Genomic DNA, 57,213 nt, shown 5'->3' with positions numbered 1-57,213 from the left:
GTGCCACCACAAACATGAATTCCTGTATACCCTCTATGCAGCGGGGGCCGTTTACGAAGGTGTGCTCCGTATCGACGGTGTGGGGTCTGGGAAGCAGGAAGAACAGGGCCCGGTTGTGACCCAGGTGATAGCTGTCCAGCTGATGATATAGTTGCGAGATCTGGGAACTGAAGGAGAAAGTTTCCCGTTTTTCCTGCCCCACATCCTCCGAGCGTGCAACCATGCTTTCGTCCGCATTCATGCGCTTGGTTCCCCACTGTCCATTAGGTGCCGAGTAGTTGAAACCACCACCTGTTCCTGCAAAGGATCCCTGTGAGCCAAATCCGCCGCCGCCCATATCAATATCAAACACTTCCACTGACTGGGTAGTCCCGGCTGATTTGGTTAAATTTAGCGCCTCGATAGATCTTGACATACTTTCTTTGGTATCTGTAGCTGTCTCATACAGTTCCCGCTTTTTGGGCTCAAAATCCATGAAGTATGGAAAGTCCGCCAGCCGGGTGTCACTGTTTTCCGGGCCAACCGTTACCTCCAAAACAGCCCCATGGCAGGCATAATATTTTTGCAGCACCTCCAGGTAGTCCTCAATACCCGGCTGGTCTCGCCAGTAGCTTCTGAGCCCCTTGTAACTCAGCCCGATTTCATTCGGGTCTTCCTGGTAGCCGGCAACGGTGCAGGTTACTTTCAGGTAGCTGACCGTCAGTCCCTCGTAGTTTTGGTACTCTTCCTCGGGCTTATACTCAAATACTGCAATGGATGAACGCCACCTCAACGGCGATTTCTTGTCGCACAACTTGTCGTCCAGCATGTCTTGGCTCACGCATTTCCGTACCCAGGGAATATCTGTTGGGAGATTTAGTTTAAAGTTTGACATATAATTGTAAATAAATGATGAGATGTATGAACACAGAATACCGGGTAGGGCAGAGACAAAAGCAAGTTGGCTTTGCTCAGGCTTGCATTAGAGTGAAGGGCGGCAGTGATTTGTTAGCTTTATACTTTAGTTGCGCTGCAAAATTCCAAATTGTCTCTAGTAGCAATAAAAATAACCTGTAATCCATGCCGGGAATAGTAAAAACACGACAACTACTGCTATACCTCTATTCTGTTGGTGTAGATTTCTTTTGTTAAAGGCGTATGTTCCAGAAAAACAGAGGGACTATTTCCCGCAAACTTCCTGAAGTCCTTGATCAGGTGCATCTGGTCAAAATAACCGCAGTCGTATGCGATAGATGTCCAGCTCTTTTCCGGGCGCTTCAGTTTAAGCGCAAACGCACGATTAAAGCGGGCAATGCAGCTAAACAGTTTCGGAGAAATACCTACCTGTTCTATAAAATGTCGTTCAAAGCTTCGTATGCTCATGTTGGCATAACAGGCAAGCTGCTCCACAGGCAGTAAGCCGGTATTTTTGAGAATCAAATCTGCGCTCGTAGAAATGGCATCTTTCTGCATAGCCGGTTTTTGCTTTCTTAAAAAAACTAAAAGGTAGGAATCTGCTAAAGAAGCCATTTCAGCTAAGTTCTTAGCGGCGCAAAGTTGTTCGAAGAAGATTTTTACAGATGAGCCGAAAATGTCCTCCGCATCTATGATCTGATTCGTGATTTTACTGGATGGTAGCCTGAACATTTTAGTAAAGCCATCGGGACGAAAGCAAACTTCGAAGAAGGAGTAAGAACCATTGAAGGTCATTTCACCATTGTATTGTGTGCCTGATCCTGTAAGTCCACCATAACTGCCTCTTTTTATAACTTTCCCCGTCTGAGGATGTGTTAGTTGAACAGGTTTGGCTTTAAAGAAAAATGGCATCGTTATTTCATGCGAAGCATGCCATGGTTTGATGAGATCCAATCCCTTTGTATCAAATTCCCGAAGAGCGTAACAACGTACAAAAGGAGCTAAAGCAGGTGAAGGAGCAATTTCGGAAGTGGTAATCATACTCCAGATTTATAATGTAGTAAATCTGACCCGCTTCAAGGAGTAAGCCCACGTATAGGATAAACCTATACGTGGCACTAGAGGAATATCAGGGGTGGATACGTAAGGCAGGGTGCGTTCACTTCCGCATCTATCTACTTATACTACGTAATCCAGTTGGAAAATATGGCGCTTTTGAAGCGGGATTTCCTGAAAGGCTGCGTTAAAATAGAAGAATTCAAATTGCTGACTTTTTCTTCGTAGGCTTCCATGTGAATCTGCCGCAGGAAACAGGGGAGGAGAAGCAATTTTCGCTTTTTGTGTATTTAAATAAGTGCACCTAATCAAAGTATAAAGCTGAAGTTTATACTTTGATTAGGTGCTGAATGAAATCGGTGTTGTGCTAGAATTTTTGATAGGAGGGTAGAAGTTACGCTGGAATACGTATAACCAGCCTTGCTCTGAGGGGAGCCATACAAGTGCTTTACTCTTACTGATTCATATCAACTATAAAAAGTTACTCTACAAAGAGTACAAGTCCTTTCAGGTATTCGCCTTCAGGATGAAAAATGGAAACGGGATGATCTGCTGGTTGCGAAAGGTGGTGCATGATCTTGATAGTACGACCAGCCTCAATGGCTGCAGCCATGATCGTGTTACTAAATAGGTATTTATCTACTACCTGCGAGCAGGAGAAGGTAAACAGAATGCCGCCCGGTTTAATCTTTTTTATAGCTTCGGCGTTCAGGCGTTTATAGCCCATGAGCGCATTGTGGCGAACCTTTTGGCTTTTGGCAAAGGCGGGTGGGTCCAGTACAATCACATCATATAGGTTTTCTTTGCCTTTCAGAAACTCAAACGTATCAACGGCAAAAGCTTCGTGCTTCTCTGGTGCCTGGCTCATGGCTGCATTTCGCTCTGTCAGTTCAATGGCTTTCTTTGAAACATCCACAGAATGAACTTCTTTGGCTCCAGCATTTAAAGCGTATACAGAGAATCCTCCGGTGTAGCAAAAGGTGTTCAGTACTGTTTTGTCTTTCACATAGCGTGACAATAGATCGCGGTTTTCGCGCTGGTCTATAAAGAAGCCTGTTTTCTGACCACTTTCCCAATCTACAAAAAACTGCTGCTCATTTTCTGTTACGACTACGCCGCCTGTAGAGGAGCCATACAGGTAGCCGTTTGTTGCCTCTACCGGCGCTTTAGGCGGCAGCGATTCGGCACTTTTATCGTAAACAGCACGCAAGCGTTCGCCATAGATCTCCCGAAGAGCCTGAGCTATAAAGCCACGCACCTGGTACATGCCCACCGTATGCGTTTGCACGACAGCTGTATCTTTATACACATCCACGATCAGCCCTGATACGCCATCTCCTTCAGCATAGATAAGGCGGTATACATCAGTATGCGGGTTATCTGTAAGGCCCAGCCGCTGGCGGTAATCATAAGCCTTTTGTACTACCTGTTTCCAAAAGGCATAATCGGGTTCTACCTGCTCAAAAGAAAAGATGCGCACTGCAATGGAGCCGGGAGCATAGTGACCAATGCCCAGGAACTCGCGCTGGCTGGAGTATACTTCCACAATGTCGCCTTCTTGCGGCTCACCATCTGCTTTGCGTATCGCTCCGGAAAAAACCCAGGGATGCCGGCGCTTCAACGAATGCTCTTTGCCCGGGGCTAAGTATAATTTTATAAAATCCATGTGAATAATGTACTACTCCGTAATTGTGTAAGTGCCAATATACAGGGGCTTCCTGCTGCGCTTCTAAACCGCAAAGGTACATAATCCAATTTACAAGTATGCGCTCCTGTACCTGTCTGGATAAAATGGAGCCTTATACTTCAGCTTCTTTTCTAAAATATTAATTGGCAGTGCAATCCGTCAGAATGCTGTGTTTATTCTTTTAGCAACTGGAGTTCTACAAGCTTCTGATAGAGTTTTTGTACCGGCAGTCCCATCACGTTGAAGTAGGAACCTTCCAGGCGGGTGATGCCGATCATGCCGATCCACTCCTGAACGCCATAGGCTCCGGCTTTGTCGAAGGGCTTGTAATTGGTGATGTAATAGTTGATCTCTGCCTCTGATAATTCCTTAAAGTATACCGTCGTGCTGTCGTGGAAAACGACCTGCTGCTCTTTTGTGAGCATGCTTACTCCAGTTATAACCTCATGCGATGTGTCCGAGAGCGCCCGCAGCATGGCCGCCGCTTCGGCCGCATCCTGTGGTTTGTTCAGAATACGATCTCCCAGGCAAACGATTGTATCGGCGGTGATCAGGACTTCTGTCTCGATGTCGGCTGCATACGCGGCGGCTTTATGCGCAGCCAGGTACTCGGCTACTTCGGCCCGCTGCAGGTGCTCCGGAAAATCTTCCGGCACCTCTTTTACACGCACTTCAAACGAAAGCCCCATACTTGCCAGCAGTTCTTTGCGGCGTGGTGAGTTAGAGGCAAGCAGCAGCGGCTGTTGTAAATTCATCTTCTTTAATTGAGCTAAATAAAAATCCGCAGATTACTTTGGGGTAAAAGAAGGTCGATTTCTGAGGCATAATGGCGCCACTATGGCATACCCGCTTCACCTGCTCCATCGACACCTCATTCGTAATCAGCGCTAGCCGTGCCTCGCCAGTATCTACTTTGCGGATGCAGGCCGTAAAATTTCGTTCATAGCTGAGGCCCGGATGCGTGCGTTGCGCCTGCCGGTAAATGCCCAACACTTTTTCAAATACAAAATAATGCATCACCGTCAGGTCAAGCTCTTTCACTTCGGCCGGAAAGTTCCAGTCAATGAGTGGATGTACCTCCGGTTTTAGGCGCAGCTTGTAGGCGTTGCCACTCAGGTATAAGCCAAAGGCCCAGGGCTTGCCCACAATTACCTCGTTCAGTTCATAGGCATCTTCTTTGGGCGTAATAGTGAAGTAGGGGCTCAGCTTTTCTAGAAACGCTTCATCCGTCATATCCAGGTGTTGCAACAGCCGGTGCGTAGGCAGAATACGCAGGTCGTCATGTTCCGAATTGGTCAGGTACATGAGATGGTAGTTGTAGGGCTCAAAACCAGTATGGTCCGGGTTTAGCTTCCGCATTTTTTTACGGTACTCCAGCGAGCCTTCGTAGCGATGGTGCCCGTCTGCGAGCAACACCTGCTTGTCGCGGAGGGTATCCAGGAACAGCTTGATCACAGCATGATCGTGTATCACTGCCAGCACATCGCGCACGCCCTGGTAATCTTCCGTTTCATATAGCGGCGATTTTATACTTTCGTCCATGAACGCTTCCAGCGTAAAAGCCGGATCGGTATAAAGCCCATGGGTCGGACTGGTGTTCAGTTCAGTGGCATTCAGCAGGTCAATGCGGTCGTTTACGGCACTAGGGATAGTGTTCTCGTGGCGCAGCAGTACGTTTTCCTTCCAGTCATACGCTTTGATGTGGCAGATGAAACCTTTACGGCAGTAGGTTTTATCGCTGCCCGGTAACTGAAAATACTGGTAGTATACATAGATACCCGGTAGCGGGTCCTGCTTAAGTATATCTTCTTCCTTCCACCTGGCTAACAGCTGTGCAGCCGCTTCGGCAGGTTGTGGGCCGCGGGGCACGGACAGGTGGATGCTGTTTAACGGATTTTGGTATAAAGTTTCCCGTTGCTTTTGAGATACCACGTCAAAAAGCGGACAGGTAAGTTCTGAAATATTCAGGCCAAGTGAATCGTTATAACGCCAGGGGCGCAAGGGGAGTATTTCTGCCATTCAGTAGTCAGTTGCAAGTATAAAATAAAGGGAGCGGAAGCGTTCCGGAGCCGGTATGATCAGGGGGCCAGGCGGCCCGTTTTCCAGCTGCCTTCCGTTTGTTCATACACGATGCGATCGTGCAGGCGGTTGGGGCGGCCCTGCCAGAACTCCAGTCGCTCGGGCTGCAGCTGGTAGCCACCCCAGTGCTCCGGCCGGGGAATTTCAGGCGCATCAGCATACTTTTCGGTATAAGTTTTATCAGCCTGTTCCAGCACCTCGCGGCTTTCAATAGCTTGGCTCTGGGGCGATGCCCAGGCGCCGATCTGGCTACCTTTTGGGCGGCTGTGGAAGTAGGTGTCCGATACCTGCGCAGCAACCTTCACCACCTTGCCTTCTACACGCACCTGGCGCTCCAGGGCTGGCCAGAAAAAGGTAAGCGCGGCATAGGGGCTTTCAGCAAGGTCATGCCCTTTGCGGCTGTTGTAATTGGTAAAGAACGTGAATCCGTCAGGAGAAACGTCTTTGAGCAGCACCACACGTGCCGAGGGTTTGCCGGCTCCGTTTACGGTGGACAGCACCATGGCCGTTGGCTCATCGGCAGCCGACTGTATCGCTTCTTCAAGCCAGGTGCCGAACTGTTCCATCGGGTGCTCCGACACCGATGCTTCGGTTAGCTCCTGCATAGAATAGTTTTTTCGTATATCCGCAATGTTATGTGTCAGGGACATGATCAGGTTGATTTTATCAAAAGTATGAAATTCTCGGCTTTAGATAAACAAAAGCACGTTATCCTCTATTGCATAACCCCGAGAAGAGCAGGAAGGTTATTTACAGAATACGCCGAAAGGCAGAAACGATGTGACAATATCGTTTGCTTTGCGTAAGAAGAATAAGACCCCAAAATAAGATGTTGGCAGCGATTGCGGCCGAATTATGCTGGACTTAACACACTGAAAATAAATGGCAGAAACAAGTTTAACTAAACCACAGAGCGGAAGTTTGCTCATTTCGGAGCCTTTTCTGGGTGATCCTAATTTTGAGAGAAGCGTGATACTGCTATGCAATCATAATGAGGACGAAGGAACTTTTGGATTAGTGCTGAACCGTTCTTCAAACCTGAAGTTATCGGATGTCATTGATCTATATAGTGATACCTTTGATGCTGAACTGGGCATTGGAGGGCCTGTGCAGTACAACACTTTGCATTACATTCATAACCTGCCTGATCTGCCGCAGGCTGTAAAGCTGGGAGAAGAATTATACTGGGGAGGCGACTTTGAATTGCTGCGCGCCAGGATCAGCACCGGGCTGGTGAAAGCTACAGATATCCGGTTCTTTTTAGGCTACTCCGGCTGGACACCAGGACAGTTGCAGGAGGAAATCAATAAAAATGTTTGGATCGTAAATAACAATGCTGCGAATAAATTGTTTAATTTGGATGCAGAATCGCTTTGGCGCAATGTTTTGCGTGATATGGGCGGTAAATATAAGGTTCTGTCGAATTACCCCCTCGACCCGCGCCTGAACTAGAGATGGAGTTAAAGAACGCCATTACATGATAACGGATAAAGAAGATATGGACACTACCGGAGCAGAGGCAAACAAACCTGAGAATGAAGCGAAGATGCAGCAGAACCAGCAGGAAGCGCTTTCGCCTAATGATATTGTACAACAGCGCCTGGCTGAAATAGAGGCGCGACAGCAAGCTTCGCAAGAGAACGATGCGGACGTTCCGAAAGAGGAACAACCGGAAATTGCGCCCGAGCTGATGACGACGCAAGAATCAAAGATAACAGAAGAGAAGGAGCAAGCTATTGCCGAGGCTACTACGCACGTTACGGATGTAGCTCCTGCCGCTACTGACGAAGCAACCCCTGCCGTACCTATGGCCGGCGCTGATGCGGAAGACACTAGTACACCGGCACCTGCCGCCAGTGAAGAAGCAGCTTCGGCTGCCATACCCGCAGATAACCATGAGGAGGAAGAGGAGGAGGAAGACCACACCGACTATAGCACACTGCCGATAGATGAGCTGCGCCGTACTTTGCAAGGCATCCTGAAGAGCGGAGACATAAACCGCAAGCACAGGCTGGTGAATGAACTGCAGCGGCATTATGAGCAAAAGTTTCAGCTGGAACGGAACGATGCTTTGGAGCGCTTTAAGCAGGAGGGAGGCATGGAGGAAGACTTTGCCTACCATACGTCCGGGGAGCACCAGGACCTTGAAAAACTGCTGACAAGCTACCGCGATGCGCGCCACCAGGAACGGCAGACAGCAGAGGAGCAGCGTCAGCGTAACATCGACCGCAAACAGGCAATTCTAACCCAGCTGCGGCAGTTGGTAGAATCTGCGGAGACAAAAAGTAGCAACGAAGAGCTAAAGCGATTGCAATCTGAATGGAAAGCTATTGGCCCGGTGCCTGCCGGTGAAGCACAGGCACTCTGGGACTCTTACCACGCCCTGCTTGACATTTTTTATAATAACAGAAGCATTTTCTTTGAGCTGAAGGAGCTTGACCGTAAACGTAACCTGGATGCTAAGTTGGCGCTTGTGGAGCGTGCGGAAGCGCTGCAACAGGAGCCTTCTATCAACAAGGCTTTACAGGAGTTGCGCCACCTGCACGAAGAGTGGAAAAATATTGGTCCGGTGCCAAACGACCAGCGCGATCCTATTTGGGAGCGCTTTATCCAGGCCTCGGAAAGAGTACATGAGCAGCGCCGCGCTTACCAGGAAAGCCGACATACCGTGGAGATGGAAAACATGGCTAAAAAGCGCGCCTTGCTGGAGCGCCTGCAGGGTTTTCAAAACTTCCAGACTGACCGCATCAACGAGTGGCGTGATCAAACTGATGAGATACAAAAGCTGAAAGAAGAGTGGGATGCTGCCGGCTTGGTACCAAAAGAGCATGCCGAGGAAATAAATAAGACGTTCTGGGGAAACTATAAAGCTTTTTTCCAGCATAAAAATCAATTTTTCAAAGGGCTGGATGAGCAGAAGATGCAGAACCTGCGCCTGAAGACGGAGCTGTGTGAACAAGCGGAAAGCCTTAAAGAAAGCACTGAGTGGAATACTACCAAGGAAAAACTCATTCAGCTACAGAAACAGTGGAAGACCATCGGCCGTGTGCCTGATAAATACTCAGACAAGATCTGGCAACGCTTCCGCGCCGCCTGCAACGAGTTCTTTGACCGGAAGCAGGCACAGGAGCAGCAACGCGGAGCTGAGCAGGAGCGCTTATCTGCCGAGAAACTGGAGCTGTGCGACCGCATTGCCGAGAAGCTGGCCACACCGAATGCTGCCGGCTCGTTGGAAGAGTTCGATCAGTTTGTATTGCAGTGGCGTGCCTCGGATAATAACAGCCGCCGCAGTGTTCCGAAAGCAGAAGAAAAATTTCTGGAGCTGATGGAAAGGTACCTGGAGCGGGTGCCGGAGCTTACGTATGAGGAACGCACAGAGATGCTGACACGGCTGCAGGTGGAGCGCATCAAGCACAGCCCCGATGCGGCGCATAAGCTGCAACAGCGCGAGCATGCCATCCGCCGGGAAATTACTCAATTGCAAAACGACATTCAGACCCTGCAAACCAACATTGAGTTTTTTGCGCATTCTAAGAACGCCAACAAGCTGCGCGAGGAGTATGAAGGCCGCATTCAAGAGTCGCAGAAACGCATTGACAAGCTAAATCTTCAGCTAGCGGCATTCAGAGGGTAATTTTTTCTCCTGACTTTCAAAAGCTTATCCTAATTAGCAAAAAAAGTTAGAGGGAGAATTTGCAGATAAAAAACTATACAATACCTTTGCAACGCTTTAGAACAACAAAGCAGCCCACAAGAGTACGCCTCCTTAGCTCAGCTGGTAGAGCAACTGACTTGTAATCAGTAGGTCGCTGGTTCGATCCCGGCAGGGGGCTCTTTTCTCAAAAAGCACATGTTTGTACTGCATGTGCTTTTTATTTCAAACATATAGTACAGGCCTCCTTAGCTCAGCTGGTAGAGCAACTGACTTGTAATCAGTAGGTCGCTGGTTCGATCCCGGCAGGGGGCTCTCTTGCAAACGCCTTCAGGTATCACCTGGAGGCGTTTTGCTTTCTGCCCATAGCAAGTATACTTGTCATGTGCTGCGCTCTGCAGCTACCGGTTATGTTTTTTGCCGGATAATCTTTTAATTTGAAGCATTGAACAGACGCGATATGATGCAATTGATAGAGGTAACGACCCCGGAACTGGTGCAGGAATTTCTGCTGCAACCCGTTAAGCTATACAAAAAAGATCCGAACTACATCCGTCCGCTTGACAAGGATGTGGAGAGCGTATTCGACCGGAAAAAGAATAAATTGCTGCGCGACGGAGAGGCCATACGCTGGGTTCTGCGTGATGAAAAGGGTAAGACTATCGGGCGTATCGCAGCTTTTATTAATAAGAAAACTGCGCATACATTTGAGCAGCCAACCGGGGGCTTGGGATTTTTTGACTGTATCAATGACCAGGAAGCGGCAAACATGCTTTTTGATGCTGCCGTGAATTGGTTAAAAGCACGGGGCATGGAAGCTGTGGATGGCCCCATTAACTTTGGTGACCGTGACCGTTGGTGGGGGCTGCTGGCGGATGGCTTTTACGCACCTACGTACTGCATGAATTACAACGCGCCTTACTACCTGCAGTTGTTTGAGCAGTATGGATTTCAAGTATACTTTAAACAGTATGTATACTGGCGCAAAGTGGATGAGCGTTTAGAGCCCCGTTTCTTTAACAAAGCTGCTGCTATTCTGGATGATCCGGATTATACTTTCCAGCACATGAATAAAACGGACCTGAAGAAGTATGCAGAAGATTTCCGGACTGTTTACAACAAAGCCTGGAACAAGCATGAAGGCGTGAAAGGTATGACCGAAGCGCAAGCCATGAGCATCATGAACCAGCTTAAGCCGATACTGGATGAGCGCATTGTATGGTTCGGCTACTACAAAGGGGAGCCTATCAGCTTCTTCATCAGCTTGCCGGAGCTTAACCAACTTTTTAAATACGTAAACGGTAAGCTGGATACCTGGGGCAAGATCAAGTTTATCTATCACCGCTGGAAAGGCGATTGTAGGGCAATGTTCGGCCTGGTATTTGGCGTAGTGCCAGAGCATCAGCGCAAAGGCGTGGAAGCTGCCATGGTAGTAGAGAGCGGAAAGATTATCCAGGATAATCCTTCGCTGCCTTACGAAGAGATGCAGATGAACTGGATCGGCGATTTTAACCCCAAGATGATGAATACTGCGGTACAGGTAGGTGGCAGCATTTACAAAACCTACCATACATACCGCTACTTATTTGACAGAACCAAAGAGTTCAAGAGAATGCCCCTTATTGGTTAGCATTCAGGCGGTGCAAGTCCATTTTTTCATTAAAGACAGGATTATCTAATTTTTCCCAGTTCCAGCCATCGTTCTTCAGCATAGCCTCCAGTATGTGCCGGCGGAAGTCCAGTTGCCGGATCTTCTCTTCTTCAGGCTCCAGCAGCGGTATGTGTGCTCTTTTTAATTCACTGATATTAAAAGGAGGAATATCGCCTCCGGACGGATTGATAAATGTTGTCGTAAGCGACTCTAGGAAAGTGGTAATGGATTTACGCACTGGCTCCAAGTACTGCTTGTCCGGCTGTTGATCTTCCGGTACGTAAAGCAGCAATATGCTCAAGGCTTCATCTAGAGCAGCCAGGTTGGGAAGTATAGCCGTCGATTTTTGCGAATGATGAAAATAGTGCAGCACCGGGTAGGCCAGGTGCAGTTGCCCCTGGCCGGCAATGCTCAGGGCTAATTCCTGCAACTGATCATTCAGCATGCTGAAGTTTTTGCCATTCCAGTTGTTTAGCAGCATCGCCTGGGGGCTGTGCCCAATGGAAGCAATGCGTATACTGATGGCTCGTCGGGAGGTGATGGCAGATAGCACCGGCACCATGTATGAAATAGCAATGGTAATCATCATCAACCCTGTGAAAGACATGATCGAAGAAATGATCATCCACCAGTCTGTGCCCCCCTCAAAGTTGCCATTGCCCAGCGTAGAAAGCAGGTAACCGGCATAGTATACCCGTTCGAGCGTAGTTGCGGGCAATTTCGAAGTACTATTTACAACAGCCATCGGGGTTGAGGCAAACATCAGCACATTTCCAGTCCATAACAGCAGTGTCCAGACCAGCAAGATCGACATGATGATGCTTATTCCGGCGGCATCCAGAATGCTCTTATAGGGTAAGCGCTTATCTAAAAATTTAAAAAAGTACCATAACCCTGATGTAACCGAGCCGCTGATATAACCAGAGCCCCGCGGCGCAAACGTCGTATAAACCAGATCTACAACAGTCCATAGCATAAGAATTAAGCCAGGAATAAACAGGTACAAGTTCATCTTAGGTTTAATGTAAGTATAAGTAATCATTGATTTTTTCGCCAGCCATACTTGTAACAGCAGCAGGTACCCCGGTTCAGGCAAATAAGTAGGAGTAGTATAGGCACTTACGGTATTGAAAAGTTCAATTGCTGTTATGCTGGAGCCTATAGCGCCGGGTAATTGCTGCGCTAGCGGCATTACTTTGGTACTCCATCCAAACTTATGGGGCTTAACATAAAGGCCTGTAGGTGGTGCGCCGAAGAGAAGAGCAGTGCTAAAGGCAGTTGTGGACAGGTCGCGGGAATGGAACTTGCTAATCTGATCATAGAAAACGTTTTAAGTTTATACTTATTCCAAATACGAAGCTGACAGAGGAATAGGTAACTGTATACGTGCCGCAGTAAATTAAACAGGTTTTTTAATACCTGGAGTAGCTTAGTGCATCCAAAAGCGCTCTAGAAGTTATCCTATTGTTGCTCCTGCAAAAGTGTTCTTATGAGCAAACCGACTAACCCTCCGAAAAGCTTTTAGCAAGTTACACTGTCTTGTATGTACTTTCCGTAGCAGCTTCTGGCTCAGCTTCATCTTACGTGTACGCTGGCAAACAGCAACTCACGTTAGGCGAAAAGGGGAAAGTTTCGTTATTTAGCTCTTCATACTAACAAACGAAATAATGCAAAACAGATGGCTATTGACCGGGAAAACTGCAGTGGTAACTGGTGGTTCTAAGGGGATTGGCGAAGCAGTAGTGGCTGAGTTTCTGCAACTCGGGGCCGAAGTGCTGGCCGTGGCACGCAAACAGGAAGACCTGGATAAATTGCAGGAGAAGTACCCGGAACGACTGCATACGCTGGTAGCAGATGTGAGCCAAGCCAAAGGCAGAGCAAAGCTAGTGACCCATGTGCAGCAACTTTGGGAGCAGCTTGATATTTTGGTGAATAATGCGGGTACCAACATCCGCAAGCCTACCATGGAGTATACAATGGATGAATACGATTTCATCATGCAAACCAACCTGCGCGCAGCATTTGAATTAAACCGGGGCTTATACCCGCTGCTGCAAGCCTCCGGACAAGGAAATGTGGTGCATGTTACATCCGTAGCCGGGCTACTACATGTGCGTACCGGCAGCATATATGGCATGACTAAAGCAGCGCTCACGCAGCTGACGCGGAACCTGGCAGCAGAATGGGCAAGTGCCGGTATTCGGGTCAATGCAGTAGCGCCGTGGTACATCAGTACGCCCCTGGCGCAAACTGTGCTTCAGAAGAAGGATTTCTATGATGCTGTGATCAGTCGCACCCCGCTGCGGCGCGTAGGCGAACCTGCCGACGTAGCTGCAGCGGTGGCCTTTTTGTGTATGCCTGCCGCCGCCTATATCACCGGCCAGACCATGGCGGTAGATGGCGGATTTACGATCAACGGTTTCCATCCTTTATAAGCCTTCATGTGAGGCTTACAGAGGGCTTTTACATGGGGAATATTGGCGAACAAAACGTGCTTTTCTGGTAAAAAATGCTTACTTTTGTATGATATGGATTTTAGAGTACCAGCTACTTTTCGGGGCTCTTCCAAATACTGAACACATGGCTAAAAACCGTCTTTTACTACTGCTGAGTATCCTTCTGATTGCCTTTTCTACTTTCTCCTGCAAACCCCGCTGCCCGATTGCTTCCTGCCAGGTTCGTATGGTGCATCGCCATGGCGGTGAGCAGGAGTACAGAGGCCAGCCATTCTGGAAAAAACAAAACCCGAAAATGGGAGAGAAGCTGCCTAAAGCATCCAAAGAGAATACCAGCAGCCGCAACGACCAAAGCCGAAATAAGCATTAAGCTATATAGCCTTTATAGTTTTTTTATAAATTGCCGGATTAAACACAACAACAACCATTATTTAGACCTTAGACAATGACTGAAGGCGAACGAATAATACCGATCAACATTGAAGACGAGATGCGCGGTGCGTATATCGACTACTCGATGTCTGTTATCATTTCCAGAGCCTTACCTGACGTTCGGGATGGACTGAAGCCGGTACACCGCCGGGTACTTTACGGAATGTCCGAACTGGGGGTATCTTACAACAAAGCCTATAAGAAATCAGCCCGTATCGTAGGGGAGGTATTAGGAAAGTACCACCCGCACGGCGATTCATCAGTATACGACACCATGGTGCGTATGGCCCAGGAATGGTCGCTGCGTTACCCGCTCGTAGACGGACAAGGAAACTATGGCTCTATTGACGGCGACTCGCCGGCTGCTATGCGTTACACGGAGGCCCGCCTCAAACGCATAGCTGACGAGCTTTTGGCAGACCTGGATAAAAATACCGTTGATTTTGTCCCCAACTTCGACGATTCTCTGAAAGAGCCGAGTGTAATGCCGGCCAGATTTCCTAACCTGCTGGTTAATGGCACCTCCGGTATTGCCGTAGGTATGGCTACCAACATGGCGCCGCACAACCTCACTGAGGTGATCAATGGCACAATTGCCTACATTGATAACCATGAAATCACGATTGCGGAGCTGATGCAGTATATCACAGCGCCTGACTTTCCGACTGGAGGCATCATCTATGGGTATGATGGCGTGAAGACTGCCTTCGAAACCGGGCGTGGCCGCGTTTTAATGCGCGGGCGTGCAAATTTTGAGGTGCTCCCTTCAGGTAAAGAGCAGATCATTGTAACAGAGATCCCATACATGGTCAACAAGGCTTCGCTGATTGAGAAAACAGCGGCCCTGGTGAACGAGAAGAAAATAGAAGGCATTGCTGACCTGCGTGATGAGTCAGACCGCGATGGCCTTCGCATCGTGTATGACCTCAAGCGCGATGCTATACCAAATGTAGTACTCAACAACCTGTACAAGTATACGGCCCTGCAATCTTCGTTTGGCGTAAACAACGTGGCGCTGGTAAAAGGCCGCCCGATGACGCTGAACCTGAAGGAGCTGATCCACTACTTTGTAGAACACAGGCATGAGGTGGTAATTCGCCGGACACGTTTTGAGCTGGACGAAGCACAGAAGCGTGCCCACATCCTGCAAGGCCTGCTGATAGCGCTGGATAACCTGGATGAAGTAATCAACCTGATTCGCTCATCGCGCGATCCGGAAATAGCTCGCAATGGCTTAATTGAGCGCTTTAACCTTTCTGAGTTACAGGCGCGCGCCATTCTGGACATGCGCCTGCAGCGCCTTACCGGCCTGGAGCGCGATAAGATACAGCAGGAGTATGACGAGATCATGAAGCTGATCGACTACCTCACAGAAGTACTCAACAATGAAGGCCTGCGCATGCAGATCATCAAGGACGAACTGCTGGACATCAAGAGCCGCTATGGTGATGCGCGCCGTACGAGCATCGAGGCTTCTACAGGTGACATCTCGTACGAGGACATGATTCCGGAGGAGAACATGGTGATCACGATCTCGCATGAAGGCTATATCAAGCGTACTTCGTTGAGTGAGTACCGCAGCCAGAGCCGCGGCGGGGTAGGATCGAGGGGAGTGGCTGCCTCGAAAGAGAGTGACTTTACCGAGCACCTTTTCGTGGCCAACACCCACAACTACATGCTTTTCTTTACCGAGTTCGGCCGCCTTTTCTGGCTGAAGGTATATGAAATACCAGAAGGAGGGAAGACGACCAAAGGGCGCGCCATCCAGAATATTATCCAGATAGAGAAAGACGATAATGTACGGGCGGTTCTGAATGTACATGACTTGAAGAACCAGGACTTTGTGCTGAACCATAACCTGATTTTCTGTACAGAGCATGGTACAATCAAAAAGACGGCGCTGGAAGCATATTCCCGCCCACGTACCAATGGCATTAATGCGATCACCATTAATGACGGTGATCGCCTGCTGGATGTGCAGCTGACCAATGGCAACAGCGAAATTGTGATTGCGCTGGGGTCGGGTAGGGCCATCCGCTTTAACGAAAGCCAGGTGCGCAACATGGGGCGCAATGCAGCCGGCGTACGGGGTGTTACCTTGGCCGGACCAGATGATAAAGTAGTTGGTATGGTTTGTGTACAGAATGAAAATACAGAGCTGCTGGTCGTATCAGAAAACGGCTTTGGCAAACGGTCGCTGCTGGATGAGTACCGCATTACGAACCGCGGCGGTAAAGGTGTTAAAACACTAAACGTAACGGATAAAACGGGTAAACTTGTCGCGATAAAAGGCGTAGTGGATACGGATGATCTGATGATCATCAACCGTTCAGGCATCACGATCCGTTTGAATGTGTCTGATATTCGTGTAATCGGCCGGGCCACGCAAGGCGTACGCCTGATCAAATTGAATGAAGGAGACCAGATATCCTCAGTGGCCAAAGTGGATATGGAGAATGAGGATGAAGTGGAGGAAGAGGTATTTGAACAATCAGAAATCAAGCCCGAAGACTCGCTGCAACCTGATAACCTGATCGATCCGGAAACAACTGACGAAGTAGAAGTGTAATTTAAAGGGAATTTTATTTCACTTATTATACGTTTAGACTAATAAACACAAACCAATTCTTAACTAATATGAGAAAAGTTCTTTTGACAGCCTTAGTAGCATCGAGTATATCGGTTGCGAGCGCTCAGAACTCAGCTGTAAACAGCGCCATCCTGAATCATAAGAATGGCACGCTGGACAAAGCGCAGGCTGACATCGACAAAGCTATTGAGCACCCGAAGACAAAAGATAAAGCAAAAACGTGGTTTTACCGTGGTGTGATTTACCAGGATATGATCGGTAATCCTATCTATGGCAAGCTGACCAATGATAATACCCCGATAATAGTGCTTGATGCTTTTGACAAAACGTTGAGCCTGGATGGCAAAGACGGGGAGTTTGGCAAGCAGGTACCGGCTCGTAAAGAAATGCTGTATGGCCAGGTATTAAACCAGGCAGTTGAATTCCACAACAACCAGCAGTGGAAAGAAGCGATTGATAAGTATAACCTAGCGTCCAAGATTAACCCAACTGATACGACGTCTGTACTTTATGCCGCATACGCTTCTACAGCTAACCAGGATTACCCTGCCGCAATCAAATATTATGATAAGTTGATTGACATGGGCCATAAGACAGAGGACGTGTATAAAGCCAAAATTCAACTGCAGCAGCAAATAGAAGCGCCGGAGCAGGAGATTATGGCTACCTTAGCCAATGCCCTGCAGGAGCACCCAAACAGTGTTTACCTGATGCAGGAAGAATTGAAGTACTACCTGAAGAATGACCGTGGCGATGAGGCCATGGCCAAACTAAAGAAAGCAATTGATGCTGATCCGAATAATGCCAGCCTGTATGCCGTACTTGGTAACCTGCAGGAGCGTAAAGGCACGCTGGACGAGGCAACAGAAAGCTACAAAAAGGCAATTGCGCTTGATCCGAACAATTTCGATGCGTACTACAACCTGGGCGTACTGGAGTATAATAGAGCAAGCGAAATAAACAACAAAGCAGCTAAAATGGATTACGCTACTTACCAAAAGAAAGGCAAAGCATTAGAAGCAGATGCGAAGAAGCATTTTGCTGAAGCGCTGCCATACTTCGAGAAAGCGTTGGAAATTCAGCCAGACGACCAAAGCACGATGCAAAACTTGGTGCGTGTGTATACGCGTGTAGGCCGTAAAGCTGATGCCGACCGTATCAGCAAGAAAATGAGCCAGCAATAAGCAGCTTGTTATTACAAACAAAAAAGGGAAGCCATTCGGTTTCCCTTTTTTGTTTTCTTTAGCGCCATTAAAACAAATAAGGAGAGGTTAAGCAGAAGGAGGATTAAGTATAATGTAGCATGAAATCAGCTATACTTTATTCATTACTTAACATAATATAAATTATAAGACTTATAATGTACGATGAAATTTATCTATTAAAGTGTCACTTATAATGTACTTTATGTTAAGTACAAAATGCGTTAATAGTTTAACACTTGTAAGGCCGATATGCTGTATCGTTATAATCTTTTTCGATTTGCAAGGTCGTGTGCGAAATATCAAAGCGCTTGTGCAGTTCTTCCCGAATATCATACAGCAACTGATCATTGTGGCGCTGCGGCACCACTAAATGCGCTGTCAGTGCCGTTTCAGTTGTACTCATGGCCCATACATGCAGATCGTGTACTTCCTGTACACCATCTGCCGCTAATAAGCAAGATTTCACGTCTTCCAGGTTAATTGCTTCAGGCACAGCATCTAGCGCAAGCTTTACAGAATCAACTAATAAGCCCCACGCACTGTATAGAATTACGGCCACAATAACAAAGCTAAGCACCGGATCTATCCATTGTATACCGGTTAGCCTGATCAGTAAGCCGCCAATCACAACGCCCAGAGACACGCCTGCATCAGCGGCCATGTGCAGGAAAGCGCCTTTGATGTTCAGGTCTCCCTGTTGCCCTTTCATAAAAAGCAGCGCCGTAATGGTATTGATCAAAACCCCGATGCCAGCTACGATCATGATGATGTTGCCTGGCACCGGTTCCGGGCTTTGCAGTTTGCTGATAGCATCCCAGGTGATAATGCCGGCAGCAAATATGATCAGCAATCCGTTTACAAGCGAGGCCATGATGGTGGTTTTCCGCAATCCATAGGTATACTTTCCGGATGGGCGCTTTTTAGCTACCCAGGTAGCGGCCCAGGCAAGCAACAGACTTAACACATCGGTGGTATTATGCCCAGCATCTGCCAACAAGGCCGAGGAATGAACGGACAAGCCATAAAACAGCTCCACCGCTACATACAAGATATTAAGCCCCACTCCTATAGCAAAAGTTTTACCGTAATCTCTGGAAGTATGATCGTGCGCATGTGCCATAGAACTCTCTCTTTTGATGTTCTTACGCCCTCAGTATACAAACTGTTATATATTACGGCTTTTTAGCTTTCTACCTGTTAAGAAGATATAATAAGCTGAAAGGCTTATAAAAAAGTTAAAACAGGTGAAACAAAGCCTAAATACTAAAAGATATTCTTCAACTACCCAAGAAAATGCAGTCACAGCTCCCTTACAAGTATAAAAGCCTGCAGTTATGCAGGCTTTTATACTTGTAATCTTCTCTACTTAGATAATCTTCTCTACTTAGAAATGCTAGGCGATGCTACCTTTATATAGCTCGGTGCGCATTAGAGGTTGCTCCAATTTGGTATAAGAGTTCACATTATCGTCGCGGTGCAACCAGCCAACTGCGGCAAGGGCTAACGACGTAACAATAGCGATAAGCAATGCAGGCCAAAAACCATCTACTTTAAAGTTAGTAACCAGCATATCAACCAGCTTGATCATCAGTGCTGTTACAATCAGGTTAATGATGAAACGCAGCAGGAACAATGTGAAAAGATTGAATACAAAGCCAAGTACCAGGCCAATGGTGGCATTAAAAATACTAATCAGAAAGGCTACCCAAAGTGCCGTCCAAAAGCTTTTAACATGCACACTCGGCATCATGTAAGACAGCAGTACGATGACGCCTGCGCTTACTAATAGTTCAAGAAGGAAGTTCATAGTTTTGTGTTTAGTTAACAGTCATGAACTTCATACTACGTGCCCAGGTATAAAATGATGGAGGATTTCCGCTACTCAGCAGCGTTCTCCTTCAGTTTATCATGAAAAACCTTCTCTATCTTATGAATCTTAGGCTTCGCTACCGACTCTATGTAAGGGTTGTTCGGGTTGCGGCGATAGAAATCCTGGTGATATTCTTCTGCTTTCCAAAAGGTTGTCAGAGGTTCGATGGTGGTGACAATCTTATTCTTATAAGTGCCTTTTAGCTGCAGTTCCGCTATGTAGCGTTCAGCTTCTTGTTTCTCCTCCGGGCTATTGTAAAATACTACTGACCGGTATTGCGTACCCACATCCGGGCCCTGACGGTTAAGCGTGGTCGGATCAATAGAAACGAAAAATGCTTCTAGCAACTCATGGTATGTGGTGACCTTCGGGTCGTAATAGATCTGGACAGCTTCGGCGTAGCCGGTAGTGCCTGAGCTCACTTCTTCATACGTCGGGTGCGGCTTGGTACCGCCCGCATAACCTGATACAACGTCTTTGATTCCTCTCAGCCGCTCGAACACACCTTCCGTACACCAGAAGCAGCCTCCTGCAAAAGTAGCCTTCGCCAAGCCGGCGGTATCTATGGGTGTATCCGCCAGCGGGGTGCTGCCCTCCCCTCCTGTTGCATTCTCAGAGGCTGCCTTCGAACAGGACATGGTCAGCAGTACAAGTAATGGCAGTAGTATAGTTTGCAAGCGTATCATCATAAGTATAAGTTTATAGGATTCAGTTACGAGAACAAGTATCCCGTGGATTGGTTTAAGCAAACAACGTACCTAATCCGCCACCTCTCCCCTTATATAAATGGCACCAGTTGATTTAACTGTTACGTTTAAAGCTGCGTGCCGTTAATCCAGCACTCAGGAGCATTAGAACAGCACCAAGTATAAAGGGAGCTCCCGGGAAATGCACCGGCGCGTTTTTTGTTGTAAAATAGGCAAATAAAGACGTCATCAGAGGTGGCCCTACGATGGAAGTGGCACTAATCAGGCTGGTGAGGCCTCCCTGCAACTCCCCTTGCTGGTTGTCGGGAACCTGGTTAGAGATAATGCCCTGCAACGATGGCCCGGCAATGCCACCCAGCGAATACGGGATCAAGCTCACAAACAGGAGCCAGCTTTGGTTTACAACCGCAAAAAGAAAAAAGCCGGCACCATACAACAGCAGCCCAATAAATACGCCCCGCTCCTGCCCGATGGCTGGTATGATATACCGGATTAGTCCCCCTTGCACAATGGCTGCCATAATGCCCATAGCGCCAAGCGAGTAGCCTACCCACGCCTCATTCCAGCTGAACTTTTCCATAGTATAGTAGGTCCAGGTGCTTTGCACAGCATGGCCACCGATGTAAATCAGAACAAGAGACAAAACCAGTCCGGCAATAGCAGGAAACTTGCGGAGATGCTTGAGTGATCCGAAAGGGCTGGCTCTTTTCCAATCGAATGAACGCCTGTTTTCTGGTGATAGTGATTCTGGTAACACAAAGTAGCCATAAAGGCAGTTAAGCAGACTTAGCCCGGCAGAGGCCAGGAAAGGCAACTGCACTCCATACTGCCCCAGAATACCTCCCAGCACCGGCCCGATAATAAAGCCCACGCCAAAGGCAGCCCCAATAATGCCGAAGTTCTGCGCCCGCTTTTCCGGTGTACTGATATCGGCTATATAAGCAGAAGCAGCCGTAAAGCTAGCCCCTGTGATCCCGGATAAAATACGGCCTACAAAAAGCCAGCCAACTGTAGGCGCAAAAGCCATAAAGATATAGTTGACACCGAAGCCCAGCAGCGCGAGCAGGATAACAGGACGGCGACCAAAGCGATCACTGAGGTTACCGAGCACAGGAGCGAAAATGAACTGCATCAGCGCATAGGCAAAAGTCAGCCATCCGCCATACTCCGACGCCTGGCTCAGGTTGCCATGAATCAACTGGCTGATGAGTTTGGGCATAATGGGCACAATCAGGCCCAGACCCGTAATATCAATGAGTAGCGTGATGAATATAAAGCTCAGGGCTGCAGGACGTGCGTTTTTCATGCGGGTAGCTGGCGGTGTAGCAGACTTAAAATGATGCGGTTTTCTGGAAGTTTTTATCCGCTAAAGCTACAAAAGAATTGATACCGATACCTGAATATTAATACAGACTGTGTTTACGGTCGGCAATAACTTTCTCCAGATCCCACGCAACCCGCTCCTGAAAAGGGTGCTGCCGTACGTCGCAATCGGTTTTAAGGCAGATGGAACAGGAGGGTTCGATGCATGGATCGGTGTGGATGAACAGTTCTATACTTGGGTCGATCCTTTCGCGAATCAGTTGGCCCACTGCATCTACCTCGTCGTGGGCCTGTAGCACCGTCAGGTACCAGGGCACCGTCAGGTGACAATCGATGTGGAGCGTGGAGCCATACTTGATTACCCGCAGGTTATGAATATCGATCCAGTTCTCGCGTCGGTTGTCGTTCAGCACCTGTACAATGCGCTTCAGCAGGTCATAGTCTGCCTCATCCATAATACCGGCTACTGAACTGCGCAGAATACGGTAACCTGTAAAGCCTATTATAGCGCCAAATAGAATCGCTACGACACTGTCCAGCCAGATGAGGCCGGTGAGATAGATCAGCAGCAGGCCCACCAGAATACCGGCCGTGGAGTACGCATCAGATTTCAGGTGCCTCCCGCCAGCTATCAGCACCAGGGAGTTATGCTGCTTGCCCCGCCGTTCCGTGATCATTCCCACCCCATAATTTATAAGGCCCGAAACAGCGATCAGGATAATACCTAGGTCCAGCTCCTGCAGCGGAACCGGATGGAACAGGTTGAGGGTAGATTTTATGATGATGATCCCCCCAGCCACAAGGATCATAGAGCCCTCCAGGGTTGAGGCAATAAATTCTATTTTGCCATGCCCGTATGGGTGGTTTTCGTCCCGTGGACGGGCCGAGAGAATCAGGCTGTACAGGGAAAAAGCGCCTGCCACCACGTTGATGATCGACTCCAGGGCATCTGTGAGGATTGCATTGGAATTGGTCAGAAAAAAAGCGACGAACTTACCAACCAGCAGCAGCACGCCTACGGCTACAACCAGCATCTGCAGCCGTACACTATCACTCTTATTTTTTATAGTTTGATCTAGCATGAATGATCCGGGGGAACAAGTAAAAAAGCGCTGCAAAGCAGTATGGGGCGGCAAAGGTACGGCGATGCTGGTTGAAAGGCTAGTGCCCTTCTGCTTTTTCTGCTTTTCGTTAATAACAGGTTGACGGAACTACTGTACCTGCTTGCATTTAGCAATACCTACATTGGTATGCCTTTGCAACAGGTAAAACCTGATAGGCAACACAACCTAAATGCCTGTTCTATTTAGGGGCAAAACATATTTGACAGCGGCAACAGTTCTGCTTCAGAAAAAAACTGCAGCTGATACCCATTGCTTTACCGGGTATACATAAAAAAAGCGGAACACCAGGTTTCGCTTTTTTTTATGAACTGCTGTTCTTTTCACCCGTTCAAGGTATCGCTTAAGTCCAGCCAGTTGGGGTTCATCGACTCGATCAGCATATAGGTTGAGTCAATGCCGCCACTTTTTATCTGACGTTCCCGGTTTAAAGCTATCTCTTCCACGTCATAGTGCTCATAGTAAACCAGGTTTGAACCTGATGGTTGCGGGGTGCTCTGCCGGACATTCAGCACATGCTGCTCCAGGTTGCCTGCTATACCTACCTGTACATCTGTGCGGGGGTTGCCGCCAAAGATGTAAACAAAATAATGGGCGCTTTGTGGTTGCATAATATCTGTGTTTTCAAGCTTATACGATGATGCTGCTTTGGCGTTGAGGGAACCGCTGGCAACTTGTTCAGATGTCGAAAATAAGCAGCATAGTCCGCTACAGATCGCCAGAGATTACAGGAGCCCTCTTGCCAAACAGCTTTTAAGTATAAACGGCCGAAGAGCACTGTTCGTATGCAGGCAGTTCACCTTTTAACCTGCAGGCACCAAGATAGTTGCAACTGGCAATGAGAAAGCATCATACGGAAGGACGGCTTCGCCAAGGATGCGCAGCAGCACTGAATAGGCAAACGGTGAAAGGATTTTCTAACAAAGGAAGAGTATTTATACTTGTGGAGTGCGTATACAGTACCCAATAGACACAGCAGAACATGCCACTTAACCTGAAACTGGAAAAAATACTGGATAAAGTATATGCCCCGCAGGAGCGAATTGATGGGAAATTCTCAGGAAACGACATCACGTACATTACCAATGAACGCGGCGAGCCTGTGACGCTGTTTATTGGCCGCCGGCGAGAGGGCGGAAGTATAAGCGGAGAGCGGTATGTGCGCCGAATCGTGCGGGATCCCGCCACCCAGCTTATTCAGAAGAGCCACTGGGAGCTTAAAGGCAAAGTTATCCGCGGCGCTTAGTTCTCCATTTCTTCTAGGTCAAAGTCTTTGCCCCTGCCATACTGGTAAAGGTCGTGCAGCAGGTACATATCGAGTGTATGCAGGTCCTTTACCCGAAAAACATCTTCTTCAGGCATGTCTACCACCTGGAACTCAAACGTCTCCCCATAGTTTCGCAGCCTGTATTTCTTCCCTTTCCGTAAGTTGTTGATCGATATCGCCATGCGCTCTGTTGTTGTCTGCTTGATATTAACCTGCAAGATACTAAAACCAGCGTCTATACTTAAAGTTCTGCCATGCAGTTTAAAGTACTTTTTCTGTTATTTGCCTGTTAGCACTACGCACGGCTTATGTATAGGACAAGTATAAATTCCCTACCTTTGGCAATTTAAACGCTTTACTAGTGTGCTTGAGATAATTTATGAAGACGCCCATTACGTTGCCATCAACAAACCCAACGGATTGCTGGTGCACCGAACCCGGATTGCCGAAGAAAAGAAGGAATTTGCACTGCAGCTACTCCGGGACCAGTTAGGCTATCGCGTGTACCCGCTGCATCGCCTGGACCGGGGCACTTCCGGCGTGCTCCTGTTCTCTAAAACACCAGAAGCAGCGGCACCCGTTGTAAAAGCTTTTGCTGAGCAGGAAGCAGACAAGACCTACTTCGCTATTGTGCGGGGCTATACCTCAGAAACTGACAGAATTGATCATCCTATTCAACCGGATAAAGACCATCGGAACAAACCGGCGCAGGATGCCGTCACCTGTTATAACCGGTTAGCCACCGTGGAATTGCCTATACCGGTGGGACGCTACAACACAGCCCGCTATAGCCTGGTGCGCATAAAGCCTGAAACCGGCCGTATGCACCAGATACGCAAACACTTTGCTCATATCCGGCATTACATAGTTGGCGACAAACGACACGGCGACTGGCGGCACAATCTTATGTTTGCAGAACAGCTACAAAGTGCTTTCCTGTTGCTGCATGCCGCTGAACTTACTTTTCTGCATCCGTTTACCGGGCAAACTGTGCGTATAAAAGCACAGTTGCCGGAGAATATGCAGCGCCTGTGCCAGCAATTTGATTGGGGTGAGGTGCTGCAGCAACAGCAAGCATTGCCGCAGCCGATCCCTTTCAGCTTAGGTGAAGCGCCCGTTTCACCATTTCCACCTGCGCCCGCGCAATAAGGTTGTTGCGTGAGTCGGCATTGATCACCATCAGCATGTAGGCCATAGGCGATAAGCGCCAGTCCTGCACTACTTCGCCTTGGCTGGACCGGAAAACCACCTTGAAATTTTCGCGCAACGGCAGGTGCATAGAGGAGCATACCTCTGTGGCGCGGCGGATGGCTTGGCTCAGTTCCTCCATACTCTGGCAACCTTTATCGTTCAGCAGGTCGCTGGCATAATAAGTAAGCTGGCTTTCAGCCAGGCTGTTTATAAAGTCGCCGATGGGGCTATGCTCAACTGTTTGTTCAATGGAAACTAGCATAACAGGTACATTAGCTTTGTTAGATCAGTTCATAATTTATACATGCGCGGTGCGGGCTGTCTGCAGGTCGCGTAGTTGTTGCAACAGGTGCTTCTCTTCGTCTGTGAGGTTAGTAGGCAGCGCCACTTCTATTTTTACGTAAAGATCACCGTGCTGGTCAGCTTTGCCATAAACGGGCATGCCTTTACCGCGCAGGCGGAGTGTTTTGCCGGCTTGCGTACCAGCAGGTATCGTCAGCTTTAACTGACCGCTTAAGGTGTTTACCTGAGCACTGCCACCAAGTATGGCCGTGTACATATCTACAGACAGCGAAGTGTGCAGATCGTTTCCCTGACGCTCAAAGCGCGGATCTGGCTGCACATGCACATTGATGTACAGGTCGCCGCTGGTACCCCCTGCCGCTGCCGGGCCTCCTTTGCCTTTGATGCGCAACGTCTGCCCGTCGGCTACACCCGGTTTGGTGGTAATGCGCAGCTGCTGGTTGTTTACTGTTAATAAACGTGAAGTGCCGTCATGCGCTTCCTGCAGCGAGATTTCCATTTCGGCCTGGTAGTCCTGGCCCTGTGGTGTTCTGGTTCTGCCCGCCCGTTGTCCGCCAAAACCGCCAGCACCGCCTCCGCCAAAGAACTGCTGAAAAAAGTCGGAGAACCCGCCACCACCTCCGCCGCCAAACATATCATTAAAGTCGCCTTGTGAGTAGGAACCCTGGAAGCCGCCACCCTGCTGGCCTGCATACGGGTTGCCGCCGGCGTTATGGAACTGCCGCCAGTTAGCGCCTAATTGATCATACTGCTTGCGCTTTTCTTCCTCGCCCAGCACTTCGTAGGCTTCGCTGATGTCTTTAAACTTTTCTTCTGCGGCTTTATCGCCTTTGTTCTTATCCGGGTGATACTTTTTTGCCAGTGCACGGTACGCCTTCTTGATGTCGGCTTGTGAGGCAGACTTTTCTACGCCCAATACTTTGTAGTAGTCTTTATAATCCATGCTGATGCTTGATTTCTGTTTAAAGGAGTAAGTAAACTCCACATGGTGCTTGTTACAATTAAACGCAAGTTAATTTTAGGAGGTTAACTCAATGCGCTTGAAAACAGAAAAAGCACCGGGATTGCCGGTGCTTTTTCTGTTTTATACTGTCAGGATCAAACCGTGTCGGTTACAACCAGTAAGGCGTAAATGATACCTGGAATCCAGAACAGCAAGGTTAGGATGATACTGATCCAAAAGGAAGTGCCAATCCCGTCATGCAGGAAAACGGCTAGTGGGGGCAGCAAAACAGCCAGAATGATCTCTACAATAGAAGTTCGGCCTCCGTCCTGGTATTTAGCCTCCTTCAGTTCTTTTTTCACCTCCTTTTTAAAGGACTTCTTTTCGGCTTTCGTCATATTCGCCAGGCGCTCTTTCGCCATCGCCAGCGCTTCTGCCTCTGTAATGGTTTTAGGGGCAGGTGTAGCAACTGTTGTAGCAGGTGCGGCCGGAACTTTAGCTAAAACAGGCAGCTTGCGCGGTCGTACTGTAGGTGCAGGAGTAACATTTGCTTCCAGCACCGGCTCGGCTGTAGCGGCGGCGGCCTGTTCTTCAGCAGCAGCTAATGCCGTTTCTGAAAGTGTAGGAGTTATAACAGTTTCGGCTGCAGGCTTCTGCTTTTGGTTGTATGCGGCAGGCTTGTTAGCAGCAAACTCATAATATTTTGCCGTGTTACAGGCAAAAAGGAATTGGCCAAGGACTAATACCATGGCCAAATGAAGTAAACTTTTCAGTTTCATAGTTGTGGGGTTAAATGAATAAATAATTTACCTATGCCATATAAGTTAAATGGAAGCATCAATCCTGTTTGCATACTATAAACTGTTCTTTTTAGTTGTGCAAAGCACCCGGAATCTAAGCATAGCTACTTGGTGAGATATAATTGGGTTAAGTTGCGACTTATAAATCAGGTATAAACAAATCCCCTGTGTTTAAACAGGTTGCAAGCTGCTTGTATACCTGGATGATGGCTTCTTCAGAGGGACGAGTACCCAGCGCCTGAAATATGCGGTGCGACAGATTGCCCTTGTGCAAAATGGTGCTGAGAGCTTTCGCTACTTCCGGCTGATCGTGCAGTTCTATTACCTGCTCATCCAGGTGTTGCCACATCTCTCCTGCTGTGATGGGAGCTTCTCCCTCTAGGCCAAAACACTTTTTATAAGCCATATCAGTCAGCACAGCATCCTGCCCCTCTTTGATAACCTGCAGCAGCATTTCCGAGAGCCGGTCCTCGTTCCATTGCTTCAACTCAGCTACCGGCACCCAGCGCTCCGAAACCAGCGCCCGGACCACGGCTACTACCGTCTGAAGTATGGCCAGGTCTGCTAAAGGGCATTCCTGAATATCGATCAGGCGTATCTCGATGGCATTACGTTCAAAACGGGCAATCGCTCCCCGCGAGTTCAGGAATTCTTCCTGCAGCACACCCTCCGGATCGAGCGGCGCAATATCCTGGTAGATGCGCTGCAAAATCTGCTCCTCATACGCCTGTTTGCTGAACACGGCTTCCGGAATAACCTTTCCGGCGACGCTGGGCACTTTGTCCTGGTTATGGCGGTATACTTCTAAGCGCGTGTCCTGGTAGCCACTCACCTTGCCATCAAGTATAGGCGACGAGGCACTGAGCGCAGGGATCAGCGGCAGCACCATCCGGATGGCAGCATGCAGCTTTTCGAATTCGGCATCACCGGCAAAAGGCAGGTTCAGGTGGGTGCTCTGCAAATTGGCCCAGCCATGCCCCCTGCAATCAAACACTTTATTATATGCCTCGTAAATAGCGTTGTGCTCATGTGGCCATAACTTGGTTTCGGTAAAGGGATTCATGAGCGGGTGCGCGCCCGTTGGCAAAAGGCAGGCATCATACTTGCACAACAGTTGGTTAATGTGCTGCACATGGGCCTGAAACTTCGGATACAAGCCGACAAGCGAGGGCGAGGGCTCCTGGGTCTTCAGTTCCACCACATGCAAAACCAACTCATTGCTCCAGGCAACATCCCCAAACTCCACATCCGACACATACGCCCCTACTTCCTCATAGATCAGCTGATCAGTGATCGGCGCCACCTGCAGGGTATCGGAACGCACAATCATGTATTCCATTTCTACCCCATAAGCTTCAAACAGGTGCAGGGGTTTGCGTACATTACTCATCAGATCTGAAGTTTTTATGGTTATCAATACGGCGCTTGATAGAGCGCATAATAGAAGTATATAGCTCTTTCTTCAGGATCTTATCTTCACAGCCGGCATCTATACTGGGGTTATCATTCACTTCAATCACGTAGGCTTTGCCATCAATGTCTTTCAGGTCCACGCCATACAAACCGTCGCCTATCAAGTTGGCCGCTTTTAAAGCGGTGTGCAGCACATGAAACGGCACTTGCTCGAAGGGCACTTGCTCTGCATCGCCTTCCTCGTCCTGCTTTTTACCGCTCCAGTTGTAGATCTGCCAGTGACCTTTTGCCATGAAATACTTGCAGGCATAAAGCGGTTGCTTGTCCAGGATGCCGATGCGCCAGTCGTAGGCAGTGGGCGTGTACTCCTGCCCGATTATAAGCTCCGAGTCCTGCAACATCTTGTCTAATTCCTTCTCCAGGCTGCGTTTGTCCTTGGCTTTTACCACGCCTAGGGAGAAAGAACTATCTGGCTTTTTAAGCACACAGGGCAGCCCCAATAGCGCCTCCACCTGGTCCCGGTTATCTTTATGGATGATCATGGTTTTAGGGATCGGCACCTTGGCTTTAGCTAGCAGCTCGGCCAGGTATACTTTGTTCGTGCAGCGCAGAATAGATTCCGGATCGTCGATCACCACCAGCCCATCGGCAAAAGCCTTGCGCGAAAAACGATACGTATGGTGGTTTACGGCCGTAGTTTCCCGGATAAAGAGCGCGTCAAATTCCGGCAGGCGGCGGTAGTCGTCTTTGGTAATGAGTTCGGTGTAGAATCCCAGACTTTCGGCAGCTTCCACAAAGTTTTGTATGGCTTTATCGTTTGATGGTGGCGCTTTTTCGGCAGGGTCTACCAAAATGGCCAGGTCGTATATTTTGCGGGTGAGCTTTGCGCCGGCAAACCTGTGGCGGGCAAAGTAAGCTTTGGCAAAACGTTTCAGGTATTTGTGGTGGTGTTCGGGCACATCATTTATGGGAATGGCCGAAATGCTCTGCAGCACCCACTCGTCTTTGTAAACAAATTGCGCCCGCAGGAGCGGTGCCTGAAACAGGTCGTGCAGTTGCTTGCAAAGCTTGTCATACTTCTGCGCCACATTTTGCCCGAAGTATATACTTAAAGTAAAGCTCTTGGAACGCAGACTGCTGAGGCTTTTCTGAATCAGGTCGTTTATCTCCACCGTAATTGCCCGTGCAATAGTAGGGCTCTTCAGGTCCTGCATCGTCGTGACGCTGGGAATCGCTTTATGGCCCCTTGCCTCAGCCAGCAGCGATACATAATAGCCACCGCTCTGGTAGCGGTACGATCGACAAAGATTGAAGATGCGGGCATTTTTGATATCAGTATAGGCGGCACCGGTCAGGTATGTTTGTGCGTCTACCACTTCCACATCTTCTATAGGCACTTCCCAATCTTTGAGAAAGTCCACAACAACTATTTTTCGCATGTTATTTTTGCACAGGTTCTTTAAGAGCCGGCTGTATGGCCAGCAGGTTAGCATCGAAGGTAGCCATGCCCAGCATGATCGAATTTATCAGGTGCGATGCGTTTACCTCGTAATAGTTATCCTTAAAGTAAGGGTTCTCGCGGTAAGGATCTGCCACTACGACTCTTTTCTGATCCTCGCCAAAACCACAGAGCACCACAAAATGACCCATTGGGTAGCCTTGGATATCATCGTAAATGGAATTGCCTGCTTCGTCGCTGGTTTCGCGGGCGCTCTGGTACAGGTAAGTGGCGCTAAGGCCGGTGAGCAGCGGAATGTTTTGTTCAAAGTACTCCCGCAGTAACGACTTGGTGAGGTCGCGGCATTTGATCTGGCCTCCTAGCTGCAGAAAGTCGATGTAGGCCTGCGTGGCCCTAGTAAATTTGCTGCCTTTTTTAAAGTCAAGTTGCTGCTCCAGTTTTTGGATTACTTCCTCGTTGCTTAGCCCAATCCAGGTGGGGTCAAAAACATGCAGGTTGTAAGTATAAATGGAGGCCTTATACCCGCGCCGCAAGGCATGGCAGGCCAGTAGCACTTCCAGCGTACCTCCTTCATCTAGGTAAGGAACTTCTCTGATGACTTCCCCCAGCGAAATGGTATCTTTGAAATAGCGGTACACAGCATGCAGGCTGGTAGGGCCGCAGGTGGAGTCATCGGGTTGCGTATGGATCTTTATTGGAATCACAGGCTGTCGCTTTATTTTCAGTAAAGAATCGGTGAGCCTGTATACGTCTTGCAGGGTATAAGTTTTAGTACTATACAAAGAAGTAAGCACACGAATTTGCAAGCCTTTCTTTTCCTCGCTTTTCGAGGTAAAAAGCACCGGAAAATAAGCCGCTTTGCAGCTACCGTGCTGCTGAACATTCTTCTGCTGGAGTACATACTACCATGTTCCGGAGGGGTAAAGTTTCATAAGAAAAAGCTGCGTTTTAAGCGGGCATAAAGCTCTTATTTACGGAAAGAACATAATCTACCATACGGCTGTGATGTATGCATCCGGAAACTTCAAACAGCCTGGCTAAACACAGTGGAACAGGTGGCAACCTGACTTGGCAAAACGTCGAGCATGCGCTTAGAACGCCAGCAGTTTCTCATAAGCCTGCGCAACGCGCCCGAAGTTGAACTCCTGCAGCAACTGCTCCATTTGTGCAGCAATTTCTGCGGTACACAGGTTGCCCATACTTCCTTCGTGTGTGTGGTTAATGGCATTAGGTGCAGCAAAAGTACCGGTATCTATACTTTCTCCCACCGCTTTGTAGGCATCACGGAAGGGCTTACCTGCCAACACTTGCGCATTCACGGCATCCACGCTGAAGAGGTATTTATACTTGTCATCTTCCAGGATATGGTCTTTTACCTGCAGCTGCGGCAAAATGTAGGTCAGAATACCCAGGCAATCCTGCAGCTCGTTGAAAGCCGGGAAAAGGGATTCTTTCAGCACCTGCAGCTCGCGGTGGTAACCGGAAGGCAGGTTAATGAGTAGCATCGCTATTTCGGTTGGCAATGCCTGCAGCCTGTTACACTTGCCGCGCACCAGTTCAAACACGTCGGGGTTCTTTTTGTGCGGCATGATGCTGGAGCCGGTGGTCAGTGTATCGGGCAAACTGATGAAGCTGAAATTCTGGCTCATGTACAGGCACAGGTCCATGGCCATTTTAGCCAGTGTAGCCGCTACCGAGGCGAGCGCTATACTTACGATCTTTTCAGTTTTACCGCGCCCCATCTGCGCATACACCACGTTATAGTTCAGGCTTTGGAAGCCCAGCAGATCCGTCGTCAGCTGGCGGTTAAGCGGAAAAGAAGATCCGTAACCGGCAGCAGAGCCCAGAGGATTTTTGTCGGTGATCTTATAAGCTGCCAGCAAAAGCTGCATGTCATCTACCAGGCTCTCTGCATAAGCCCCAAACCACAAGCCGAACGAGGAAGGCATGGCTACCTGCAGGTGCGTATACCCCGGCAGCAGCACCGCTTTATGGGTTTCACTTAGTTGCTGTAGCACATCAAAAAACTCCTTCACCTGTCCTACTGTTTGTTGCAGTTGGCTCCGGAAGTATAACTTTAAATCCAGCAGCACCTGGTCGTTACGCGAGCGGCCGCTATGAATCTTTTTGCCCGCCTCCCCTACACGGCGCGTCAGCTCCAGTTCTACCTGCGAGTGAATGTCTTCCACACCTGCTTCTATGGAAAAGTTGCCGGCTTCAATGCGCTGGTAAATGTGCTTTAGCTCCGTCTGTAGCAGGCGCAGTTCTTCCGCCGAAAGCAAACCTATACTTTGCAGCATGCGTGTATGCGCCAGAGAACCAAGCACGTCAAACGCTGCCATTTCCATGTCTAGTTCCGGGTCTTTCCCCACCGTAAACCGTTCCACTTCTTTTTCAACGCCTGTGTTCTTTTGCCAGAGTTTCATGCTTTTGTGTGCTTTTCAGTGAAAGTGTTATTATTGAAAGTAGGATGCCGCCGCTCTACAGCTGCATTTACAAGTATAACTAGTGGGCTTTAGGATGTTGCAGAAACGATAACCCGTTCCAGTAACTTAATGTATAAATTGATACCCTCCTCTATTTCGTGCAGGTAGATAAACTCATCCGCCATGTGAGAGCGACCCGAAAAGCCGGGTCCCATTTTTAGCGACGGAATGGGCAATAATGCCTGATCAGAGGTAGTCGGTGAGCCGTATGTGGTGCGCCCCAGTGCCAGTCCTGCTTGCACCAGCGGATGCTCCACAGGTATCGAAGAGGGCTTCAGGCGCATGGAACGCGGTGTTACTTCTGCCTTAACCTGCTGCCGAATCACCTGCAGCACTTCCTCCATGGTATAGGCATCCGTCAACCTGACATCGACCGTAAACTGACAGGTATCCGGCACAACATTATGCTGGGTGCCCGCCTGCACCAGTGTGACGCTCATCTTCACAGGTCCCAGGTGTTCCGACACGCGTGGAAACCGGTACTGCCTGAACCATTCGATATCAGGCAGCGCCTCGTAAATGGCATTCACCCCTTCTTCGCGGGCAGCATGGCCTGCTTTGCCTATTGCAGTGCAATCCAGCACCAGTAGTCCTTTTTCGGCTATGGCCAGTTGCATCTCCGTTGGTTCTCCAACAATGGCAGCATCCAGGTTCCCTAACTGTGGCAGGATCAGCTCGATGCCATTCCGCCCGGAAATCTCTTCTTCAGCCGTAGCTGCCATTACCAGGTTATAAGCGAGCTTGTCGTGCTGGTAGAAGTATAAAAAGGTAGCTATTAGGGACACAAGGCAGCCGCCGGCATCATTACTGCCGAGGCCAAATAATTTTCCTTCCTCCAGTGTAGCGGCAAACGGATCGCGGGTGTAGCCAGCGTTGGGCTTTACCGTGTCGTGGTGCGAGTTGAGGAGTAGCGTTGGCAAGGTAGGGTTGTAATGCTTGTTAAAAGCCCATACGTTGTGCTGCTCCCGGTGTACTGCCACTCCCTGCCGCTGCAGAAAAGATGCGAGCACATCCGCCGTTTGGCCCTCCTCTTTACTGAAAGAAGGCGTCCGGATCAAATGCTGAAGCAAGGGTATGGCTTCGTCGTACAGCTGCCGGGGAGTCAAAGTCAAAGGCATGCTGGTCTTTTATTTATCTTTCTGATAGAGTTGTTCCGCCTTGTCTGACGAGGTCCGGATGCCTTTGATCATGGCAGAACTGAAGCCGTGGTGCTCCATCTCGTTAAGGCCCGCAATGGTACAGCCTTTGGGGGAAGTTACTTTGTCGATCTCGTTTTCCGGGTGGCTCTGGAAGTGTAGCAGCAGCGATGCCGCACCTTTAGCTGTTTGGGCCGCCATACGCAGGGCATCCTTGGCATGAAAACCTATTTCAGTGCCTCCCTGCGTTGCTGCGCGGATGGAGCGCAGGAAAAAAGCTATGCCACAGGCACAGAGCGCTGTTGCAGAGGTCATCAGCTCCTCCTCTATCTCGATGGTCTCACCAACGGCCGCAAAAATTTCGTTTACTACTTTCAGGCTCTCCTTTCCAGCTTTACCACCCGCTATACACGTCATCGACTCGCGAATAGCAATCGCCGTATTTGGCATCGCCCGGACTACCTCTACCTCTTTACCTACCCGCTGCACAATATCAGCAACCATCACACCGGTCACAATGGAAACGATCAGATGACGCTGCGGATCAATAGCAGTGGCAATGGTATCCAGCACCGCATTGAGCTGCTGGGGCAAAATGCTCAGAATGATCAGATCGGCAGCAGCTACTGCCGCGGCATTGTCGCTTGTTACCACAAATCCCTTCTCAGCCATACTATCGAGCGAGCGGGTATTGCGGCGCGTCAGGGTGATGTCCTCCGCTTTATACTTGCCGGCGGCAACCATTCCCTTTGCCAGGGCCACGCCCATGTTGCCGCCTCCCAGTATAGCTACTTTTTTATTTGCTGCATTCATCAGTTTCGCTTTAAGTTGATCAATAGAATTCCTGAAAGCTTTCTGTACCAGTATAGCTTAGCAGGTGAGCAGGGTGCCCGCCCCGCTGTTTGCGACAAGATCGCTAATTTCGGCGGCATCCCCTATCTGCACTGCCTTCACGCCTTGGTCTAGTGCAGCAAAGGCGTTGTCCAGCTTGGGCAGCATGCCTGCTGATACTACGCCTGCTTCCTTCAGCGCTTTATACTTTGCCTTGCCGATGACCGGGATCACAGAAGCATCATCTGTTGCGTCCAGCAACACGCCGGCTTTTTCAAAACAATAGATCAGGCGCACATTATACTTGCCGGCCAACGCTGTGGCCAGCACCGAGGCGATGGTATCAGCATTGGTGTTGAGCATGTTGCCCTGGCCATCATGCGTGAGCGGGGCGAAAACCGGGGTAAGCCCCAATTGCAGCAGCCCCGCCAAGGCCGTAGTATTTATACTTGCCGGACCCGCCACATCGCCTGCAAAGCCATAATCCACTTGTTCGACGGCACGTTTCCTGGCTGGTATGCTGTTAGCATCGGCACCTGTTAACCCGATGGCATTGCAGCCGGCAGCCTGCAGTTGCGCCACTACCTGCTTGTTCACCAAGCCACCATAGACCATTGTTACCAGCTCCAGCGTTTCAGCATCCGTAATGCGGCGGCCCTCTACCAGTTGCGGTTCTATACCCAAGCGCCGGCCTATAGCCGAGGCAATCTTCCCTCCGCCATGCACCAACAGCTTTGCTCCGGGCAAATCGGCAAAGTCGCTCAGAAAGCGACGCAGCTTTTGGGCGTCATCCAGAATATTCCCCCCTATTTTAATTACGAACAGCTCCTGCATTTGAACTTAAAATTGCTATGTAATTGCCACAAGTATAACCAAGTTAAACAGCTTACAAATAAGCTAATACCTTACTACAACATCCACTTATACTTACAGCACCGGCTCCGGCGATATGTAGTATACCGCTACAAGTAAGTTTAATGTGCTTTTAACTGCTCCAGCATTGTTTTTAGTACCGCCTGTGCAGCATAGGTGCGGTTGTTAGCCTGCTCCAGTACCAGTGAGTTGGGCCCATCCAGGATCTCATCGCTCAGCTCAACATTGCGGCGCACTGGCAGGCAGTGCATCACTTTGGCGTTATTGCTGCCCTGTAGTTTCTCGTTTGTCAGCATCCATTCCTGCGCATCCGGTAGCACCTTGCCATAGTCATTGTAAGCTGACCAGTTCTTGACGTATACAAAATCCGCATCCTGCAAGGCCTCCTGCTGGTTGTAGGTAACCGTAGCGCCTTGGGTAAACGCATCGGCCAGTTCAAAGCCTTCAGGGTGCGTGATCACCAGGTCCACATCGGCCTGGCCCATCCACTCAGCAAAAGAGTTGGCAACGCATTGCGGCAGCGCCTTTACGTGGGGCGCCCAGGTCAGCACGACTTTCGGGCGTTTGCCTGCCGGGGTGTTTTCGGTGATGGTAACCTGGTCGGCCAGGCTTTGCAGCGGGTGGCGCGTAGCTGATTCCAAACTCACCACCGGCACTTGGCAGTAGCGGATGAATTGGTGTAGCAGGTCTTCGCTGTAATCTTCTTCGCGGTTCTGCAATTTCGGAAACGAACGGAGACCCAGAATATCGCAGTACTGCCCCATCACAGCGGCAGCTTCCTTGATGTGCTCTACCGTTGCCCCGTTCATAATGGCTCCCTCCTGTGTCTCCAGCGCCCATCCTTCCTTGTCCAGGTTTAGCACCATAACATTCATTCCTAAATTCTGAGCTGCTTTCTGCGTGCTCATGCGCGTGCGGAGACTAGGGTTCAGGAAGATTAGGCCTAAGGTGCGGTTTTCGCCTAAAGATTTATACTTGTAAGGATGTTTTTTTAAGTGCAGCGCCTCTTTTACCAGTGCTTTCGGATCGCTTACATCGTGCACTGAGGTGAAATTCTTCATGCTTCCTGTGGTTGTGATTTGTACATAACAGCTTCAAAGGCAGAAAGAAAACTTTCTGCTTCGCGGCGCCCGATACAAAGCGGGGGCAGCAGGCGAAGCGTATTTTTATCGGAAGACGAGCCGGTAAAGATCTTATGCTCTTTCAACAGCCGCTGCCGGATGGGGGCGCAGGGTTGCTCCATCTCCACGCCGATCATCAGGCCCTTGCCCCGCACTTCGCGTACGCCGGGCAGCTGCTTTAGCTCCTCAAGCAGCCATTTGCCGACAGTGCGGGCATTTTCCAGCAGGTCTTCCTGCTCCATCACTTCCAGTACAGCCAAGCCTGCGGCACAAGCCAGGTAATTGCCGCCAAAGGTGGTGCCCAGCATGCCATGTCTGGCCTCTATGTCGGGGCTGATGAGCATGCCGGCAACCGGAAAGCCGTTGCCCATACCTTTTGCCACTGTAATCAGGTCAGGTTTAATGTCTGTGTATTGGTGTGCAAAGAATTTGCCTGAACGGCCATAGCCGGATTGTACCTCATCCAGAATGAGCAGGGCGCCCACCCGCTCGCATCCGGCAGCCAGTGCTTTGAGAAAAGCAGGTTCCGGGAAATGCACTCCGCCCACGCCCTGTATGCCTTCTACAATTACGGCAGCCAGTTCGGGGCCATGCTCCTGCAGGGTTTTGGCAAATGCCTCTAGGTCATTCAGCGGAAGGAAGATGACGTTATCCGTTTCGTTTATCGGCGCGATAATGCCAGGATTATCTGTAACAGCTACGGCAGCGGAAGTGCGGCCATGGAAAGCGCCTTTAAAAGCGATGACCTTTTTGCGTCCGGTATGGAAAGAGGCTACTTTCAGTGCATTCTCGTTTGCTTCAGCTCCGGAATTGCAGAGAAAGAGCTTGTAATTGGGGTAGCCGCTTAGCTCTCCCAGTTTATCAGCCAGTTCCTGCTGCTGGGGCACCTGCACGGAGTTGGAGTAAAAGCCGATATCATACAACTGGCGCGCTACGCGCTTCACATAGTGCGGATGGCTGTGGCCGATGGAGATCACCGCATGCCCGCCGTAAAGGTCGAGGTAGCGTGTGCCTTTATCGTCCCATACATAGAGGCCCTGTGCCCGTACAGGTGTTATGTCGAATAGTGGATAAACATCAAACAAATCCATAAGTGATGACTTTAGAGATAAGAGGTAAGACAATAAAGAAAGTACTTGACGTACATACTAGTAAGTATAAGTTGTTAAATAATTCCTTTTAGAAAGCCGTAGCTTTAAACCTCAAACCGGCTGTCTCTTCCAAACCGAAAAGTAGGTTCATATTCTGCACCGCCTGCCCTGCAGCTCCTTTCAGGAGGTTATCAATAATGCTGGTGATCACCAGTTGCTGCCCGTGTTTTTCGAGATAGAGCACACACTTATTGGTATTCACCACTTGCTTCAGGTCTGGGTTTTGCGGACTGAGGAGTACAAACGGATGGCTGCTGTAGAACTCCTCGTACAGCTCCTGTGCTTGCTCCAAGGTCAGATCCGTTTCCAGATAGGCTGTGATGAAAATGCCGCGCGCAAATGGCCCCCGATAAGGTATAAAGTGCAGCGTAGGCTGAATTTCGGGCTGCAGATGCATGAGGGTGCGGCCTACTTCGCGCAGGTGCTGGTGCTGCATCACTTTGTAGGTAGATACATTTTCCGTTCGCCAGCTGAAGTGCGATGTCGGGCTCAGGCTCTGGCCGGCACCTGTGCTGCCCGTGATGCCGCTTAGGTGCACCTCCACCGGTAACAACTGCTGTTGCGCCAGGGGCAACAAGGCAAGCTGTATAGCAGTGGCGAAGCAGCCAGGATTGGCTATATGCTGCGCCTGTTCGATTACATCGCGCTGCAGCTCAGGCAGGCCGTAGACAAAGATGCGCTCACCAGCCGCTACAGCAGGCGCAGCGGTCGTTTCATTCCAGCGGAAATCCTGACTTAAATCGATTGTTTTAGTGGATGATGCTATAGTACTTGCTTCCAGATACTTGCTAGCCTCACCATGCCCGGCGCATAGAAAAAGTACGTCTACATCTGCAGTAGCAGCGGCCGTAAAATTCAGGTCCGTTTCACCCAGCAGGTCAGTATGTATAGCAGAGATTAGTTTGCCTGCCTGGCTGCCACTCTGGGCAAAAATTAGCTGCACGTGCGGGTGCTGCAGCAAAAGCCGCAGTAACTCGCCGCCTGCATACCCTGCTGCACCTATAACACCTGCTTTTATGCTTGCTGCCATCCTAAAACTCGGTGCCGTTTATTTTGTGGTACATCATGGCCTGGTTGCCGAATATCTTGGCAAAGCCTTTTACATCATCGCCGCTCCAGGCATTGTTCATCTCTCCATAGCTACCGAACTTCGACGACATGAGGTCATGTGCCGACTCCACTCCTTCCACCTGGAAGCGGTAAGGCGCCAGCAGCACGTGTACTTTGCCCGTCACATTTTGCTGCGTATCCTGCAGAAAGGCTTCGATGTTTCGCATCACCGGATCTACAAACTGACCTTCGTGCAGCCAGTTACCATAGAAAGTCGCCAGCTGATCTTTCCAGTTCAGCTGCCATTTGGTAAGCACATGCTTTTCTAACGTATGATGTGCTTTGATAATCACCATCGGAGCTGCCGCTTCAAAGCCAACGCGACCTTTGATACCGATGATGGTATCGCCCACGTGAATGTCGCGGCCGATGCCGAAGGGCGCCACCTGCTCCTGCAGGGCTTGTATAGCTTTCACCGGATTTTCGAACGTTTTGTCATCCAAGCCAACTAACTCGCCTTTCTCAAATATCAACGTCACCCGCTCGGGCTGTTGTTTGGTCACGGCTGTTGGGTAGGCACTTTCCGGCAGCGGCAGGTGTGAGGTCAACGTTTCTTTGCCGCCCACCGAGGTGCCCCAGATGCCTTTGTTGATAGAATATTGTGCTTTCTGGAAGTCCATCTCCACGCCATGCTGCTTCAGATAATCAATCTCCTGCTCGCGCGATAACTTGTTGTCGCGGATAGGTGTGAGGATCTCCACTTCAGGAACCATAATATGGAAGATCATATCGAAGCGCACCTGGTCGTTGCCGGCACCAGTGCTGCCATGTGCTACATAGGCTGCCCCCAGCGCTTTGGCCTGTCGGGCAATGCCCATCGCCTGCGTTACCCGTTCGGCACTTACCGACAGTGGGTAGGTATTGTTCTTCAACACGTTGCCGAAGATCAGGTATTTGATGCTGCTCTGATAGTAGTTATCAGTTTCATCCAGTGTCAGGTGTTCTTTTACACCCAGGCTGTAAGCGCGTCTTTCTATCTCGTGCAGCTCATCTTCCGAAAAGCCACCGGTATTTACCAGTACAGAATATACTTCTAGGCCTTTCTCCTCCTTCAGGTATTTTACACAGTACGAGGTGTCCAGTCCGCCGCTGAAAGCTAAAACTACGAGGTTATTGTTCATGTATTCGGGTGCTATAGTATGCTTATAAACAAAAATTAACGGGCGCTTTCGCCTGCTCCGGGGGCGTGATGTATTCGAGGGTCGTTATGGTTTGCCTCCGGCGCTCTTCCTGCTTCTTTTCGCGCTCCGGATCAAAGAGCATGGCCGTGCAGAGGCAGTTGGTACGGCCTTTCATCGTCAGGATATCATGGTTCACACAGCTCTTGCAACCGGCCCAGAAGGCTTCATCGTCCGTCAGTTCTGAGTAGGTGACCGGCCGGTAGCCCAGGTCCGAATTGATCTTCATAACCGCTAGCGCCGTGGTGAGGCCAAAGATCTTTGCGTCCGGGTATTTGGTACGGGAGAGCTCGAATATCTTATTCTTGATCTGCTTGGCCAGGCCACTCTTGCGCAGCTCCGGCGACACGATCAGGCCCGAGTTCGCCACATACTTGCCGTGGCCCCAAGTTTCGATGTAGCAGAAGCCTGCCCAAGCGCCACTAGGGTGCAGCGCTATTACAGCTTTGCCTTCCTGCATCTTCTGGGCTACATATTCAGGGGAACGTTTGGCAATACCGGTCCCTCTAGCTTTGGCAGAGGCTTCCATTTCTTCGCAAATCTGTAAGGCGTAGATAATGTGTTGCTCATTGGCAACCATAACGTTAAAAGCAGGTTGATTGCTCATATTGGTAAACTGGAGCTGTGCCGCACACAGCGCTTAAATGGCAAATAGAAAAAAATGCTTCAGCAACAGCAGCCTGTAAAGCTGTGCCGGAAAGCTGACTCAATTAAAATATGTGGAGGTTGGCTACGATCAACGTAGCCGGGGAGCGCAGGGGCCTAGGGCCTGAGACGCTGAGAAGGTAGGGCCTGCCTATAAACTATCCTTCCTAAAAGGATAGAAAAACGCGCACCCTTTGCACAAGAGTGTTTTATCACAGCAGATGATAAAAATGGTTTTTGTTGCATTTGTCTCTTTAAATAAAAATCGGGTGTATTCTTTTACCCTTATTCAACGCAAATGTTTCGGATAATTTTTGAGTTATCCAACTTTTAACGGAGATAAATTTAAAAGAATTTCCGGAAAGTGGCTGTCCGTTAGATACACTTGTATGCTGCTGCATGGGTGTAGCGGTTTATACTTCGGCTTTTGCACGGAAACCCCTAACTTGCGGGCAGTAGGCGCTGCCGCAGGCACATGAGTTATTCAAAACATGAAAAAGTTATCTATCCGCGTATTTATTGGCATTCTTTTTTCCGCTATCGGCACCGTTTCGCTCTTGATGAGCAAGGAAGCCCTGATTGCTGCTACCTGGCTCAGTTTTGGCAACGGCCTGATTCTTTCCGACCTACGCTTTACGGCCAAAGATGAGAAGGGAAATGTTTTTGTCAAGCCCATCCCTCCGGCGCGAATGTATGCTGCTATTTTCCTGGTGATACTGGCGGTGCTGCTGCTACTCTTCCAAGCTTACCTCGACTTTGCTGGTAAGGCAGCGGCAAAATAAATCAGATACGGCTTTGCAGCACCAAACTGACGTTTATGACTTTCGTATCGCGCCGTAACTTGATGCTGAGCTTTCGCCCCGGCCTGCTTTCCAGAGTATCCAACACATCATTCAAGCTCATTTCTGTGCAGCTTTTACCGTTAATGGAAATCAGCTCGTCGCCATACATAATGCCAGCCATATTGGCAGGTGAGTTTTGCACCACATGCGAAACGACATAAAAATTGAGGCCCGGCATGGGCGTACTGATCTCAAACCCTGTCATGTTAAAGTGAAAAGGCTCTTTAAATTTGCTGTTGGGGATAAGCAGCAGCCGCTCGTGGGGGTAATCGAAAACAACTGTAAACCGCTTTAGAATATCCGAACCAAGGTTACCATTTCGGTTTGCCACGCCCAATGCGAGCTTAATGGCTTCTTCATCTGGGTATGAGGCGGGCAGGTTTTGTAGCTCGTACCGGCCCATGCTAAATCCATCCAATCGGCCTATTTTCCCGTTGATGTCGCCGCTCAGCCCCCGGCCCAGGTAAGCCTCCATTGTTTTAGGGGGCAGCATCAGCCTGTCATCGGTGGGCAGGTAGAGGGAAAGCGTATGGCTGGCGCCGGTATCTACCACCAGCTTTACTTCCAGCGTATCGCCGTTGTGCTGCCGTACTTTTGCATAAATGTAAGCTTTGTCATTTTCAATGTGTAATGGGTACTCCTCTGCTTTGCGCTTCTTTTTAAGTATAATATCGGGGCGGTAGAGGGTAAGCACACGACCGCTGTAATTCACCTTCACCACAAAGTTCTTGAAGATATCATACCCAATAATGCCATGTATGGGCATGCCCATGTATGTAGAGAGGTTAAAGATATCTTCCATCAGCACGTTCACTTCCTGGTTCTCTCCCTTGATGCCGGTCATTTGCAGGCTATTGCCGGTGGAGATAACCGCTTCGATGGTATAGCCGGTGCCCAGGCCCCGGATCTGGGTACGCTGCACATTTTTCAGATCCAGTGAATCGGTGAAAAAGAGCCGTGTAATGAGGGTATTCCGTACGCCCGTATCGAGGATAAAATTAAGCGAGTTAGAGTTGTTGATCTTGGCCGGAATAACGATCAGGTTATGCACCAGCTTGAAGGGGATATTGATTTTTTTCCTGTTGGAGGTAAAATAAACAGTATCGCGCAATTCTCCCTGCCCCTCCTGTGCCTGAACTGGCGGCACCAAAAAGGACCATAAGCTAAGAAGTAGCAGAAAACCAATTCTTAACATGGCGAAAGCACATCAAAGGATGGAGCAAACATTTACATGATTATACGGATTTTTAAGTATAAAAACAATATTTACTTCCAAAAATTCAATCATCCGAAGTATAGGACTGCATCAGTGCGAAGGATAACTGAAAATAGCTGCTATTTGCCCCAGAAGAAACATTCTGGCTACGTTGGCGCAGGTATACTTCACCCTGCTTGCAACAACGGGTGCTGCTCTGTTGTTAAGGTAAGTGGTTTGGAAGTGCTGTGCCAGCAAGGGATATGTGGCTGGTGTTATGACGTTGATCTTACTTTCTCTTTTTTGTCGGGAGCTTATACTTGGCTAGCTTCTGGTATACATACCCTTTCCTGCGGTTAATATCCGCTAAAGAAGGTTCCTCCCCAATTGGCGCGTCAAATATCTTTGGTACGGCAATTCGTTGGGCGCTGTAAATACCAGAATGGCCGCTGAAGAAATAGGCTGTAAAGCAGGCTACGGCAAAGAACAGCACGTGCTCGCCGCCAAACAACTCCACTCCCATTACTGTACAGGCCAGCGGCGTATTAGTAGCACCGGCAAACACGGCAATAAAGCCAAGCGCCGCAAACAGACTGACCGGCGCATGCAGGAGCCCGGATAAGGTGTTGCCCAGCGTTGCCCCAATATAGAACAAAGGCGTTACTTCGCCCCCTTTAAAGCCCGATGCCAGCGTTACAGATGTATAAATCGTTTTCCAGAGCCAGCTCCAGGTATCAGCGCCGCCCGCCCAAAATGCGGAAGGAATGGTTACTGCTCCCGGATATTCCGGCGCTACTCCGAGGCTTAGGTAATCGGGTTTACCAAGTATAAACGTCAGCGCGATGATGAGCAATCCGCCCAGCACCGGGATCATCCATTTGTACTTCAGCAGCTGCAGCAGAAAGGCTTTCAGCTCGTGTACCATCGTCGCAAACAGGAAACTGGCCAGCCCAAAAGCAGCAGAAGCGACAATGACCTTGCCAAGTAAGAACAGATCCAGCCGCAAATAATCAGAGAGGAAATAGGGAACCTGCGGCAGAATGTCGATGTGGTAAGTGGTATGCTGCACGCCCCAGGCGGCCACAGTGGCGTCGCCGAGAACGCTGGCGATGAGCGCCGGCAGCAGCGCGTCGTATTGGATTCGCCCGATGGTGAGCACTTCCATTGCGAAGATAGCCCCGGTGAGTGGCGTACCAAATACCGCCCCAAAGCCGGCCGCTATGCCGGCTGTGAGCACCAGGCGCATATCCGCCCCACGCAGTTTAAACCAGTTCCCGAAAAGGGCTGCAATGCTTCCCCCGATCTGCACGGCTGTTCCCTCACGGCCGGCGGAGCCTCCGAAGAGGTGCGTGATCACAGTAGTGAACAGGATAACAGGCGCCATCTGGATGGGCACTCCGCCACCAGGCGTATGGATTTCCTCCATAATCAGGTTATTGCCCTTCTCAGAGGACTTGCCCACCGACTGATAAATTGCGTGGATCAGCAGGCCGGCCAATGGAAGCAGGTAAAGCAAGCCCGGATGCCGGAACCGGTACTGAATGGCTCCATGCAGGAGCCACAGAAACAGCGCTACCATGCTACCGATCACGACGGCAACAGGCAGGATGAGCAGTGTCCAGCGGATGAGTTGCTTCAGAATAACAAAATGTACCGCGTCGTTTCTTTTGGCAGACATATCGTTTAGCAACTAGCGGGACAAAAAATCAATTTGAAAACACTGGTACACGGCGCTTGCGCCGGTGCGTTAGGGCTGCCATCGACTGCAGCACTTCTCAGAAGTGAAGCAAGCACGAATGCGTGAGAAGCGGGGAAGCCCGGAAAAAGAACAGATCGTTTCATGTATACCTACAATAGCGTTATACCACAGGAGCCCTTCTCCTGTGCCCGTTAAAATTGTAGGCGCCATTAGCCTTGCGGCGGTTTGTTTGATGGAAGACACCATTTCCAGAAAGCGAATATACTAATTTGGTGATGACAAAAACCAGAAAGGGGCTAAATTTCAGTTGGCAAAAACGTCTCTAAAAGATGAGTACCAGCGTACCGCCAATAATCAGGATAGCGCCGATAGCGGTTTTTAGCGTCAGTGTTTCTTTCAATATGATAACAGACAACACAATTGTAAGGGCCACACTCAGCTTATCTACCGGGGCAACCTGCGATACTTTCCCGAGCTTGAGGGCCTTGTAGTAGAAGATCCAGGAAAGGCCGGTGGCCAGACCGGAAAGGATCAGAAACAGCATGCTATACTTCGAAATCGCCTGTATCCCTTTCAGCTCTCCCCGTGCTAAGGCAATTCCCCAGGCAACGACCAGAATCACCACTGTCCGGATAGCCGTTGCCAGATCGGAGTTAACGTTCGACACGCCTATTTTCGCGAAAATAGCTGTCAGGGCCGCAAAGAATGCGGAAAGTAAAGCATAGATCCACCACATATGTTAGCAGTTAAGGTTTGTTGATTACGGCAGCAGCTTTATTTCGGCTGATTCCGGCTCCATCAGGCTGATGCTCTGGCAGGAACGTTTGCTTGCTACAGCTTAGTTGCCTAAACGTCACTTTATACTTGTAGTTGGACAAGCTCAACAAGTATAAAAGCACTATCCAGCTTTTAAAAACCCGTTCAAAGCAGCACTAAGCAAAGAACGGTAGCTGTTCCTTCTTTTATGCGTACGTACAACTACCTGATTTTCGCTACGAACCAATGCTCTTAAACGATGTTTCATAAACCGCTCACAATTATAACCTCCACTATCAATCAGTTCTTTCAACTGAAAGGCATACAGCAACTCCAAAAGAAATACCCCAGGCTGGTAAAATTTATCCACGACAGGCTCGACATGCAGAACTTTCTGGGCTTGCCACTTACATTACTGCTGGGAATAGGCCTGATCAACTATGCCCTGCTCTCCGAAATTTCGGAGAGCCTGGTCAATTCGCAAAGTATGAAACAGGTTGACAGCTCGGTGGGGCTGTTCCTGTACCACCTGCGGACGGATGCTGTCGCGCAGGCTTTTTACTACTTTACGGAGCTGGGCACCACGTTAGGGGTAGCAATTACGTGCCTGCTGGTGGCCGCCGTTTTGCTGTATAAAAGAAGGTGGCATTACCTGGCTTCGCTCCTGATAGCTGTGCTGGGCACGGGTACTTCCATCTACTTCACCAAGTTATACTTTCATCGGGAGCGCCCGCTGGATATTGGCTATTATAAACCCTCCTCCTTTTCCTTTCCCAGCGGCCACTCTGCTGAGGCATTGGCGCTATTCGGCATAATTGCGGTTTTCATTCTGCTGGAGCGGCAACACATCCGGTATGCCCGCTTCTGGGCTGGTGTGTGCGTGGCATACATACTTCTGATCGGCTTCAGTCGTATTTTTCTGGGTGTGCATTTTGTCAGCGATGTAGCGGGTGGCTACCTGCTGGGCAGCCTCTGGCTGATTCTGGCCGTCTGCGTGCTCGAATACCTGCTGCTACACTTCCCCCACAGTAAAAGACAGCCCTCTCGGTAAATCCCTCCGTTCAGTTTGGCCTGCTTTAGATGCAAGCGGGTATACTAATAGCTGAAACACGGATCATTTCAAGACGCTGCTGTAACGGGTCTTTTTATTTCAGTTTTGCTTCAGATTCGGAGCTTACCTTTGTAGCAAAGTATTATACATGAAACTACTTATAGTTGAAGATGAGTTAGACCTACTCCACATGACCACGGCTTATCTGCAGACAGCAGGATTTACCTGTGAGGAGGCGACCACATACCGCATCGCCGAAGATAAGTTAGCCACCTATGATTACGATATTGTTGTGCTGGACATCACACTGCCGGATGGGAATGGCCTGGACTTGCTGGAACTACTCAAAAGAAGGCGTGTTGATACTGGAGTTCTCATTGTCTCGGCCAGAAACTCCCTCGATGATAAGCTCAAGGGCCTGGACCTTGGTGCCGATGACTATATTACAAAGCCCTTTTTTATGGCCGAGCTCAACTCTCGACTCAATGCTATCATACGGCGCCGGAGGTTTAATGGGAGCTCTTCCATCATCTTTAATGAGATTGAGATTATACCGGATGCGATGCAGGTGGTCGTAAACGGTCAGCCAGTGGAGCTCACCAAAAAGGAGTATGACCTGCTGCTATACCTGGTGACGAACAAAAACAGGGTACTGACCAAAGAGGCGATCGCCGAGCACATCTGGGGCGACAGCATCGATACCGTCGACAGTTTTGACTTTATCTATACCCACATCAAAAACCTACGCCGCAAGGTGCTGCAGGAGTGCGCCCGCGACTATCTGCAAAGCATCTACGGCATCGGGTATAAATTAGCCGACCGATGATAAGGCTGCTGCAGAGAACTAACCGCTGGTATGTGCTGTCGTCGGCTGTGCTTTTCCTGGTAGCAGGGGCCGTGCTGGTGCAGCTTTTTGCAGGCATCATTGAAGAAGAAGCCTCAGAGCAATTGCTTTCCATCGAGCAGCGCATCACGCGGCGGCTAGAGCAGGGACAGCCCATCCCGCAACTCCCGCCCGTTATTCAAATCACCAGACTCAGCGACCTAAGACAGGAAAGCCTTGTACTGAAAGACACCGCTTTTTTCGACGAGCTGGAGAATGAAGTGGAGACGTTCCGGCAGGTGGCGTCCGTGCGGCACATACACGGAAGCGCTTACCGCATCGTGCTCCGGCAAATGATCGTGGACCGAGGGGATTCGATGCCGACGATTGGCCTGTCGCTGGGGATTGTGATGCTGTTGCTGCTGCTGTTTCTGGCCGTGATGAACCGAGCCATCTACCGCCAGCTTTGGCGGCCATTCTACCAAAGCCTGGAGGCGCTGCGCAACTTCTCGGTGTACCAAAGTGCGCCCCTGCAGCTGGGCAGCACCAAAACTACGGAGTTTGCCGAGCTCAACGCCGCACTGGCGAAGCTCACCGAGAAAACGCGCTCTGACTTCCGGGCGCTGAAGGAGTTCTCGGAAAACGCCTCGCACGAAATGCAGACGCCGCTGGCCGTGATAAAGGCCAGGCTGGACGAGCTGCTGCAGGAGGCGGAGCTGCGCGAGGAGCAGGCAACCAGCATTCAGGCGGCCCATGCGGCCGTGAAAAAGCTCTCGCGGCTCAACCAGACGCTCCTACTGCTCACCAAAATCGAGAACCGCCAGTTCATCTACACGGAAGCGGTGGACATGGCCGCCATCATCCAAGCGCAGCTAAACGACTCGGAGGACTTTATACTTGGCAAAAACCTGCAGGTGCGCTGTACCACAGCCTCGGCTCCGGTGCTGACAGCCAATCCGGCACTGGTCGAAACGCTGGTGTCCAACCTGCTCCGCAACGCCATCCGCCACAACTTGCCGGGCGGCTTTGTCGCCATCGATCTAAACAAGGACCGTCTCCGCATAACCAATTCCGGCAGGCCCCTTGCCTGCGCTCCGGAAAAACTCTTCGAGCGCTTCAGCAAAGCCGATGCCTCCTCCCACTCTTTGGGGCTGGGGCTGGCCATTGTCCAAACCATCTGCACCCTGTATGGCTGGCGGGTCAGGTATGAGGCCGCGCAGGACGTGCATAGCCTTTGGGTAGCGTTTGCCCCTGCTACTGCCGCAGATTCCCCGGGCTAAGATGCGCCAACTGTAATTTCTGAGGCGAGGTGTGGTCGCGGGCGCCCCGGCAGGCTACAAAATCGCTACAGATTTATCTCGTAAAGCCTAAAAAGCAGCGGCTGCCTGGTTTTCTTGCCGCCGTTTGAGAGTATATCATGCCCTCCACTGCTGGTAAAAAACGCTGCGTCGAGATTTTCTTTTTTTTCATGCGAATGAACGATCCTAAAAAGCTTCTGGAAGAAGCAACCCTGTACTGTACGCAACTGCTGAAGAGCCACCTGCCGTCCAGCCTCGTTTTCCATAACTATACCCATACCCGGGCGGTGGCAAAGGCTGCCCTGGAAATAGGCACGAACAGCGGCTTATCGGAGGAGGAACTACAGGCGCTGCTGGTGGCCGCATGGTTTCATGACACGGGCTACTGCCGCAAGTATAAGGGCCACGAGGACGTCAGCAAAGAACTCGCTGCGGCGTTCCTGCACAAACAAGGCGCTGCCTCTAGCTTTCAGCGGCAGGTAGCCTCCTGCATCGACGCGACCAAACAGCCACAGCAGCCACAGAACCTGCTCGGGCAGATCATCTGCGATGCCGACATGAGCCACCTGGGAAGTGCTTCTTTTATCAAAGCTTCTCTCAAACTAAAGAAAGAACTGGAACTTGTAAAGGGCGAACACCTATCCGAATCAGACTGGCACCGCCAAAACCTCCACTTCCTGCAGCAGCACAACTTCTTCACCACCTATGCCAAGGTGATGTATGACCCGCAGAAAGACAAGAACATCCTGAAAGAGCTGCAGCTCCTGCGCTGACGCTATACCGCTAAACGAACGCTGACACATGACAGACATCTTCCAAAAGCCTTTAACTCTGATAACATCCACTTTAGACCGCTTTTTCAGGCTGCCATGGATGCAGCAGCTGCAGCGGAAACACCCGAAGCTGGTGCAGTTTTTACACAACAGACTGGGTCTGCAGAATTTTCTGGGCCTGCCCCTTACGTTGCTGCTCGGTATTTCCATCATAAACTACGCCCTGCTGTCAGAGATAGCGGAGAACCTGGTTAACTCGCCCGGCATGAAAGCCGTGGACAGCTCAGTGGGGCTTTTCCTGTACCGCCTCCGTACCGATGCCATGGCCCAAGCTTTTTATTACTTCACGCAGTTGGGCACCACCTGGGGCGTGGCGGCAACTTTTATACTTGTCGCGGCAGTTTTGCTGGTGAAAAAGAGGTGGCATTACCTGGTGGCGCTCCTGGTGGCGGTGCTGGGCACTGGCGCCTCCGTCTACTTCACCAAGTTGTACTTTCACCGTGAGCGGCCCCTTGATATCGGCTACTACAAAGCCTCCTCCTTCTCTTTTCCCAGCGGCCACTCCGCCGAGGCCCTGGCGCTGTTCGGCATCATCGCCGTGTTTATTTTACTGGAGCGGGATCACATCCGCTTTGCCCGCTTTTGGGCTACCCTATGCGTAGTCTATACTGTACTGATCGGTTTTAGCCGCCTGTACCTGGGTGTGCACTTTGTAAGTGATGTGGCGGGCGGCTACCTGCTGGGCAGCCTATGGCTCATACTGGCTGTTTGTGTGCTCGAATACTTGCTGCTTCACTATAAACAAAATTCTGGAATAAAAAAGCTTCGTCCCCTGTAAGTTCAGGCTTGCTCCAGAATCAGTTTATACTTTAGAGAAAACATTTAAATCCAATTGTTATGAAAAAATTACTGTTGATGTTCGCGGCACTCGCCGCCACCGGCTACGCCAGCGCCCAGACCTTGCCGGCAGCCAAAGTTCCGGCAACCGTTACCGCCGCCTTTGCTCAAAAATACCCTGCCGTGCAGGAGGTGAAGTGGGAGAAGGAGAACGGCAACTACGAAGCCGGCTATACCCTGACCGGCACCGAGAACTCCGCCGTGCTGGATGCCAGCGGAAATATTCTGGAAACGGAGACAGCCATACCGCAGGCACAGCTGCCCACGCAGGCGCAGCAGTACCTCGCCAAAAACTACGCGCACCAGAAAATAACGGAAACGGCCAAAATCACCGCCGCCAGCGGCAAAGTAACTTACGAGGCGGAGGTAAACGGCAAAGACGTGCTCTTCGATTCCAGCGGAAAATTTATGAAGAAAAGCCAGGAAGAGGACGACGAAGATTAAGCTCTCTGGCTCTCCGCTAAACAGCTTTCGGTATGCGATTTTACATGAATGGAGCGCGTACCGAAAACATGTTTAGCAGATCACTATACTTTCACGCAGCAACTGCACATCTCCAGCTGGCTACAATTAAAATGTTAGCAACATTGCATTTTGGAAGAGGCATAGCCGCTTTGATCACCGCCGCACTCTTTGCCGTTGTGATGTATTTTTTCGAATAGGAGGCAGAAAGACACGAGCCACTCCTCTTTGTAGCCGTACCAGGAGCGCTACTGCACCTGCGCAGCAGCGCCTCTTACCTAACCGCTTTTTATTATTACATATAATGCCGAAGCTTCTCTCTTTACGCGTGCTGCGACCCACTTTTCTGCTGACACTGGTACTTAGCGCCTGCAACCCCGCTTTGGCGCAAACGCCAGCCTGGGCCGTCGCTCCCATACCTTACCCGAATACCACGGCGCTACAGGAGACAGTACCGGTAAAGCCCAGAGAGCCACATCGCCTTTGGCGGGGAGCGGCCATCGCCGCCGCCGGGGCCGCCGCCTGGACGCTGACTTTTGCTTACGTGGATGAGCTGGTGCAGCAGTTTATGCAAAGCCACCGCTGCGCCGTGGCCAACGGCGTCGCGTTTGTGGTGCAGCCGCTGGGGCGGCAGCAGTACCTGATGCCTGCCGCCGGTGTTTCGCTTGTAGCAGGTGAGCTGTTGAAAGACAAGAAGCTACAGCAGGCCGGGCTGCTGTCGGTGGGCAGCATTCTGATAAACGCCGGGTTAACCAGCACGATCAAGAACGCCATCCACCGGCATCGCCCCAGCGCCACCACCGAAAACCACGAGTTCGACCAGCCGTTCCGGCCCTCGCCCAACGGCTCGCTGCCCTCCTCCCATACTTCTACCGCCTTTGCCGTGGCCACGTCGCAGTCCACCATGTACCACCACAGCAAGTATGTGCCGCCCATGGCCTATGGCGTGGCCACGCTGGTCGGCCTATCGCGGATAAACGACAACGCCCATTGGGTAACGGATGTGATGGCGGGCGCAGCGGTGGGCTTTCTGAGTGCAAAGGGCGTGCACCTGCTCTATAACCTGGCGGACAAAAGGTTAAAAAACAGCAGGCAGCCGCTGCTCCTGACGCCGCAGGTAGGGCTTTCTTCCGCCCAAATCAGCGGTACTTTCCTTTTCTGAAGGCTGTGCCACGTAACCGCTTGCTGCTCTCTTTCCGTTTAACTCAGAACCTTGTCTATACTCACCAACCAGCACCCTATGCCGAAACGGTACCTGCTCCTTTTCCTCCCCCTCCTGCTGCTTTGCTTCCGGGCAGCCTGCGGGCAAACCCATGACCTGGACTATTACCTGACCGCAGGCTTACAGCACAGCCCGCTCTTGCTTGATTACCAGAACCAGCAGCGCTCCAACCTCATCGACAGCCTGCAGGTGTACGCCAGCTACAAGCCGCAGCTAAGCGCCAGCGCCACAGCGACGGAAGCACCGCTGGGCCGGCATTTCGGGTACGACGAAGCGATTACGGATGGCGGCAACTATACCGGCGTGGTAAGTATAACCAAAGATTTGCTGTATGGCCGCAACCGCGCAGTGCAACTGCAGAATCTCCGGCTGCTGAACCAGTCGTTGGCAGCGCAGCGGCAGATGGAGGTGCAGGACCTGAAACGCACGATTACGGCGCAGTACATCACCACCTATGCCGATTTCCGGCAGATGCAGTTCAACCGGCAGGTACTTGACATTTTGCAGGACGAGCAGCCGGCCTTACAGAAGCTGGTGCAGAACGGCGTTTACCTGCAAACCGACTACCTTAACCTGAACATCAACATCAAAGCGCAGGCGATTGCATACCGCCAGGCCAGCATTCAGTACCAGTTCGACCTGAATGGCCTGCGTATACTTTGCGGCATCGTGGATACAGCTGCCGTAACGCTGGCACCGCCTGCGTTGCAGGTGCAAAACCTTGTGTCCGTTGACTTGACGCCCACGCTGCAGAAGTACCGCCTCGACAGCCTGCAACTTGCCGTAAACAAGCGGCTGATCGACCTGAATTACCGCTATAAACTTTCTGCCTTTGCTGATGCGGGCGTGATGGCGACCACGCCGCAAAGTATGCCGCAGCACCTGGGCACCAGCTTTGGACTTAACTTTTCGGTGCCCCTGTATGATGGCGGGCAGCGCCGGCTGGAATACCAGAAACTAAGTATAGCCGAGCAGACGCGGGCGCAATACCGGGATTTTTACCTGCGCCAGTACCGGATGCAGCAACAGCAACTGCTACAGCAACTGGCCGCAACCAGCCAGTTGCTACAGGACATACAGGAGCAGTTGGCCAGCCAGCAGAAGTTGCTGGACATGTATAAGGTGGAGATCGCGGCCGGGCTGGTGCGCTTCACCGATTTTATACTTGTCATCACTGCTTATGCCGAAACGCAAAATAACCTGGTGCAGGCTGAGATCGGCCGCTTCCAGATCGTGAATGAATACAACAACCTGAAATGATACACATACGCTCTACTTGTGCGCTGCTTTCGGCGCTTCTCCTGCTGGCAGGCTGCTCTTCTTCTTCCGCCGATGAAACGGCGGATGATACGGAGGAAGCAACCATAAAAACGCCGGTCACCGTCACCACTGTTGCGGATACGGCCATCAGCGAAACCATTGATCTGAATGCCGTCTCCAGCTATCAGCAAAAGAACACGGTGAAGGCCGCTACGGACGGATATATACAGCGGGTGTTTGTAAAACAGGGCGAACGTGTAAAAGCTGGAGCACCCCTTTTTACCCTCAAAACAAAGGAAGCACAGGTGCTGGGAGACTTAATGACGCAGGACCCTGCACTGCACTTCAATGGCCTAATTACTGTGAAAGCGCCTGCTGCCGGTGTGGTGCTTGAGCTTAACCATCAGGACGGCGACTATGTGAATGATGGGGAGCAGCTAGCAATCATCTCCGATAGTCAAAGTTTCGTGTTCCTGGTGAACGTACCTTTTGAGCTTAACCAGTATACTGCTATCGGCACGAAGGTCTCGATCACCCTGGCTGATTCCACCATAATTCCAGGAACAGTAGCAGCCAAACTCTCGGCCATGAATGCCGCCACACAAACGCAGCAGTTTGTCGTGAAACCGCAGACGGATATGATGCTACCGGAGAACCTGCAGGCTGTGGTGAGCCTGACTAAAAATGCCAAAACCAACACTTCCGTCTTGCCCAAAGCAGCCGTACTCACCAACGAAACCATGGATGCCTACTGGGTCATGCGGCTCCTGAATGATACCACAGCCGTCAGAACACCTGTAAAAACGGGTATCACCACAGAGGATAAGGTGGAGATCCTGCAGCCGGACTTCGCTCCCACCGAACGCATCCTAACTTCCGGCAACTATGGCCTGCCCGATACGGCCTACGTCATCGTTCAAAACCACCAGCCGGAATGAAAAACTTCTTTGTCAGCTATAAAAGCTCGGTAGCCGTGGTGCTGGTTATCATCCTGCTGGGCGGCGCCTATGCGTATACCCACCTGCAGACCTCACTTTTCCCGGAAGTAACATTCCCCAAAATAAAGGTGATTGCCGAGACGGGGCTGCAACCGGTAAGCACGATGATGATCACGGTAACCAAACCCCTGGAGAATGCCATCAAACAGGTGCCTGCCCTGCGGCAACTGCGCAGCACAACCAGCCGCGGCTCCTGCGAAATTTCCGCTTTTATGGATTGGAATGCTGATATCAATCTAAGCAAGCAGCAAGTGGAGTCGGCGATTGCAGAGGCCAAAGAAGTGCTTCCGCCAGGTATTTCGATCACAGTAGAAAAGATGAACCCCAGCATTTTGCCGGTACAGGGCTACGTACTGGATGGCCCCGGCCGGAGCCCGATCGAGCTCAATCAGCTGGCGCTTTACACGGTTAAGCCTTTCCTGTCGCAGGCAGCGGGTGTGGCGGATGTGCGGGTATCAGGGGGTAAAACCAAGGAGTACCAGGTATTGTTAGAGCCGGAGGCCATGCAGGCGCTGCACATCACGCCTGCAGTAATTGCCGAAGCGCTTAACAGCTCCAATTTCATCCAGAGCAACGGCTATATTGCCGATTATAACCGCTTATACTTATCGGTAACGGATGCCACAATCCAGAATAAAAAACAGCTGCAGGACTTTGTGATCAGCAACGACAGCTTGCGCGTGGTACAGTTAAAGGATGTAGCTGATGTGCGGGTGGCGGAACAGGTGGAGTATGTGCGGGTAAATGCCAATGGCAAAAGTGCGGTGCTAGTAGCTGTGCTCAAGCAACCGACGGCGAACCTGATGGATGTGGCTGCTTCGGTAAAAGATAAAGTAGCACAGCTGAACAGCGGGATTTTGCCTGAAGGAGTAACGCTGCGGCCCTACTATGTGCAGGCAGATTTTGTATCAGACGCCATTCGGAGCGTGAGCGACAGCTTGCTGGTTGGTTTGCTGCTAGCCATCGTGGTAGCGATTATCTTCCTGCGCTCGCTGAAGTCCAGCGCTGTGATCCTGCTTACCATCCCCATCACGCTGGCACTCTCACTCATTATACTATACCTGCTCGGCTATACCCTAAACATCATGACGCTGGGAGCGATCGCCGCTGCGATCGGCCTGATCATCGATGATGCCATTGTGGTGGTGGAACAGATTCACCGCACGCACGAAGAGCACCCCGAAACGCCGACAAAAAAGCTGCTCTCCAAGTCGATCAGCTATTTGCTGCCGGCAATGGTGGGCTCGTCCATCAGCACCATCGTTATCTTTTTCCCGTTTGTGTTGCTGAGTGGCGTGGCAGGCGCTTACTTCAAAATACTGGCCAATACCATGATGGTGACGCTGATCTGCTCTTTCTTTGTCACCTGGCTGGGGCTGCCTGTACTTTACCTGCTGCTCTCCAGGGGCAAACACAAGGTGCAACCTGCCGCCCCGGCAGCGCACCAGCGGTCGCGCCGCTGGATCACCTACTTTATTCATCGCCCGGCCTTAAGCGGCCTCTTTGTAGTTGTGCTGATCGTGGCTAGTGTATTGGTTTTCCCGCTCCTGGAAACAGGTTTTCTGCCGGAGATGGATGAAGGAGCGATCGTGGTGGATTATGTGTCACCGCCTGGCACATCACTTGCTGAAACAGACCGCATGCTACGCGAGGTGGAGAAGAAAATTACCCAGATACCGGAAGTGGCGAGCTACACGCGCCGTACGGGCACACAGATGGGCTTTTTTATTACGGAGCCGAACAACGGGGATTACCTCATTCAGCTGAAAAGCGACCGCCACCGCACCTCCGACGAAGTGATCGACGAGATCAGGCAATTTGTGGAAACCACACAGCCGGCTTTACAGGTAGATTTCGGACAGGTGATTGGTGATATGCTCGGCGACCTGATGAGCTCCACACAACCCATTGAAATAAAGATTTATGGCGATGATCAGCAGAAGCTGCAGCAATTGGCGCAGCAAGTGGCAAGTATAACGGAGCATGTGGCAGGAACGGCTGACGTATTCGATGGCATTACGATTGCCGGCCCTTCTGTGGAGGTACAGCCTAACAGCCAGCGACTGGCGCAGTTCAACCTCACGCCGGCCGATCTGCAAAACCAGCTACAGGTGCAACTCGAAGGCAGCGTAGTCGGTTCTATCTTCGAAAAAGAGCAACAGACCAATATCCGCCTGATGTACCCGCAGGCGGCCAGGTCCTCCATCAACGACATCAAAAACGCCTCCATCTTTTTACCGGGCGGGCAGCTTCGGGAGATTCGGACGCTGGCCGCTGTGAACGTGACGCAGGGACAGGCGGAGATTGACCGCGAGAACCTGCAAACCATGATTCCGGTTACTGCCCGCCTTGAAGGGCGCGACCTGGGCAGTGTGATGCACGACATTCAGCAGCAGATAACGCGCAGCGTGAACCTGCCGCAGGGCTATCACATCAGCTATGGCGGCGCCTACCAGGAGCAACAGCAGTCGTTTAATGAGCTGCTGCTTATACTTGTCACGGCGGTGCTGCTGGTGTTTGCTGTTATTCTGTTCCTGTTCCGCGATGTGCGGGTGGCCTTGCTTATCCTGGTGATTGCGGTGCTGGGTATCTCCGGTAGTCTGCTGGCGCTGCTCTTCACCCATACTGCTCTGAACGTGGGTAGCTACACTGGCATTATCATGATCATCGGCATCATCGGCGAGAACAGTATCTTTACCTACCTCCAGTTCGCCGAAACGCTGCACGACAGCAATCCGGCAGAGGCAGTGACCTACGCGATAGCCACGCGCCTGCGCCCTAAGCTCATGACTGCGCTCGGCGCTATTGTGGCGCTGCTGCCGATCGCCTTTGGTATCGGCACCGGGGCGCAACTGCATCAGCCCTTGGCAATCGCGGTGATCGGAGGGTTTGTTGTGGCCCTGCCGCTGCTACTGATTGTTTACCCAAGCTTTCTACTGCTCATCTTCCAAAGAAAAGAAAAAATGCTGGCCGCCTGATATGCTTTTGCAGCATGAGTTTACAGTTTGATAAAATGCGACTGCCGAATCTTACAGGTTATAAAAAATTCTGATTGCTACAAGCACGCTGAATGGCCGCGTAAACAAGTATAGCTGGAGCAATTCTGTTTAAAAATCAAAGCATACAAAGCTGCTCCTCTTCCTGAAAAAGTGTGGCTGCTTCATTTCATAGCCCTGCTGAACCAGGTTTCCGTTGCGTCAGATTGCTCCTCCGGCATAATATAATTATCCTAACGTGAACTCGGAAATTAGGCATTGATTCTGGCAGGTTTGAATTTACTGTTCTGCTCCAAGAAAGTGTAAGCTGT

Annotated in this window: 52 protein-coding genes, 2 tRNA genes and 1 riboswitch (1 of these 55 only partly in view); of the genes, 22 read left to right on the top strand and 32 right to left on the bottom strand. The window is 50.4% G+C overall.

Going from position 1 to position 57,213, the window contains the following annotated elements; translation table 11 throughout:
• The 6 genes from ABDW72_RS14005 to pdxH form a co-directional block, all read right to left on the bottom strand.
• A protein-coding gene (locus tag ABDW72_RS14005; protein ID WP_347159201.1) for a hypothetical protein crosses the window boundary here: on the bottom strand, positions 1–874 show its beginning. The gene continues 1,001 nt to the left of window position 1, outside the view; only the first 874 of its 1,875 coding nucleotides appear in the window; it begins with the start codon at positions 872–874; its stop codon lies beyond the left edge, outside the window.
• A 218-nt stretch (positions 875–1,092) separates the two neighbouring features.
• Positions 1,093–1,935, bottom strand: a complete 843-nt coding sequence (locus tag ABDW72_RS14000; RefSeq protein ID WP_347159200.1) for a helix-turn-helix domain-containing protein — start codon at positions 1,933–1,935, stop codon at positions 1,093–1,095.
• A gap of 496 nt (positions 1,936–2,431) precedes the next feature.
• Positions 2,432–3,616: a class I SAM-dependent rRNA methyltransferase gene (locus ABDW72_RS13995; RefSeq protein ID WP_347159199.1), complete on the bottom strand. Its 1,185-nt coding sequence runs from the start codon at positions 3,614–3,616 to the stop codon at positions 2,432–2,434.
• A 194-nt stretch (positions 3,617–3,810) separates the two neighbouring features.
• Positions 3,811–4,392 (bottom strand): Maf family nucleotide pyrophosphatase, encoded by a 582-nt coding sequence (locus ABDW72_RS13990; RefSeq protein WP_347159198.1) that lies wholly within the window; start codon positions 4,390–4,392, stop codon positions 3,811–3,813.
• A complete protein-coding gene (locus tag ABDW72_RS13985) occupies positions 4,358–5,656 on the bottom strand; it encodes a DUF1015 domain-containing protein (RefSeq protein ID WP_347159197.1) in 1,299 nt (432 codons plus the stop codon). Before ABDW72_RS13985 ends, ABDW72_RS13990 begins: the two co-directional genes overlap by 35 nt.
• Before the next feature lie 59 nt (positions 5,657–5,715).
• Positions 5,716–6,366: a pyridoxamine 5'-phosphate oxidase gene (pdxH, locus tag ABDW72_RS13980; protein ID WP_347159196.1), complete on the bottom strand. Its 651-nt coding sequence runs from the start codon at positions 6,364–6,366 to the stop codon at positions 5,716–5,718.
• 232 nt (positions 6,367–6,598) lie between these two features.
• Here pdxH and ABDW72_RS13975 point away from each other — a divergent pair, with 232 nt between their 5' ends.
• From ABDW72_RS13975 to ABDW72_RS13955, 5 genes are all read left to right on the top strand, one after another.
• Positions 6,599–7,168, top strand: a complete 570-nt coding sequence (locus ABDW72_RS13975; protein WP_347159195.1) for a YqgE/AlgH family protein — start codon at positions 6,599–6,601, stop codon at positions 7,166–7,168.
• Positions 7,169–7,193: 25 nt separating this feature from the next.
• A complete protein-coding gene (locus tag ABDW72_RS13970; protein WP_347159194.1) occupies positions 7,194–9,350 on the top strand; it encodes a DUF349 domain-containing protein in 2,157 nt (718 codons plus the stop codon).
• A gap of 126 nt (positions 9,351–9,476) precedes the next feature.
• A tRNA-Thr gene (locus ABDW72_RS13965) sits at positions 9,477–9,549 on the top strand.
• A gap of 61 nt (positions 9,550–9,610) precedes the next feature.
• Positions 9,611–9,683: transfer RNA gene (locus tag ABDW72_RS13960), tRNA-Thr, on the top strand.
• Between the two features lie 145 nt (positions 9,684–9,828).
• Positions 9,829–10,998, top strand: a complete 1,170-nt coding sequence (locus ABDW72_RS13955; protein ID WP_347159193.1) for a hypothetical protein — start codon at positions 9,829–9,831, stop codon at positions 10,996–10,998.
• Here ABDW72_RS13955 and ABDW72_RS13950 read toward each other — a convergent pair.
• Positions 10,988–11,995 carry a hypothetical protein gene (locus tag ABDW72_RS13950; protein ID WP_347159192.1) on the bottom strand — a complete coding sequence of 336 codons (1,008 nt, stop codon included), beginning with the start codon at positions 11,993–11,995 and terminating at the stop codon, positions 10,988–10,990. The genes ABDW72_RS13955 and ABDW72_RS13950 overlap by 11 nt on opposite strands.
• A 691-nt stretch (positions 11,996–12,686) precedes the next feature.
• On the opposite strand from ABDW72_RS13950, the gene ABDW72_RS13945 reads away from it, so the two are divergent.
• The 4 genes from ABDW72_RS13945 (at position 12,687) to ABDW72_RS13930 (ending at position 17,681) form a co-directional block, all read left to right on the top strand.
• Positions 12,687–13,454 carry an SDR family oxidoreductase gene (locus ABDW72_RS13945; RefSeq protein WP_347159191.1) on the top strand — a complete coding sequence of 256 codons (768 nt, stop codon included), beginning with the start codon at positions 12,687–12,689 and terminating at the stop codon, positions 13,452–13,454.
• Between the two features lie 145 nt (positions 13,455–13,599).
• Positions 13,600–13,845, top strand: coding sequence for a hypothetical protein (locus tag ABDW72_RS13940; protein ID WP_347159190.1), 246 nt, complete (start codon positions 13,600–13,602; stop codon positions 13,843–13,845).
• Positions 13,846–13,920: 75 nt separating this feature from the next.
• Complete coding sequence (gene gyrA / locus ABDW72_RS13935) at positions 13,921–16,476, top strand: DNA gyrase subunit A (RefSeq protein WP_347159189.1); 2,556 nt, start codon at positions 13,921–13,923, stop codon at positions 16,474–16,476.
• A gap of 68 nt (positions 16,477–16,544) precedes the next feature.
• The gene (locus ABDW72_RS13930) at positions 16,545–17,681 is read left to right on the top strand and encodes a tetratricopeptide repeat protein (RefSeq protein WP_347159188.1); all 1,137 of its coding nucleotides are present in this window, start codon (positions 16,545–16,547) and stop codon (positions 17,679–17,681) included.
• A gap of 250 nt (positions 17,682–17,931) precedes the next feature.
• Here the strand turns inward: ABDW72_RS13930 and ABDW72_RS13925 are convergent, their stop codons facing one another.
• The 6 genes from ABDW72_RS13925 to ABDW72_RS13900 all read right to left on the bottom strand — a co-directional run bounded on the left by ABDW72_RS13925 (position 17,932) and on the right by ABDW72_RS13900 (position 23,334).
• A complete protein-coding gene (locus ABDW72_RS13925) occupies positions 17,932–18,822 on the bottom strand; it encodes a cation diffusion facilitator family transporter (RefSeq protein ID WP_347159187.1) in 891 nt (296 codons plus the stop codon).
• A gap of 273 nt (positions 18,823–19,095) precedes the next feature.
• Complete coding sequence (locus ABDW72_RS13920) at positions 19,096–19,509, bottom strand: phage holin family protein (RefSeq protein ID WP_347159186.1); 414 nt, start codon at positions 19,507–19,509, stop codon at positions 19,096–19,098.
• Positions 19,510–19,580: 71 nt separating this feature from the next.
• A complete protein-coding gene (msrA, locus tag ABDW72_RS13915; RefSeq protein WP_347159185.1) occupies positions 19,581–20,261 on the bottom strand; it encodes a peptide-methionine (S)-S-oxide reductase MsrA in 681 nt (226 codons plus the stop codon).
• Positions 20,262–20,373: 112 nt separating this feature from the next.
• Positions 20,374–21,642, bottom strand: coding sequence for a TCR/Tet family MFS transporter (locus tag ABDW72_RS13910; RefSeq protein WP_347159326.1), 1,269 nt, complete (start codon positions 21,640–21,642; stop codon positions 20,374–20,376).
• A 40-nt stretch (positions 21,643–21,682) separates the two neighbouring features.
• Positions 21,683–22,684, bottom strand: a complete 1,002-nt coding sequence (locus ABDW72_RS13905; RefSeq protein ID WP_347159184.1) for a cation diffusion facilitator family transporter — start codon at positions 22,682–22,684, stop codon at positions 21,683–21,685.
• 362 nt (positions 22,685–23,046) lie between these two features.
• Entirely contained in the window at positions 23,047–23,334 is a 288-nt protein-coding gene (locus tag ABDW72_RS13900; protein ID WP_347159183.1) for a GIY-YIG nuclease family protein, read from the bottom strand.
• 371 nt (positions 23,335–23,705) lie between these two features.
• On the opposite strand from ABDW72_RS13900, the gene ABDW72_RS13895 reads away from it, so the two are divergent.
• Entirely contained in the window at positions 23,706–23,969 is a 264-nt protein-coding gene (locus ABDW72_RS13895) for a hypothetical protein (RefSeq protein ID WP_347159182.1), read from the top strand.
• On the opposite strand, the gene ABDW72_RS13890 is transcribed toward ABDW72_RS13895, so the two are convergent.
• A complete protein-coding gene (locus ABDW72_RS13890) occupies positions 23,966–24,172 on the bottom strand; it encodes a hypothetical protein (RefSeq protein WP_347159181.1) in 207 nt (68 codons plus the stop codon). The two genes, ABDW72_RS13895 and ABDW72_RS13890, sit on opposite strands and share 4 nt — an antisense overlap.
• A gap of 181 nt (positions 24,173–24,353) precedes the next feature.
• On the opposite strand from ABDW72_RS13890, the gene ABDW72_RS13885 reads away from it, so the two are divergent.
• Positions 24,354–25,139, top strand: coding sequence for a pseudouridine synthase (locus tag ABDW72_RS13885; protein WP_347159180.1), 786 nt, complete (start codon positions 24,354–24,356; stop codon positions 25,137–25,139).
• Here ABDW72_RS13885 and ABDW72_RS13880 read toward each other — a convergent pair.
• The 15 genes from ABDW72_RS13880 to ABDW72_RS13810 all read right to left on the bottom strand — a co-directional run bounded on the left by ABDW72_RS13880 (position 25,087) and on the right by ABDW72_RS13810 (position 40,592).
• Positions 25,087–25,443, bottom strand: a complete 357-nt coding sequence (locus ABDW72_RS13880) for a hypothetical protein (protein ID WP_347159179.1) — start codon at positions 25,441–25,443, stop codon at positions 25,087–25,089. The genes ABDW72_RS13885 and ABDW72_RS13880 overlap by 53 nt on opposite strands.
• Before the next feature lie 36 nt (positions 25,444–25,479).
• Complete coding sequence (locus tag ABDW72_RS13875) at positions 25,480–26,427, bottom strand: DnaJ C-terminal domain-containing protein (protein ID WP_347159178.1); 948 nt, start codon at positions 26,425–26,427, stop codon at positions 25,480–25,482.
• A gap of 155 nt (positions 26,428–26,582) precedes the next feature.
• Positions 26,583–27,206 (bottom strand): YqaE/Pmp3 family membrane protein, encoded by a 624-nt coding sequence (locus tag ABDW72_RS20375; protein WP_430438156.1) that lies wholly within the window; start codon positions 27,204–27,206, stop codon positions 26,583–26,585.
• A 160-nt stretch (positions 27,207–27,366) separates the two neighbouring features.
• Positions 27,367–28,617 (bottom strand): carboxylate-amine ligase, encoded by a 1,251-nt coding sequence (locus ABDW72_RS13865; RefSeq protein ID WP_347159177.1) that lies wholly within the window; start codon positions 28,615–28,617, stop codon positions 27,367–27,369.
• The gene (locus ABDW72_RS13860; RefSeq protein ID WP_347159175.1) at positions 28,610–30,079 is read right to left on the bottom strand and encodes a RimK family ATP-grasp domain-containing protein; all 1,470 of its coding nucleotides are present in this window, start codon (positions 30,077–30,079) and stop codon (positions 28,610–28,612) included. The genes ABDW72_RS13865 and ABDW72_RS13860 overlap by 8 nt, the downstream gene beginning before the upstream one ends.
• 1 nt (position 30,080) lies before the next feature.
• The gene (locus ABDW72_RS13855; protein WP_347159174.1) at positions 30,081–30,803 is read right to left on the bottom strand and encodes a C39 family peptidase; all 723 of its coding nucleotides are present in this window, start codon (positions 30,801–30,803) and stop codon (positions 30,081–30,083) included.
• A gap of 387 nt (positions 30,804–31,190) precedes the next feature.
• A complete protein-coding gene (argH, locus tag ABDW72_RS13850; protein ID WP_347159173.1) occupies positions 31,191–32,525 on the bottom strand; it encodes an argininosuccinate lyase in 1,335 nt (444 codons plus the stop codon).
• Positions 32,526–32,614: 89 nt separating this feature from the next.
• A complete protein-coding gene (locus ABDW72_RS13845) occupies positions 32,615–33,703 on the bottom strand; it encodes a M20 family metallo-hydrolase (RefSeq protein ID WP_347159172.1) in 1,089 nt (362 codons plus the stop codon).
• A gap of 9 nt (positions 33,704–33,712) precedes the next feature.
• The gene (gene proC / locus ABDW72_RS13840; protein ID WP_347159171.1) at positions 33,713–34,534 is read right to left on the bottom strand and encodes a pyrroline-5-carboxylate reductase; all 822 of its coding nucleotides are present in this window, start codon (positions 34,532–34,534) and stop codon (positions 33,713–33,715) included.
• A gap of 57 nt (positions 34,535–34,591) precedes the next feature.
• Positions 34,592–35,386 (bottom strand): acetylglutamate kinase, encoded by a 795-nt coding sequence (gene argB / locus ABDW72_RS13835; RefSeq protein WP_347159170.1) that lies wholly within the window; start codon positions 35,384–35,386, stop codon positions 34,592–34,594.
• Positions 35,387–35,526: 140 nt separating this feature from the next.
• A complete protein-coding gene (locus ABDW72_RS13830; RefSeq protein ID WP_347159169.1) occupies positions 35,527–36,486 on the bottom strand; it encodes a Rossmann-fold NAD(P)-binding domain-containing protein in 960 nt (319 codons plus the stop codon).
• Positions 36,483–37,637 carry an aspartate aminotransferase family protein gene (locus ABDW72_RS13825; RefSeq protein ID WP_347159168.1) on the bottom strand — a complete coding sequence of 385 codons (1,155 nt, stop codon included), beginning with the start codon at positions 37,635–37,637 and terminating at the stop codon, positions 36,483–36,485. The genes ABDW72_RS13830 and ABDW72_RS13825 overlap by 4 nt, the downstream gene beginning before the upstream one ends.
• An 88-nt stretch (positions 37,638–37,725) precedes the next feature.
• Positions 37,726–38,727: an N-acetyl-gamma-glutamyl-phosphate reductase gene (gene argC / locus ABDW72_RS13820; protein ID WP_347159167.1), complete on the bottom strand. Its 1,002-nt coding sequence runs from the start codon at positions 38,725–38,727 to the stop codon at positions 37,726–37,728.
• 1 nt (position 38,728) lies between these two features.
• Positions 38,729–39,928 carry an argininosuccinate synthase gene (argG, locus tag ABDW72_RS13815; RefSeq protein WP_347159166.1) on the bottom strand — a complete coding sequence of 400 codons (1,200 nt, stop codon included), beginning with the start codon at positions 39,926–39,928 and terminating at the stop codon, positions 38,729–38,731.
• Positions 39,929–39,950: 22 nt separating this feature from the next.
• Positions 39,951–40,592 (bottom strand): GNAT family N-acetyltransferase, encoded by a 642-nt coding sequence (locus tag ABDW72_RS13810; RefSeq protein WP_347159165.1) that lies wholly within the window; start codon positions 40,590–40,592, stop codon positions 39,951–39,953.
• Positions 40,593–41,121: 529 nt separating this feature from the next.
• Here ABDW72_RS13810 and ABDW72_RS13805 point away from each other — a divergent pair.
• Complete coding sequence (locus tag ABDW72_RS13805; protein WP_347159164.1) at positions 41,122–41,412, top strand: hypothetical protein; 291 nt, start codon at positions 41,122–41,124, stop codon at positions 41,410–41,412.
• A 1-nt stretch (position 41,413) separates the two neighbouring features.
• Here the strand turns inward: ABDW72_RS13805 and ABDW72_RS13800 are convergent, their stop codons facing one another.
• The 3 genes from ABDW72_RS13800 to ABDW72_RS13790 form a co-directional block, all read right to left on the bottom strand.
• Positions 41,414–42,667 (bottom strand): aspartyl protease family protein, encoded by a 1,254-nt coding sequence (locus ABDW72_RS13800; protein WP_347159163.1) that lies wholly within the window; start codon positions 42,665–42,667, stop codon positions 41,414–41,416.
• A gap of 289 nt (positions 42,668–42,956) precedes the next feature.
• The gene (locus ABDW72_RS13795) at positions 42,957–44,345 is read right to left on the bottom strand and encodes a voltage-gated chloride channel family protein (RefSeq protein WP_347159162.1); all 1,389 of its coding nucleotides are present in this window, start codon (positions 44,343–44,345) and stop codon (positions 42,957–42,959) included.
• Between the two features lie 214 nt (positions 44,346–44,559).
• A riboswitch (Fluoride riboswitch) is annotated at positions 44,560–44,625 on the bottom strand.
• Positions 44,626–44,688: 63 nt separating this feature from the next.
• Positions 44,689–45,102 (bottom strand): EamA family transporter, encoded by a 414-nt coding sequence (locus tag ABDW72_RS13790; protein WP_347159161.1) that lies wholly within the window; start codon positions 45,100–45,102, stop codon positions 44,689–44,691.
• Between the two features lie 279 nt (positions 45,103–45,381).
• Here ABDW72_RS13790 and ABDW72_RS13785 point away from each other — a divergent pair, with 279 nt between their 5' ends.
• From ABDW72_RS13785 to ABDW72_RS13740, 10 genes are all read left to right on the top strand, one after another.
• Positions 45,382–46,173: a phosphatase PAP2 family protein gene (locus ABDW72_RS13785; RefSeq protein WP_347159160.1), complete on the top strand. Its 792-nt coding sequence runs from the start codon at positions 45,382–45,384 to the stop codon at positions 46,171–46,173.
• Positions 46,174–46,321: 148 nt separating this feature from the next.
• Positions 46,322–46,999, top strand: a complete 678-nt coding sequence (locus ABDW72_RS13780; protein ID WP_347159159.1) for a response regulator transcription factor — start codon at positions 46,322–46,324, stop codon at positions 46,997–46,999.
• Entirely contained in the window at positions 46,996–48,276 is a 1,281-nt protein-coding gene (locus tag ABDW72_RS13775) for a sensor histidine kinase (RefSeq protein WP_347159158.1), read from the top strand. The genes ABDW72_RS13780 and ABDW72_RS13775 overlap by 4 nt, the downstream gene beginning before the upstream one ends.
• Positions 48,277–48,470: 194 nt before the next feature.
• The gene (locus tag ABDW72_RS13770; protein ID WP_347159157.1) at positions 48,471–49,067 is read left to right on the top strand and encodes an HD domain-containing protein; all 597 of its coding nucleotides are present in this window, start codon (positions 48,471–48,473) and stop codon (positions 49,065–49,067) included.
• A 28-nt stretch (positions 49,068–49,095) separates the two neighbouring features.
• The gene (locus ABDW72_RS13765) at positions 49,096–49,905 is read left to right on the top strand and encodes a phosphatase PAP2 family protein (protein ID WP_347159156.1); all 810 of its coding nucleotides are present in this window, start codon (positions 49,096–49,098) and stop codon (positions 49,903–49,905) included.
• Between the two features lie 59 nt (positions 49,906–49,964).
• Complete coding sequence (locus tag ABDW72_RS13760) at positions 49,965–50,408, top strand: PepSY-like domain-containing protein (protein WP_347159155.1); 444 nt, start codon at positions 49,965–49,967, stop codon at positions 50,406–50,408.
• Positions 50,409–50,730: 322 nt separating this feature from the next.
• Positions 50,731–51,588, top strand: coding sequence for a phosphatase PAP2 family protein (locus ABDW72_RS13755; protein WP_347159154.1), 858 nt, complete (start codon positions 50,731–50,733; stop codon positions 51,586–51,588).
• A gap of 78 nt (positions 51,589–51,666) precedes the next feature.
• Entirely contained in the window at positions 51,667–52,908 is a 1,242-nt protein-coding gene (locus ABDW72_RS13750) for a TolC family protein (RefSeq protein ID WP_347159152.1), read from the top strand.
• On the top strand, positions 52,905–53,846 hold the full coding sequence (locus ABDW72_RS13745) for an efflux RND transporter periplasmic adaptor subunit (protein WP_347159151.1): 942 nt from the start codon (positions 52,905–52,907) through the stop codon (positions 53,844–53,846). The genes ABDW72_RS13750 and ABDW72_RS13745 overlap by 4 nt, the downstream gene beginning before the upstream one ends.
• Positions 53,843–56,884: an efflux RND transporter permease subunit gene (locus ABDW72_RS13740; RefSeq protein WP_347159150.1), complete on the top strand. Its 3,042-nt coding sequence runs from the start codon at positions 53,843–53,845 to the stop codon at positions 56,882–56,884. Before ABDW72_RS13745 ends, ABDW72_RS13740 begins: the two co-directional genes overlap by 4 nt.
• Positions 56,885–57,213: the final 329 nt, after the last annotated feature.

The organism is Pontibacter chitinilyticus (assembly GCF_039748935.1).
Classification (GTDB): domain Bacteria; phylum Bacteroidota; class Bacteroidia; order Cytophagales; family Hymenobacteraceae; genus Pontibacter; species Pontibacter chitinilyticus.
Note: the sequence above shows the minus strand (reverse complement) of the source record. Positions and strands in the feature narration are given on the sequence as shown.

What these genes read in the sequence shown, in the direction of transcription:
- ABDW72_RS14000 (WP_347159200.1), bottom strand. Translation starts at nt 1,935, where the DNA reads ATGATTACCACTTCCGAAATTGCTCCTTCACCTGCTTTAGCTCCTTTT.
- ABDW72_RS13995 (WP_347159199.1), bottom strand. Translation starts at nt 3,616, where the DNA reads ATGGATTTTATAAAATTATACTTAGCCCCGGGCAAAGAGCATTCGTTG.
- ABDW72_RS13990 (WP_347159198.1), bottom strand. Translation starts at nt 4,392, where the DNA reads ATGAATTTACAACAGCCGCTGCTGCTTGCCTCTAACTCACCACGCCGC.
- ABDW72_RS13985 (WP_347159197.1), bottom strand. Translation starts at nt 5,656, where the DNA reads ATGGCAGAAATACTCCCCTTGCGCCCCTGGCGTTATAACGATTCACTT.
- pdxH (WP_347159196.1), bottom strand. Translation starts at nt 6,366, where the DNA reads ATGTCCCTGACACATAACATTGCGGATATACGAAAAAACTATTCTATG.
- ABDW72_RS13975 (WP_347159195.1), top strand. Translation starts at nt 6,599, where the DNA reads ATGGCAGAAACAAGTTTAACTAAACCACAGAGCGGAAGTTTGCTCATT.
- ABDW72_RS13970 (WP_347159194.1), top strand. Translation starts at nt 7,194, where the DNA reads ATGATAACGGATAAAGAAGATATGGACACTACCGGAGCAGAGGCAAAC.
- ABDW72_RS13955 (WP_347159193.1), top strand. Translation starts at nt 9,829, where the DNA reads ATGATGCAATTGATAGAGGTAACGACCCCGGAACTGGTGCAGGAATTT.
- ABDW72_RS13950 (WP_347159192.1), bottom strand. Translation starts at nt 11,995, where the DNA reads ATGCTATGGACTGTTGTAGATCTGGTTTATACGACGTTTGCGCCGCGG.
- ABDW72_RS13945 (WP_347159191.1), top strand. Translation starts at nt 12,687, where the DNA reads ATGCAAAACAGATGGCTATTGACCGGGAAAACTGCAGTGGTAACTGGT.
- ABDW72_RS13940 (WP_347159190.1), top strand. Translation starts at nt 13,600, where the DNA reads ATGGCTAAAAACCGTCTTTTACTACTGCTGAGTATCCTTCTGATTGCC.
- gyrA (WP_347159189.1), top strand. Translation starts at nt 13,921, where the DNA reads ATGACTGAAGGCGAACGAATAATACCGATCAACATTGAAGACGAGATG.
- ABDW72_RS13930 (WP_347159188.1), top strand. Translation starts at nt 16,545, where the DNA reads ATGAGAAAAGTTCTTTTGACAGCCTTAGTAGCATCGAGTATATCGGTT.
- ABDW72_RS13925 (WP_347159187.1), bottom strand. Translation starts at nt 18,822, where the DNA reads ATGGCACATGCGCACGATCATACTTCCAGAGATTACGGTAAAACTTTT.
- ABDW72_RS13920 (WP_347159186.1), bottom strand. Translation starts at nt 19,509, where the DNA reads ATGAACTTCCTTCTTGAACTATTAGTAAGCGCAGGCGTCATCGTACTG.
- msrA (WP_347159185.1), bottom strand. Translation starts at nt 20,261, where the DNA reads ATGATGATACGCTTGCAAACTATACTACTGCCATTACTTGTACTGCTG.
- ABDW72_RS13905 (WP_347159184.1), bottom strand. Translation starts at nt 22,684, where the DNA reads ATGCTAGATCAAACTATAAAAAATAAGAGTGATAGTGTACGGCTGCAG.
- ABDW72_RS13900 (WP_347159183.1), bottom strand. Translation starts at nt 23,334, where the DNA reads ATGCAACCACAAAGCGCCCATTATTTTGTTTACATCTTTGGCGGCAAC.
- ABDW72_RS13895 (WP_347159182.1), top strand. Translation starts at nt 23,706, where the DNA reads ATGCCACTTAACCTGAAACTGGAAAAAATACTGGATAAAGTATATGCC.
- ABDW72_RS13890 (WP_347159181.1), bottom strand. Translation starts at nt 24,172, where the DNA reads ATGGCGATATCGATCAACAACTTACGGAAAGGGAAGAAATACAGGCTG.
- ABDW72_RS13880 (WP_347159179.1), bottom strand. Translation starts at nt 25,443, where the DNA reads ATGCTAGTTTCCATTGAACAAACAGTTGAGCATAGCCCCATCGGCGAC.
- ABDW72_RS13875 (WP_347159178.1), bottom strand. Translation starts at nt 26,427, where the DNA reads ATGGATTATAAAGACTACTACAAAGTATTGGGCGTAGAAAAGTCTGCC.
- ABDW72_RS20375 (WP_430438156.1), bottom strand. Translation starts at nt 27,206, where the DNA reads ATGAAACTGAAAAGTTTACTTCATTTGGCCATGGTATTAGTCCTTGGC.
- ABDW72_RS13865 (WP_347159177.1), bottom strand. Translation starts at nt 28,617, where the DNA reads ATGAGTAATGTACGCAAACCCCTGCACCTGTTTGAAGCTTATGGGGTA.
- ABDW72_RS13860 (WP_347159175.1), bottom strand. Translation starts at nt 30,079, where the DNA reads ATGCGAAAAATAGTTGTTGTGGACTTTCTCAAAGATTGGGAAGTGCCT.
- argH (WP_347159173.1), bottom strand. Translation starts at nt 32,525, where the DNA reads ATGAAACTCTGGCAAAAGAACACAGGCGTTGAAAAAGAAGTGGAACGG.
- ABDW72_RS13845 (WP_347159172.1), bottom strand. Translation starts at nt 33,703, where the DNA reads ATGCCTTTGACTTTGACTCCCCGGCAGCTGTACGACGAAGCCATACCC.
- proC (WP_347159171.1), bottom strand. Translation starts at nt 34,534, where the DNA reads ATGAATGCAGCAAATAAAAAAGTAGCTATACTGGGAGGCGGCAACATG.
- argB (WP_347159170.1), bottom strand. Translation starts at nt 35,386, where the DNA reads ATGCAGGAGCTGTTCGTAATTAAAATAGGGGGGAATATTCTGGATGAC.
- ABDW72_RS13830 (WP_347159169.1), bottom strand. Translation starts at nt 36,486, where the DNA reads ATGAAGAATTTCACCTCAGTGCACGATGTAAGCGATCCGAAAGCACTG.
- ABDW72_RS13825 (WP_347159168.1), bottom strand. Translation starts at nt 37,637, where the DNA reads ATGGATTTGTTTGATGTTTATCCACTATTCGACATAACACCTGTACGG.
- argC (WP_347159167.1), bottom strand. Translation starts at nt 38,727, where the DNA reads ATGGCAGCAAGCATAAAAGCAGGTGTTATAGGTGCAGCAGGGTATGCA.
- argG (WP_347159166.1), bottom strand. Translation starts at nt 39,928, where the DNA reads ATGAACAATAACCTCGTAGTTTTAGCTTTCAGCGGCGGACTGGACACC.
- ABDW72_RS13810 (WP_347159165.1), bottom strand. Translation starts at nt 40,592, where the DNA reads ATGAGCAATCAACCTGCTTTTAACGTTATGGTTGCCAATGAGCAACAC.
- ABDW72_RS13805 (WP_347159164.1), top strand. Translation starts at nt 41,122, where the DNA reads ATGAAAAAGTTATCTATCCGCGTATTTATTGGCATTCTTTTTTCCGCT.
- ABDW72_RS13800 (WP_347159163.1), bottom strand. Translation starts at nt 42,667, where the DNA reads ATGTTAAGAATTGGTTTTCTGCTACTTCTTAGCTTATGGTCCTTTTTG.
- ABDW72_RS13795 (WP_347159162.1), bottom strand. Translation starts at nt 44,345, where the DNA reads ATGTCTGCCAAAAGAAACGACGCGGTACATTTTGTTATTCTGAAGCAA.
- ABDW72_RS13790 (WP_347159161.1), bottom strand. Translation starts at nt 45,102, where the DNA reads ATGTGGTGGATCTATGCTTTACTTTCCGCATTCTTTGCGGCCCTGACA.
- ABDW72_RS13785 (WP_347159160.1), top strand. Translation starts at nt 45,382, where the DNA reads ATGTTTCATAAACCGCTCACAATTATAACCTCCACTATCAATCAGTTC.
- ABDW72_RS13780 (WP_347159159.1), top strand. Translation starts at nt 46,322, where the DNA reads ATGAAACTACTTATAGTTGAAGATGAGTTAGACCTACTCCACATGACC.
- ABDW72_RS13775 (WP_347159158.1), top strand. Translation starts at nt 46,996, where the DNA reads ATGATAAGGCTGCTGCAGAGAACTAACCGCTGGTATGTGCTGTCGTCG.
- ABDW72_RS13770 (WP_347159157.1), top strand. Translation starts at nt 48,471, where the DNA reads ATGAACGATCCTAAAAAGCTTCTGGAAGAAGCAACCCTGTACTGTACG.
- ABDW72_RS13765 (WP_347159156.1), top strand. Translation starts at nt 49,096, where the DNA reads ATGACAGACATCTTCCAAAAGCCTTTAACTCTGATAACATCCACTTTA.
- ABDW72_RS13760 (WP_347159155.1), top strand. Translation starts at nt 49,965, where the DNA reads ATGAAAAAATTACTGTTGATGTTCGCGGCACTCGCCGCCACCGGCTAC.
- ABDW72_RS13755 (WP_347159154.1), top strand. Translation starts at nt 50,731, where the DNA reads ATGCCGAAGCTTCTCTCTTTACGCGTGCTGCGACCCACTTTTCTGCTG.
- ABDW72_RS13750 (WP_347159152.1), top strand. Translation starts at nt 51,667, where the DNA reads ATGCCGAAACGGTACCTGCTCCTTTTCCTCCCCCTCCTGCTGCTTTGC.
- ABDW72_RS13745 (WP_347159151.1), top strand. Translation starts at nt 52,905, where the DNA reads ATGATACACATACGCTCTACTTGTGCGCTGCTTTCGGCGCTTCTCCTG.
- ABDW72_RS13740 (WP_347159150.1), top strand. Translation starts at nt 53,843, where the DNA reads ATGAAAAACTTCTTTGTCAGCTATAAAAGCTCGGTAGCCGTGGTGCTG.